Annotated in this window: 54 protein-coding genes and 1 rRNA gene; 31 read left to right on the top strand and 24 right to left on the bottom strand. The window is 42.1% G+C overall.

The window, feature by feature from the left end; all coding sequences use genetic code 11:
* Positions 1-229: 229 nt before the first annotated feature.
* From C3420_RS09810 to C3420_RS09800, 3 genes are all read left to right on the top strand, one after another.
* Positions 230-424: a hypothetical protein gene (locus C3420_RS09810; protein WP_228152957.1), complete on the top strand. Its 195-nt coding sequence runs from the start codon at positions 230-232 to the stop codon at positions 422-424.
* A gap of 124 nt (positions 425-548) precedes the next feature.
* Entirely contained in the window at positions 549-1,772 is a 1,224-nt protein-coding gene (gene gltS, locus C3420_RS09805; protein WP_103800352.1) for a sodium/glutamate symporter, read from the top strand.
* A 475-nt stretch (positions 1,773-2,247) separates the two neighbouring features.
* Positions 2,248-3,231, top strand: coding sequence for a sensor domain-containing diguanylate cyclase (locus C3420_RS09800; protein WP_228152956.1), 984 nt, complete (start codon positions 2,248-2,250; stop codon positions 3,229-3,231).
* Positions 3,232-3,259: 28 nt separating this feature from the next.
* Here C3420_RS09800 and C3420_RS09795 read toward each other — a convergent pair whose 3' ends face one another.
* Positions 3,260-4,129 (bottom strand): alpha/beta fold hydrolase, encoded by an 870-nt coding sequence (locus tag C3420_RS09795; RefSeq protein ID WP_103800353.1) that lies wholly within the window; start codon positions 4,127-4,129, stop codon positions 3,260-3,262.
* 116 nt (positions 4,130-4,245) lie between these two features.
* Here C3420_RS09795 and C3420_RS09790 point away from each other — a divergent pair, with 116 nt between their 5' ends.
* Positions 4,246-4,704: a hypothetical protein gene (locus tag C3420_RS09790; RefSeq protein WP_103800354.1), complete on the top strand. Its 459-nt coding sequence runs from the start codon at positions 4,246-4,248 to the stop codon at positions 4,702-4,704.
* A 109-nt stretch (positions 4,705-4,813) separates the two neighbouring features.
* On the opposite strand, the gene C3420_RS09785 is transcribed toward C3420_RS09790, so the two are convergent.
* Together C3420_RS09785 and brnQ are read right to left on the bottom strand one after the other, a co-directional pair.
* Positions 4,814-5,029 carry a hypothetical protein gene (locus C3420_RS09785; protein WP_004893017.1) on the bottom strand — a complete coding sequence of 72 codons (216 nt, stop codon included), beginning with the start codon at positions 5,027-5,029 and terminating at the stop codon, positions 4,814-4,816.
* Positions 5,030-5,614: 585 nt separating this feature from the next.
* Positions 5,615-6,901 (bottom strand): branched-chain amino acid transport system II carrier protein, encoded by a 1,287-nt coding sequence (brnQ, locus tag C3420_RS09780; RefSeq protein ID WP_005222381.1) that lies wholly within the window; start codon positions 6,899-6,901, stop codon positions 5,615-5,617.
* A 349-nt stretch (positions 6,902-7,250) separates the two neighbouring features.
* Between brnQ and map the strand changes: the two genes are divergently transcribed.
* Complete coding sequence (gene map / locus C3420_RS09775; protein ID WP_103800355.1) at positions 7,251-8,045, top strand: type I methionyl aminopeptidase; 795 nt, start codon at positions 7,251-7,253, stop codon at positions 8,043-8,045.
* A gap of 361 nt (positions 8,046-8,406) precedes the next feature.
* Here the strand turns inward: map and C3420_RS09770 are convergent, their stop codons facing one another.
* From C3420_RS09770 to C3420_RS09755, 4 genes are all read right to left on the bottom strand, one after another.
* Positions 8,407-9,306: a LysR substrate-binding domain-containing protein gene (locus C3420_RS09770; protein ID WP_103800356.1), complete on the bottom strand. Its 900-nt coding sequence runs from the start codon at positions 9,304-9,306 to the stop codon at positions 8,407-8,409.
* 92 nt (positions 9,307-9,398) lie between these two features.
* Positions 9,399-10,097, bottom strand: coding sequence for an SIR2 family NAD-dependent protein deacylase (locus tag C3420_RS09765; RefSeq protein ID WP_103800357.1), 699 nt, complete (start codon positions 10,095-10,097; stop codon positions 9,399-9,401).
* Between the two features lie 17 nt (positions 10,098-10,114).
* Positions 10,115-11,044 carry an alpha/beta fold hydrolase gene (locus tag C3420_RS09760; protein WP_103800358.1) on the bottom strand — a complete coding sequence of 310 codons (930 nt, stop codon included), beginning with the start codon at positions 11,042-11,044 and terminating at the stop codon, positions 10,115-10,117.
* 24 nt (positions 11,045-11,068) lie between these two features.
* Positions 11,069-11,620: a PadR family transcriptional regulator gene (locus tag C3420_RS09755; RefSeq protein WP_103800359.1), complete on the bottom strand. Its 552-nt coding sequence runs from the start codon at positions 11,618-11,620 to the stop codon at positions 11,069-11,071.
* Between the two features lie 168 nt (positions 11,621-11,788).
* Here C3420_RS09755 and C3420_RS09750 point away from each other — a divergent pair, with 168 nt between their 5' ends.
* From C3420_RS09750 to C3420_RS09740, 3 genes are all read left to right on the top strand, one after another.
* A complete protein-coding gene (locus C3420_RS09750) occupies positions 11,789-13,813 on the top strand; it encodes an NADPH-dependent 2,4-dienoyl-CoA reductase (RefSeq protein WP_103800360.1) in 2,025 nt (674 codons plus the stop codon).
* A gap of 272 nt (positions 13,814-14,085) precedes the next feature.
* On the top strand, positions 14,086-14,490 hold the full coding sequence (locus tag C3420_RS09745; RefSeq protein WP_103800361.1) for a nuclear transport factor 2 family protein: 405 nt from the start codon (positions 14,086-14,088) through the stop codon (positions 14,488-14,490).
* Positions 14,491-14,564: 74 nt separating this feature from the next.
* On the top strand, positions 14,565-15,713 hold the full coding sequence (locus C3420_RS09740; protein WP_103800374.1) for a YheT family hydrolase: 1,149 nt from the start codon (positions 14,565-14,567) through the stop codon (positions 15,711-15,713).
* A gap of 27 nt (positions 15,714-15,740) precedes the next feature.
* On the opposite strand, the gene C3420_RS09735 is transcribed toward C3420_RS09740, so the two are convergent.
* A complete protein-coding gene (locus tag C3420_RS09735; protein ID WP_171294461.1) occupies positions 15,741-16,175 on the bottom strand; it encodes an internalin in 435 nt (144 codons plus the stop codon).
* Positions 16,176-16,402: 227 nt separating this feature from the next.
* On the opposite strand from C3420_RS09735, the gene C3420_RS09730 reads away from it, so the two are divergent.
* The 7 genes from C3420_RS09730 (at position 16,403) to C3420_RS09700 (ending at position 23,074) form a co-directional block, all read left to right on the top strand.
* Positions 16,403-18,043, top strand: a complete 1,641-nt coding sequence (locus C3420_RS09730; protein ID WP_076753680.1) for a CTP synthase — start codon at positions 16,403-16,405, stop codon at positions 18,041-18,043.
* A 30-nt stretch (positions 18,044-18,073) separates the two neighbouring features.
* Entirely contained in the window at positions 18,074-18,931 is an 858-nt protein-coding gene (kdsA, locus tag C3420_RS09725; protein ID WP_076753679.1) for a 3-deoxy-8-phosphooctulonate synthase, read from the top strand.
* 64 nt (positions 18,932-18,995) lie between these two features.
* Positions 18,996-20,285, top strand: coding sequence for a phosphopyruvate hydratase (gene eno, locus C3420_RS09720; protein WP_004815801.1), 1,290 nt, complete (start codon positions 18,996-18,998; stop codon positions 20,283-20,285).
* Positions 20,286-20,298: 13 nt separating this feature from the next.
* On the top strand, positions 20,299-20,685 hold the full coding sequence (locus tag C3420_RS09715; RefSeq protein ID WP_005222368.1) for a septum formation initiator family protein: 387 nt from the start codon (positions 20,299-20,301) through the stop codon (positions 20,683-20,685).
* A complete protein-coding gene (ispD, locus tag C3420_RS09710; protein ID WP_004815806.1) occupies positions 20,654-21,367 on the top strand; it encodes a 2-C-methyl-D-erythritol 4-phosphate cytidylyltransferase in 714 nt (237 codons plus the stop codon). The genes C3420_RS09715 and ispD overlap by 32 nt, the downstream gene beginning before the upstream one ends.
* 101 nt (positions 21,368-21,468) lie before the next feature.
* The gene (gene rodA, locus C3420_RS09705; RefSeq protein WP_004815808.1) at positions 21,469-22,605 is read left to right on the top strand and encodes a rod shape-determining protein RodA; all 1,137 of its coding nucleotides are present in this window, start codon (positions 21,469-21,471) and stop codon (positions 22,603-22,605) included.
* A gap of 115 nt (positions 22,606-22,720) precedes the next feature.
* Positions 22,721-23,074: a hypothetical protein gene (locus C3420_RS09700; protein ID WP_228152954.1), complete on the top strand. Its 354-nt coding sequence runs from the start codon at positions 22,721-22,723 to the stop codon at positions 23,072-23,074.
* Between the two features lie 106 nt (positions 23,075-23,180).
* On the opposite strand, the gene yddG is transcribed toward C3420_RS09700, so the two are convergent.
* The 11 genes from yddG to C3420_RS09645 all read right to left on the bottom strand — a co-directional run bounded on the left by yddG (position 23,181) and on the right by C3420_RS09645 (position 32,275).
* Positions 23,181-24,065: an aromatic amino acid DMT transporter YddG gene (gene yddG, locus C3420_RS09695; RefSeq protein ID WP_103800363.1), complete on the bottom strand. Its 885-nt coding sequence runs from the start codon at positions 24,063-24,065 to the stop codon at positions 23,181-23,183.
* A gap of 144 nt (positions 24,066-24,209) precedes the next feature.
* Positions 24,210-24,512, bottom strand: coding sequence for a cyd operon YbgE family protein (locus tag C3420_RS09690; protein WP_048881235.1), 303 nt, complete (start codon positions 24,510-24,512; stop codon positions 24,210-24,212).
* Positions 24,513-24,515: 3 nt separating this feature from the next.
* Entirely contained in the window at positions 24,516-24,617 is a 102-nt protein-coding gene (gene cydX / locus C3420_RS09685; protein ID WP_004278713.1) for a cytochrome bd-I oxidase subunit CydX, read from the bottom strand.
* 25 nt (positions 24,618-24,642) lie between these two features.
* Positions 24,643-25,788, bottom strand: a complete 1,146-nt coding sequence (cydB, locus tag C3420_RS09680; RefSeq protein ID WP_048881234.1) for a cytochrome d ubiquinol oxidase subunit II — start codon at positions 25,786-25,788, stop codon at positions 24,643-24,645.
* Positions 25,785-27,410: a cytochrome ubiquinol oxidase subunit I gene (locus C3420_RS09675; protein ID WP_103800364.1), complete on the bottom strand. Its 1,626-nt coding sequence runs from the start codon at positions 27,408-27,410 to the stop codon at positions 25,785-25,787. Before C3420_RS09675 ends, cydB begins: the two co-directional genes overlap by 4 nt.
* Positions 27,410-27,601, bottom strand: coding sequence for a cytochrome oxidase putative small subunit CydP (gene cydP / locus C3420_RS09670; protein ID WP_004893080.1), 192 nt, complete (start codon positions 27,599-27,601; stop codon positions 27,410-27,412). Before cydP ends, C3420_RS09675 begins: the two co-directional genes overlap by 1 nt.
* A 455-nt stretch (positions 27,602-28,056) precedes the next feature.
* The gene (locus C3420_RS09665; protein WP_103800365.1) at positions 28,057-29,136 is read right to left on the bottom strand and encodes a porin; all 1,080 of its coding nucleotides are present in this window, start codon (positions 29,134-29,136) and stop codon (positions 28,057-28,059) included.
* 316 nt (positions 29,137-29,452) lie between these two features.
* Complete coding sequence (locus C3420_RS09660; RefSeq protein ID WP_004893084.1) at positions 29,453-29,866, bottom strand: HIT family protein; 414 nt, start codon at positions 29,864-29,866, stop codon at positions 29,453-29,455.
* A gap of 31 nt (positions 29,867-29,897) precedes the next feature.
* Entirely contained in the window at positions 29,898-30,140 is a 243-nt protein-coding gene (locus tag C3420_RS09655) for a YARHG domain-containing protein (protein WP_372510725.1), read from the bottom strand.
* Positions 30,141-30,249: 109 nt separating this feature from the next.
* Positions 30,250-31,122 (bottom strand): NAD(P)-dependent oxidoreductase, encoded by an 873-nt coding sequence (locus C3420_RS09650; RefSeq protein WP_103800366.1) that lies wholly within the window; start codon positions 31,120-31,122, stop codon positions 30,250-30,252.
* Between the two features lie 55 nt (positions 31,123-31,177).
* On the bottom strand, positions 31,178-32,275 hold the full coding sequence (locus C3420_RS09645) for an alpha/beta fold hydrolase (protein ID WP_103800367.1): 1,098 nt from the start codon (positions 32,273-32,275) through the stop codon (positions 31,178-31,180).
* A gap of 143 nt (positions 32,276-32,418) precedes the next feature.
* Here C3420_RS09645 and C3420_RS09640 point away from each other — a divergent pair, with 143 nt between their 5' ends.
* The 9 genes from C3420_RS09640 to trpB all read left to right on the top strand — a co-directional run bounded on the left by C3420_RS09640 (position 32,419) and on the right by trpB (position 40,156).
* The gene (locus C3420_RS09640; protein WP_004815829.1) at positions 32,419-33,600 is read left to right on the top strand and encodes an O-succinylhomoserine sulfhydrylase; all 1,182 of its coding nucleotides are present in this window, start codon (positions 32,419-32,421) and stop codon (positions 33,598-33,600) included.
* A gap of 29 nt (positions 33,601-33,629) precedes the next feature.
* Positions 33,630-33,959, top strand: coding sequence for a YbaB/EbfC family nucleoid-associated protein (locus C3420_RS09635; protein ID WP_004815831.1), 330 nt, complete (start codon positions 33,630-33,632; stop codon positions 33,957-33,959).
* 13 nt (positions 33,960-33,972) lie between these two features.
* Positions 33,973-34,569: a recombination mediator RecR gene (gene recR / locus C3420_RS09630; protein ID WP_004815833.1), complete on the top strand. Its 597-nt coding sequence runs from the start codon at positions 33,973-33,975 to the stop codon at positions 34,567-34,569.
* A gap of 191 nt (positions 34,570-34,760) precedes the next feature.
* Complete coding sequence (locus C3420_RS09625) at positions 34,761-35,903, top strand: ribonuclease D (protein ID WP_048881227.1); 1,143 nt, start codon at positions 34,761-34,763, stop codon at positions 35,901-35,903.
* 151 nt (positions 35,904-36,054) lie between these two features.
* Positions 36,055-36,360 (top strand): YcgL domain-containing protein, encoded by a 306-nt coding sequence (locus C3420_RS09620; RefSeq protein WP_026056700.1) that lies wholly within the window; start codon positions 36,055-36,057, stop codon positions 36,358-36,360.
* Between the two features lie 21 nt (positions 36,361-36,381).
* Positions 36,382-36,765: a hypothetical protein gene (locus tag C3420_RS09615; protein ID WP_004815838.1), complete on the top strand. Its 384-nt coding sequence runs from the start codon at positions 36,382-36,384 to the stop codon at positions 36,763-36,765.
* A 21-nt stretch (positions 36,766-36,786) separates the two neighbouring features.
* A complete protein-coding gene (locus C3420_RS09610; RefSeq protein ID WP_004815840.1) occupies positions 36,787-37,638 on the top strand; it encodes an AAA family ATPase in 852 nt (283 codons plus the stop codon).
* A 13-nt stretch (positions 37,639-37,651) separates the two neighbouring features.
* On the top strand, positions 37,652-38,839 hold the full coding sequence (locus tag C3420_RS09605; RefSeq protein WP_008304194.1) for a vWA domain-containing protein: 1,188 nt from the start codon (positions 37,652-37,654) through the stop codon (positions 38,837-38,839).
* Positions 38,840-38,947: 108 nt separating this feature from the next.
* Complete coding sequence (gene trpB / locus C3420_RS09600) at positions 38,948-40,156, top strand: tryptophan synthase subunit beta (RefSeq protein WP_103800368.1); 1,209 nt, start codon at positions 38,948-38,950, stop codon at positions 40,154-40,156.
* 107 nt (positions 40,157-40,263) lie between these two features.
* On the opposite strand, the gene C3420_RS09595 is transcribed toward trpB, so the two are convergent.
* From C3420_RS09595 to C3420_RS09585, 3 genes are all read right to left on the bottom strand, one after another.
* Entirely contained in the window at positions 40,264-40,695 is a 432-nt protein-coding gene (locus C3420_RS09595; protein ID WP_048881225.1) for a CBS domain-containing protein, read from the bottom strand.
* A gap of 87 nt (positions 40,696-40,782) precedes the next feature.
* Positions 40,783-41,166, bottom strand: a complete 384-nt coding sequence (locus C3420_RS09590; protein ID WP_071320007.1) for a DUF2750 domain-containing protein — start codon at positions 41,164-41,166, stop codon at positions 40,783-40,785.
* Between the two features lie 151 nt (positions 41,167-41,317).
* Complete coding sequence (locus tag C3420_RS09585) at positions 41,318-41,551, bottom strand: hypothetical protein (protein WP_004815850.1); 234 nt, start codon at positions 41,549-41,551, stop codon at positions 41,318-41,320.
* A 219-nt stretch (positions 41,552-41,770) separates the two neighbouring features.
* Between C3420_RS09585 and C3420_RS09580 the strand changes: the two genes are divergently transcribed.
* On the top strand, positions 41,771-42,130 hold the full coding sequence (locus C3420_RS09580) for a hypothetical protein (protein ID WP_071320006.1): 360 nt from the start codon (positions 41,771-41,773) through the stop codon (positions 42,128-42,130).
* 111 nt (positions 42,131-42,241) lie between these two features.
* Positions 42,242-42,565, top strand: coding sequence for a hypothetical protein (locus tag C3420_RS09575; protein WP_004815854.1), 324 nt, complete (start codon positions 42,242-42,244; stop codon positions 42,563-42,565).
* Between the two features lie 3 nt (positions 42,566-42,568).
* Here the strand turns inward: C3420_RS09575 and C3420_RS09570 are convergent, their stop codons facing one another.
* Both C3420_RS09570 and C3420_RS09565 read right to left on the bottom strand, forming a co-directional pair.
* Entirely contained in the window at positions 42,569-44,086 is a 1,518-nt protein-coding gene (locus C3420_RS09570) for a M16 family metallopeptidase (RefSeq protein ID WP_103800369.1), read from the bottom strand.
* On the bottom strand, positions 44,083-45,435 hold the full coding sequence (locus C3420_RS09565) for a M16 family metallopeptidase (RefSeq protein ID WP_103800370.1): 1,353 nt from the start codon (positions 45,433-45,435) through the stop codon (positions 44,083-44,085). The genes C3420_RS09570 and C3420_RS09565 overlap by 4 nt, the downstream gene beginning before the upstream one ends.
* A 231-nt stretch (positions 45,436-45,666) precedes the next feature.
* Here C3420_RS09565 and ftsY point away from each other — a divergent pair, with 231 nt between their 5' ends.
* From ftsY to C3420_RS09540, 5 genes are all read left to right on the top strand, one after another.
* Positions 45,667-46,773 carry a signal recognition particle-docking protein FtsY gene (ftsY, locus tag C3420_RS09560; RefSeq protein ID WP_004815860.1) on the top strand — a complete coding sequence of 369 codons (1,107 nt, stop codon included), beginning with the start codon at positions 45,667-45,669 and terminating at the stop codon, positions 46,771-46,773.
* Positions 46,774-46,950: 177 nt separating this feature from the next.
* The gene (locus C3420_RS09555; protein WP_103800371.1) at positions 46,951-47,640 is read left to right on the top strand and encodes a nitroreductase family protein; all 690 of its coding nucleotides are present in this window, start codon (positions 46,951-46,953) and stop codon (positions 47,638-47,640) included.
* A gap of 190 nt (positions 47,641-47,830) precedes the next feature.
* Entirely contained in the window at positions 47,831-48,424 is a 594-nt protein-coding gene (locus tag C3420_RS09550; protein WP_103800372.1) for a nitroreductase family protein, read from the top strand.
* A 206-nt stretch (positions 48,425-48,630) separates the two neighbouring features.
* The gene (locus C3420_RS09545; RefSeq protein WP_103800373.1) at positions 48,631-49,293 is read left to right on the top strand and encodes a DUF2057 domain-containing protein; all 663 of its coding nucleotides are present in this window, start codon (positions 48,631-48,633) and stop codon (positions 49,291-49,293) included.
* 458 nt (positions 49,294-49,751) lie between these two features.
* Positions 49,752-49,971: ribosomal RNA gene (locus tag C3420_RS09540) — 16S ribosomal RNA — on the top strand; the annotation flags it as partial.

The raw sequence follows: 49,971 nt of genomic DNA, 5'->3' as shown, positions 1-49,971 counted from the left end.
GTATGGGGGGAAATAAAATAAATTATACTAGAATTAATAATGTTGATATTCTTTTTAGGGGCGGAGGTAAAAATACATTAATAGGCTTCTTAAAGAATGGGGTTTATATAAAAATGGAAGTGCCAAATGATTCTCTTTTAAACGTTTATCATGTTAAGAATTAAATTATAATATTAATATCTTCAATTATTGATGTAGATACATGCCCAAATAATCCCGCTTTCTCTGTATCGGTGGCTTCCTAAACGCAACCCAAGTGAAAGACCAAGGCGACAGTTTTATCTGTGTCGAAAATGGTAAACAGGTGACTTACCATAAAAAAGAAATCTTCCATCAAGATGCTTGGGATCACGATTATTATGTCTGTGAAAGTATCACAGACCAGCAAGCGCGCAACTGGGTCTATGATATTGCACCGCATTAATTGAATCCATTCAGGTTATAAATTAAACAATTACTAGAAACAGTAACTTGCATAACATTTCTAAAATTGATTTTTCATACTGTTTTCCTAAAACTGTATAAAAATAAAGCCAATAGGGAATGTTATGAATTATGAGATCGATGCCTTTGGCACCTTGGTGATTGCAGTATTTTTTCTTTTTATTGGGCGGTATCTGGTTAGTAAAATTGGCTTCTTTAGAAATTATAATTTACCTGAACCCGTGATCGGCGGTTTAGTCGCAGCGATTACAGCTTTTATTCTCTATAAATTTTTTAATATCAGTGCCACATTTAATTCAGAGATTCAAACCATCCTGATGCTGATGTTCTTCACCTCCGTTGGTTTAAGTGCAGACTTTTTAAAGCTCAAAGAAGGCGGAAAATCACTCTTGATCTTTCTGGTCTGTGTCATTCTATTTGTAGTCGTACAAAATGCGGTTGGTATGAGTTTAGCGACAGCACCAGGACTTGATCCATTAATCGGACTAATTGTCGGCTCGATTACTTTAACGGGTGGACATGGTACTGCCGGTGCTTGGGGTGAAGTTCTGGAAACTCAACATGGCATTCAGGGGGCGATTGTCCTCGGTATGGCAAGTGCTACTTTTGGTTTGATTATTGGCGGACTTGTGGGTGGTCCGGTTGCCAAATACCTGATTAAACGTAATCAACTGGCTGAAACAGTGGCGCAGGAAACCAATGAACAGCAACTCGATGCTAACATTAACACGGCACCCTTTGAATATCCAAAGAAGACCCGACTCATTACAGCCAGTAATGCGGTATCAACTTTGGGGATGTTCGCCCTATGTATTTTTGTTGCCAATCAGATGACAGAAATCAGTCAGGGGAGGTGGTTTGAACTGCCAACCTTTGTTTGGGCTTTAGGGACAGGGGTGATTGTACGTAACATCCTGGAGCATGTGCTAAAAGTCGATATCTTTGATCGCGCCATTGATGTATTTGGGAATGCCTCATTATCCTTATATTTATCTATGGCTTTACTGTCACTACAACTCTGGTTGTTGGCCGATCTGGCAGGCCCGCTTATTACGATTTTATTGGTGCAGACAGCAGTATTGATCCTATTTACTGCAATTGTGACCTTTAGAATCATGGGGAAAAATTACGATGCAGCGGTATTGGTGGCAGGGCAGTGTGGTTTTGGTATGGGGGCAACACCGACCGCAATTGCAAATATTCAGGCAGTAACCAATAGCTATGGTCCATCACATAAAGCCTTTTTAATCGTGCCGCTGTGTGGTGCATTTTTTATTGATATTGTGAATGCTGTGGTGATTCAGAGTATCATTGCATTTTTCGGTTAAATTTTAATACGACTTCAAAATCATACAGACATGAAAAAGCCCCATGGTTAGGGGCTAGTCGTATGCACATCTAAGGCACATACTGTAAGAGGCTCATCTCATACTGTAAGCATTAAAACATAAATCTCCAGTAAAAGATAATGAAACATCAACTGTTTAAAATGATTCAATGTAGGAACATCATTTTAATTTAAGTTTGTTCAAACTATAAAATTCAATTTAAATACTTTAGCTTAATATTGAAAATGCTTTTTACATTCTCTGCCAGCAAAGGTTCGGATACTGAGCCGTATCAATTTCAATCAAAAGGTTGAGAGAGATCATATTTCTAAAATTTAAATAAAAAGAATTGCTTTTAAATTAAACAATAACATCAAAAGTTTGCTATAAAAAGCCTGACCGAGTTCTTAGAATAGCGGCTATTTTTCAATCTTAAAGCGCATTGATGCCAACGTAAGAACAGCTTTTATCCGTCATTCATACCCAAACAGAAATTATAAAACTAGACCATGATCTGAATGCAGTCATGACACTGATTGCAGATAAAATTCAACAGATTACTGGTGCTCAAGGTGCTGTGGTGGAATTGGATGAAGGCGAAGATATGGTCTATCGCGCAGTGTCGGGCGGGGCAGCACATTTATTGGGTTTACGCCTTGCAAGAGAGAATAGCTTGTCCGGCTTATGTATCGCAGAAAACCGTATTTTATATTGTGAAAATGATCCACGGGTAGATCGTCAAGCCTGTCATCGAGTCGGCCTACGCTCTATGGCAGTCGTGCCTTTAATTCATGCCAATGAAGTGGTCGGTGTACTTAAAATCTATTCTGATCAAGTTGCAGCATTTAAACTTCGTGATTTAAAATTATTAAACTTGATGTCCGAAACATTTGCCGCAGCGATGTATCATGCCACCAAATTTGATGCACAAGTATTATATAAAATGGCAACTCAAGACAGCCTAACCGGACTTGCCAATCGGGCATTATTTTTAGATTGTCTACGGCAACGCATGAGCTTGGCGGAACAGCAACAGCAATCACTAAACGTTTGTATGCTGGATATGGATAGACTGAAATCGATTAATGATCAGTATGGGCATCGAGTAGGAGATGCAGCATTAAAAGAAATTGCAACACGACTAAAAGCAATACTAGACGATGAGGTTGTCATAGCTCGGCTGGGTGGGGATGAGTTTGCACTTATTTTAGACATGAATACTGACCGAAATCAGGCACTATTAACGATGCAAGATATTTCTCAAGCCTGTGATGCAGTTTTTAATTTTGAAGAAATGAGCTTACAGATTGGTTTAAGTATCGGACTGGCAGTTTATCCTGAAGATGGTGTAGAAATTGAGACATTATTAGAGTGTGCCGATTTACGCATGTATGCGCAAAAACACCAACGTAAGCAACAGGGCATAAATAAAAACCATCAGGTCGGGTTACAGGCCTGATGGTATAAATCAACAAGTTGAAAAAGTATTAGATTGAAGCCATTTCCTGTTCAATCACAGGCCATAAATTCTGATGGCTACGTTTAAACATCAACATATGACCAATGGCCTTATGTGCATAACTTTTAGGTTTGAGCTCAATCATCTGGGTTTTTGCGTTCGAGTATAAACGCAATAAATCTTTTACATTGGCTTCAGTGGCAATTTCATCATCCGATGACCAGATTGCAGTCACAGGGCAGGTGATCTGGTCATGATAATCATGTGATGGCGAAATTTTTTTACCAATCGCATTGATCACATAACCCGGCTTGCTACAGAACTGTGCCCATTGTTTAGCCACATCTTTAGGCAGGTTTTCCCCCATACCAATCTTGCTGGTCGGGCCATAACCCAGTGTAAAACGTGACAGTGGAAAAATTACATCAAACATCACAGGAGCGAGTAGTTTGGTTCGACCTTTTAAGCCTTTCACATGACCGGTTGAGCCAGATACAGCTATAACTTTGGCTACTTTGTCATAGTTCGGTACGATCCCGAGTAACTGCCCACCAGCACTATGACCAACCAGAATGACTTGTTCAGCTTTGGTTTTATCTCTCAAAGCATCAATCGCAGCGGGAATATCTAACTGTCCCCATTGCACAATGCTGGCTTTAGATTTTTTTAAAGGACCATTCAAGGACTGACCAATACCACGAAAGTCAAAACACAATACATCATAACCTTGTGCCTGCAGCCACACATTAAAACTGTGATAGAACTGTGCTGTAATTCCGGTCGCAGGGCAGATTAATATAGGTAAAGCTTTTCGGCTAGCTGCATTGGTGGCGTAAAAACGTGCTGTCAATGGATAGCCATCCTTGCACTTAATGGTCAATGTTTCAAATTCGGACATGCGCTACACTATATTTTTGGGATCATTATCAAGAATTAATCTACACCAGTTCCGGGTAGGAGCGGTTTTAAAACATGACTAAAAAGTCAAAATAATGAACATAATGGAATTAGGATATGCAGCTAATCGAGCTTAGTCTGGCAGTTAAACTGGCAATTTTATTTAGTGGAATTTTCTTATGGGGAGGGATGTTGACAGGAGTGTGGAAATATCTGCAGATCCGCAATTCAGCCCAGTCACGGGCACATTATTATGTCGATATTGCCCATCGTAGCAGCTTGCTGTATGCACCAGCAGCACTAATTCTTGCGGTATTGGCTTATTATTCTCAATTTTCAGAGACTATAAATCTGATCTGTATAGTATTGAATCTGGCTTTTTTCAGCTTCTCAATTGGGGCTTATATTCTGCATGGCATGCTAAAAGACACCACCAACCAATTCAAAAAACCGCATCAATTGGGCAAGGTTCAGTTACCGGGCATATTGATGACTTTGGCGATGATCGGGTTAATTGTGGCAGAGCTGGGTGGAACAGGAATTTTACTTTGGGGCGCAGCACACGGGCTGTTTTAGATTATTTTTATTCTGATTGGAAGGAGAAATACTTGAATTGGACTTTTCTTTTTCTTCTACCACATGGATGAGTGGCGAAGTCATCCATGTGGTTCAACATCAAGGTTGATTAGCGATATTTCTGGTCAATGACCACCCATAGGTAAAATGCAGCCGAGACGATCAGCGCATACGCTAAATACTCTGGCTTTAAATTGCCTTGAATTACGCAGTGAACGATTAAAGTCAACATCAGCGCAAAGGTGGTGCTTAGAAACACCACAAGGTTAGAATTGGCTTTAAGAGCGTCAATGAAGACTTGCTTTTTGAAATGTACTGATAACATCTCCATCCCTCCTATTTTTAGTGTTATTGATGTCCAAAACTGAGTGGATTGATCAGAATTGAACATACAGTTGTACTTCGAATACCAGAACTTTTCAATAGCTCCGGATGACTGTTCTGGTGAAATACAGCAACTTTAGTCGTAGAGCTATAAAAATTGTCAAAGTACAGCAATTTACCTGAACCATTTAAATGCTTAAATTAGGGTTTAAGGTAGTGCTGGGTGATAAAATTTAAATGGTACAAGCAGGAAAATGCAAATTTTACGCCACAATATGTAGTTTACTTGGCAGAGAATGTAAGCACGTGTATGCGGGATGCTGAAGAATTATAAAATTTGTTAGAATATTGATATAAGTAAATGAAATTGAATAATTTTGGAAATGATTAAGTTAGTTTAGCTAAACGAATGGTTAAATTGTGTATCAGCTAAATTTTATCTACTTTTAACTGAGCGCTTGCTTAGCGATAATCATGCAGTGAATTGAACCAATAAATGTCCGTTTGGGTAAAACCTGACAATTATTGATCGCGCTTAAATCGTATTCTGGGTAAAAAGACGATTTATTGACACTGCGCAGAAAGATTAATTTCTGATACGGTCAATCACAGCTGAAATCACGAGAACAATCAGGGCTGGGATAAGCCATGCCATGTTTTGCTCAGAAAGCGGCAAATTCTGAAGTGCAGCAGGTAAATCAAAACCGGCAACTTTAAGACCATCAAATATACCGAAAATAAATGCAACCAGTGTGGTTGGTGCAACAACTTGAGCAGGCTTTTTAAAGAAATGTCCACAGAAGCTCAGCAGGATCACTGCAATTGCAGGCGGATAAATCGCGCTCAGTACAGGCACAGAAACGGCAATCAGTTTGGTCAAACCAAGGTTTGAAATCACCAGCGAGAAGCCAACCAGAACAAATACAAAGGCTTTGTACGGTAAACGGGTAATCGATGAGAAATATTCAGCACATGCACAGGTCAGCCCGATCGCAGTTACCATGCAGGCAACAAAGATCATGATTGCAAGGAAATAGGCACCCATATCACCAAAGGCATGTTGTACATAAGCATGCAGAATAATCGCACCATTGGCAGCATTTGGGGCAACTTCATGACTACCCAGACCCAATTTAAACAGGCTGAGGTAAACCAAGGTTAGGCCGATCCCGGAAATAATGGCAGCATTTACCGCATATTTGGTAATCAGCTTACGGTCAGTGACCCCACGAGAAGTAATTGCACGCACAATCACGATACCAAAGACCAAGGCACCCAAAGTATCCATGGTCAGATAACCATTGACGATGCCCTCAGTGACCGGGCTAGAAACATAATTACCAATCGCAGCAGGTGGGTTACTCGCAGGAATAAGAACTGCAGCCACACCTAAAATGACCAAGGCGATAATTTTCAATGGAGACAGGAAGTAACCCACAGTATCCAGAATTTTATTTGGATACAGTGAAACCAGTGTCACCACAGCAAAATAGATCACGCTATAGATCAACAGATTGCTTGGCTCATTGCCAAAATAAGAGGAGAAACCAATTTCATAGGAAACGGTTGCAGTACGTGGCGTTGCGAATAAAGGTCCAACAGTGAGATAACAAACTACGGTCAGTAAAAGACTTGCAGCTTTACCTAAAGGTGAACTTAAGATCTGGATTGAACCTTCAACACGAGACAATGCCACGATGGTGATAACAGGCAGGCCAACTGCAGTAACTAGGAAACCTAGAGCAGCTAACCATACATGCTCACCGGCTTGTTGAGCCACAATCGGTGGAAAGATAATGTTGCCGGCACCGATGAACAGTGCGAAGGTCATAAAACCTAAGGCAACAATATCCCGAGTACGGAGACTTGTCATAGAGGGAGAATAAACGAACAAAAGAAAGCGATTTTAAAGGAAATATGCTGATTTTTGGAGCACATTTTGGTTTGAGCTTCGATGAATTTCCTTGAGTAATTTTCTGTTTAACTGATAGGTAGAACTTTGGTGAAAATAAATTTATGAATTCAATCAAATAAATTTATAAATTGTAAAAATCATCATAAATTATCAATATTTCTAAAAAATCCTGAATAGTTTTATTTGTTTAATCTATAAGCAATACATATTTTAAATATACATTTTCTGATCGCTGTTATTGAAGGAATTCACCGCATCTTTCAGAAAAAGGGTCTATAATTCAAGGATTGACCAAGAGGATGAACACATGAGAGCTTCGACGATAAGTCTTAAAACTGAACAGGATATCGAAAAACTTCGTATATCGGGCCGTCTGGCTGCTGAGGTTTTAGCAATGATCGGAGAGCATGTGAAGCCGGGTGTCACGACAGAATATCTGGATGACATCTGTAATGATTTTATTGTGAATAAACTCCAAGTTATTCCGGCGAATGTGGGGTATTACGGTTATACCAAGACTACCTGCATTTCACCTAATGAAGTGGTGTGTCATGGCATTCCATCAGCAACTACCGTATTAAAAGACGGCGATATCATAAATATTGATGTTGCCATTATTAAAGATGGCTACTTCGGTGACACGAGCCGCATGTACTATGTTGGTACGCCTTCGGCTGAAGCAAAAAAACTGGTTGAAACCACTTATGAAGCAATGGTCGCCGGTATTCATGCGGTTAAACCGGGTGCAACCTTGGGTGATATCGGTTATGCCATCCAGTCTGTGGCACATCGTGAAGGTTATAGTATCGTACGTGAATACTGTGGTCATGGTATCGGTAAGGTTTATCATGAACAGCCAAACATTCTGCACTATGGTCAACCGGGTCAGGGTCTGGTGCTAAAAAAAGGCATGGTATTCACTATTGAGCCAATGGTGAATCTGGGTAAAGCGCGTGTTAAAGAACTTAAAGATGGCTGGACAGTGGTGACTGCAGATAAATCGTTATCTGCGCAGTGGGAGCATATGGTTTATGTGACTGACAATGGCTTTGAATTGTTATCTCCATGGCTAGAAGGCACGGGCTCTTATCCTGCAATTTAAATAAAAGATAAATCTCTGATTATGAAAACACTGATTTTTAAAAAATCAGTGTTTTTTTTTAATTGTAAATGAGCATACACATACGTTTTCAAAACAATACAAAATACTACGAATTGCAGTGGTGCAAATGAGATTCATTCTCTATATTTATATGAGTTAGATAGATAAGCTGTATCAATCTCTTTTATTTATTCTTGCTCGTATAATTAACTGATTAAAAGCCAAGAGAACGATCTAAGCGATATATTTTTTGATTTACAGAGTAAATATTGTTACCCCTTAATGCTGTAGTGACTCTGACTAGCTCATCCTCCGTAGATGAGCTTTTTTTTACCTATTTATTAATAAGTACAAATTCATATTAGTTGTGATGCAGGTGTTCAACCAGATAATCGATAAAGACCCGAACAGCAGGTAACAAGCCACGACGTGATGGATAAACCATATGGAAAATACCATGTGCTGCTTTCCATGCCGGAAGTACACGTACCAGTTCACCACGTTCGACATATTGCTGCACGACGTTATCAGGTAACAGGGTAATACCACACCCTGAAGCAGCAAGTTGTGCCAGCATACTCAGATCGGAGCCCAGTACTGTTGGCATAACGCGGATCTTTTTCTGTTGTTGCATATTATTGTGTAATATCAAAAACTGTTCAGTATGTTCATCCGCCATGCTCAGGATTTTATGCTCGGACAATTCTTCCGGATTTTTTAGATGACCAAATTCATTCAGATAGCCCTGACTGGCAAATAGATGCTGTTCGATCTGGTCAAACTGACGGATTACCAAATTTGGATCATCATCCAGACTGGAACGGACGCGTAGGGCAATATCAAAACCTTCATTGATGATATCCACACGACGATTCGTGACCATCATCTGAATTTTGATTTCAGGATATTGTTTCAGGAATGCAGGGAGAATGCGCGCGATTTCGTTTTGTGCAATGGATACTGGCAGGCTGATTTTAATAATGCCGCGTGGTTCAGTACTGAGATGATCGACCAGATCATGGGCGGCTTGGGCGGCACTGAGCATAACCTGGGCATGACGGTAAATATTCATACCGATATCGGTTACGGCAAAATGACGTGAGCTGCGTTGAATTAGCCGAACACCAAGACGTTCTTCCAGATTATAAACCCGGCGACTGAGTTTGGATTTAGGAATGTCAGTGGCGCGTTCTGCTGCACTAAAGCCACCATGTTCTACGACTTGAGCAAAACAATAAAAGTCATCTAGATCCGTCAGCATGAGTTCATTCCATATACGCAACAATAAGGTGATTAAAGAATTATTGTTGCAATGTGTCAATGCTGACTTTGTCTTTTTATTGACTATCTAGCTTAATTAAGCAGTTTATCTTTCAGATATTGCATGCCTTGGGTAGCAGTCATGGCAATTTTCTCAAACTGAGGAGGTAAGTGCTGCTGATTGGCTTTAGGGTCAATATAGTAAGCGCTGCAATTCGATGAAATCTCATGAATCAAGCCAGCAACCGGATAGACCTGCAAACTGGTGCCAATCACAATAAAAATATCAGTATCCCGCACGCAGTCCTGTGCTTCTGCATAGGCCGGTACAGCTTCACCAAACCACACGACATGCGGCCGCAGCGGATAGCCATCCTTACAAAGGTGTTTCTTGAGATCCAGTTCAGTACCATCAATTGGATAAAACTCGGTGGTGTATTGTGCCTTTGGTCCAGACGTTTTTGCCAGCCGGATATTGCCATGCAGGTGAATGACTTTTGAACTTCCAGCACGTTCATGCAGATCATCAATATTCTGGGTAATCACATGTATGTCATAAGCAACTTCCAGTTCAGCAATCAGTTGATGCGCAGCATTGGGTTGTGCAGCCAGAATCTTTTTGCGCCGCTCATTATAGAAGCGTTGTACCAGTTCAGGATTACGTCGCCATGCCTCCGGAGTAGCCACATCTTCTACGCGATGCTGCTCCCAAAGGCCATCACTGTCGCGGAAGGTATTAATTCCGCTTTCAGCACTCATACCTGCACCAGAAAAGACCACCAGTTTTTTCATTTTGTTTCTTTTTTCCTCTAAGCTGCGTGATTGCTGTGCTTAGCACTGGCTTTTAAGAATGCCGCGATTTCCTTGCTAAATTTTACCGGTTCAGTCAAAAGCGGGGTATGCCCGGATTTTTCAAAACGTACCTGTTTGGCATGTGGAATGCTTTGGGCAACCAAGGTTTGACCTTCAACTGGATAAAGTTTGGATTGTGAGCCGCTAAGGAAAGTCACCGGGCATTTGAGTGTCTGAATCGCCGCACGGTAATCTTCTCGATGGTAAAGATAATTATTGATATACCAGGCCATATAGTCGACCCGGTTTGATGGTAATAGCAGACTTTGCAGGCGTGGCTGATTCATAATCCATTCAAAGGCTTTCAGGCTGTATTTATTGTTATTTTGCAAGCCAATAAACTGCAGCCAAAGTTTGGCAATCTGATGGCGAGTGTTACTGTCCAGATCTTTAATGTATTTTACATTCTGATGTGTTGCCAGTAATTCTGAAATCTGGGTCAGAATAGAAATAAATACCGGATGATGTTCACCAAACAGGCCATAGCTCCAACTGTCATCTACCGGGATTTTTGGGGTCTGGTCAATATGCAGATAAGCAGTGATATGCTCGGCGAAATTAGCATAGTGCATACCATGCATGGCCGTAGTGGCACCCATGGAATATGCAATCACCATCACCTTATCAAGATGTAATTGCTGGATTACCAATTGCACATCCAGCCAGTGACTGGAAATTGCATTCATATCTGGAATCTTGCAATTACTGGAAGCCCCAAAACCGCGCCACTCCGGAATAATAAATCTGAACTGATGCCGATGCGGATAGAGGAAAGCCGCCCATTGCCAGCTCAACATCCCCAGGCCGGACAACACCACTACCGGCTGACCCTGTCCATATTCGCGTACAAAAAGCATTTCGCCATCGGGCATTTTGTAATATGACATCGACTGAGTCCTTATTTTTATATGCTAGCCAGCAGCTGCATTATTAAATTGTTTTAATTTTGGAATCATGATTTCTAACCAGCTAATCCAGCCTACTTCCAGATCGATACCCAGTTGCAGAATCATTTTATGAATATACAGTGTGCGGTTATTTTCGTCAGCTGTTGCAAAATCTTTGGCAAAAATCTGTCGGTAAATATTCAGTTTTTCCCGGTGCAACTCTAGATGCCTTTCCAGTTCTGGCAAGATAGTATTGCTGCCCATTTGGGCTTCAGCACGTAAGCGTACCATCAATTCTTCACGTAGTTGAGCCGGTGGACTTTGTTCCAGCATCCAGTTGGCCAGTTCTTCACGTCCTGGACGTTTTACCTGATAAGTCTTTTTACGTGAACTGCTGTCTTCATCTTCTATGGTAGAAATCCAGCCTTTTTGTAACATGGCATTCAGTTCACGATAGATCTGCTGATGGGTGGCATTCCAGAAAAAGCCCATCGAACGGTCAAAGCGGCGTCCTAACTCAATACCGGTACTTGGTTTTTCCAGTAAACTGGTCAATAGAACATGCGATAAAGACATAAACGTCTCAAGAAAAATGACTCGGGATTATTATGCAACATGTTGCATAAAAATCAATTCTGAACTATAAATTAATGCAACAAGTTGCATAAAAGCTGATGACTGAGGGGAATTTCACATCAGCCGATATAAAAAATAGCCAGCTGACAGGCACGCTAAGGAGTCGAAATGTCAAAGTATCCGCATTTACTTGCCCCATTAGATCTGGGCTTTACCACATTAAAAAACCGGGTTCTGATGGGTTCTATGCACGTCGGGTTGGAGGAAGCCCCGGGTGGTTATGATCGTATGGCGGCATTCTATGCTGAACGTGCCAAAGGGGGTGTGGCCCTGATTGTGACTGGTGGCATTTCGCCAAATGATCACGGTGTGACTTTCCAAGGTGGCTCTAAGCTCGATACGATAGAAGAAGCTGAGAAGCACAAGGTAATTACTCAAGCAGTGCATGAAGCTGGCGGCAAGATCGCCATGCAGATTTTGCATACCGGACGTTATTCCTATCAGGCTGAAAATGTCGCGCCGTCTGCGATTCAGGCGCCAATCAATCCGGTCAAACCACATGCCCTAACTTCGAGTGAAGTCCAGCAGACTATTGATGATTTTGCCAACTGTGCACGCTTAGCCCAATATGCCGGTTATGACGGTGTGGAAATCATGGGATCGGAAGGCTATCTGATCAATGAATTTATTGCCGCACGTACCAACCATCGTGATGACGAGTGGGGTGGCAGTTATGAAAATCGCATCCGCTTCCCGATTGAAATTGTGCGCCGGACCCGTGAAAGCGTAGGTGAGAACTTTATTATCATCTATCGTCTGTCGATGCTGGATCTGGTTGAAGGTGGTTCAACGCTGGAAGAAGTGATTCAGCTGGCACAGGAAATCGAAAAAGCAGGTGCAACGATTATCAATACCGGGATTGGCTGGCATGAAGCGCGTATTCCAACCATTGCGACCAAAGTGCCACGCGCAGCTTTTACCTGGGTAACTGAAAAGCTAAAAGATTCAGTCAAAGTTCCTTTAATTACCTCAAACCGTATCAATACTCCAGAAATGGCAGAATATGTCCTGGCTGCCGGTCATGCAGATATGGTTTCCATGGCGCGGCCGATGCTGGCAGATGCCGAATTTGTCGTGAAAGCCGAACAGGGCCGTAGTGATGAAATCAATACCTGTATTGGCTGTAATCAAGCCTGTCTGGATCATATTTTCTCGATGAAAATTGCGACCTGTCTGGTCAATCCGCGCGCCTGCTATGAAACTGAACTGATTTTTAAAGAAGTGTCTACACCAAAAAATATTGCAGTAATTGGTGCGGGTCCAGCTGGTTTAAGTTTCGCGATTTATGCTGCAGGTCGTGGTCATCATGTTACTGTCTTCGAGGCATCCAATCAGATTGGCGGTCAGTTTAATATTGCCAAAACTGTTCCGGGCAAAGAAGAATTCTACGAAACCATTCGTTACTTTAAACGCCAGATCGAATTGCAATCCCGTATTCAGCTCAAACTGAATCATACAGCGACTTTTGAGCAGCTGCTGTCTTCAGAATTTGATGACATCGTCGTAGCGACTGGGGTGAATCCACGTCAACTGGATATTCCAGGCATTGATCATCCAAAAGTGCTGTCTTATCTGGATGTGCTAAAAGAGCGTAAGCCTGTGGGTCAGCATGTTGCCATTATTGGTGCAGGCGGTATTGGTTTTGATACAGCGGAATATTTAAGCCATGAAGGTGAAAGTGGCAGCGTCAATCCGCAGAAATTCTATGATGAATGGGGAATCGATACCGATTATGACAATGTCGGTGGTTTAAAACAGCCAAGTGTAGAACAGCCAAGTCGTGAAATTTACTTGATGCAGCGTAAAGCAAAATCCGTGGGCGCAGATCTGGGCAAAACAACCGGATGGATTCATCGTACAGGTCTGAAACACCGCCACGTAAAAATGATCCCGGGTGTCAGCTATGAGAAAGTGGATGATCAGGGCTTGCATATTACAGTCAACGGTCAGCCAACGTTGCTTGAAGTAGATAATGTCATCATCTGTGCAGGTCAGGAATCTTATACTGCCATGTTTGATGAACTGAAACAGTCAGGCAAGAGCGTGCATCTGATCGGGGGAGCGAAAGAAGCGGGTGAGCTGGATGCCAAGCGCGCGATTCGTCAAGGTGCTGAGTTGGCAGCAGTGATTTAAAAATATTAAAAACTGCATTTCCGTTTTTTGTTTGCAAACCAAGATTTGTAGTGATGTAAACAAATGGATATGTAATTTTCCCTCTCCTTTAATAAAGGAGAGGGTTAGGGAGAGGATTTAACTATTAAATATATGGCTCCTCCTTGTGAAGTAGTATTTCTCACCTTTAATAAAGAGGGAAACTGCTTTCTAACAGAAGGGATATCATATTTAAAAGCATCAATCTTTATCGTTTATATGCGGAAATTTAAAAAACAACAAAGGACCCAAAAATGACTCTACAAACCACCAAAGCTTCACTCGCATTCTGGCACGAAATGTTGGAAAGCCGTGACATGAATATTCTGAATGAACTGCTGGCAGATGAAGTGGTATTTCGTTCACCAGTGGCATTTAATCCATACTCAGGTAAGCCTGTAGTCTTTTTTATTTTGACTAATGTGATTCAGGTATTCGAGAACTTTACGTATCACCGTACTTTCTATTCAGAAGACGGTAACCATGTTGTACTTGAGTTTTCTGCCAATGTGGGGGATAAGAAATTAAAGGGTATCGATATGATTCAGTTCAATGATGAAGGCAAAATGATCGACTTTGAAGTGATGATTCGACCGAAGTCAGGTCTTGAGGCGCTTGCTGCACAAATGGGACAGCGGATGATGGCCTTTCAAAATTAGTCTGATTCAGGAGCCATCATATAACCCGGCATGAAATTTGTAAGTCACTGAAGGACAACTGGATGGAAAGACAAATGAAAATGTTGATAAAAAAAGTAGTTCAGCTTTCAGGTGAATATTTGGACCGTGTGATTGGTGCGGACACGCCTACTTTATATTACAATCCAAATGGCGTATTTCAGAACCTGATTGATCATTTACCACAATTAAAGCAAAAATACCGTCCTACACCGTGGCTATGTAATGCGCATGCCCATATTTTATATTTTGACCTGATCAAAAAGAAAACCATCAAACTAAAATATGATGCAATTGAGCAGCTGAACATGTCTGATGGCGGAATCACTGGTATTGCCTGGTATGGACTCGACCTGCCAGTAGATACGCCAACGATTGTTTTACTACATACCATTACCGGTTCACCAGAATCAATGGGTGAGCTGGTCAGAGATCTGCATCTGCACACGGGTTGGCGAGTGGCATTATGTTTACGCCGTGGTCATGCCAATTTACCGATGCCTGTTCCGAAAATGAACCTGTTTGGCTCCACTCAAGATTTACGTGAACAGTTACTTTATATTCAGGATAAATTCCCGCAATCCGAACTATATGGTGTAGGTTCTTCCGCTGGAACAGGTTTGTTGGTGCGCTATCTGGGGGAAGAGGGTGAGCAAACCCCACTCAAAGCAGCTTTTGCACTGTGTCCGGGCTATAATACTGAAAGTGGTTTTGCTTATGTGCATCCATTTTATAGCAAGGTTATGGCTAAAAAATTACTGAAAAAATTTATTCATCCTTATCAGGACACCTGGAAAAATATACCTTCCTGGGAGCAGATTCTTTCCGTTCAAAATCTGGCAGATTTTGAGAAGCTATATTTTCAGCTGGCTGGCTATGAAGACTATGAAACCTATACCAAGGCCACGAACCCAATTTATGTCTTTGAAAATGTCAAAATCCCATTAATGATTCTGAATGCAGAAGACGACCCAGTCTGTCATATTAATAATCTGCATCCATATAAAGACCGTATCCGTGCCATGCCGAATATTATTGTAGTTACTACGAAAAGGGGCAGTCATTGCGGTTTTTATCAGGGCTTAACCAGAACTGAATCATGGGCTACTCTTCTTATGGCACAGTATCTGAAGCAGCTTTCTATGGCGGCGGCAGCAATAGAAGAAGCAGAACCTGAATACGTAGCATTAAAAAACCCAGCATAAGCTGGGTTTTTTAATTGAAAACAATAATCAGTTTTCAAGTGCTGGCGTAGCAGCTGCAATGGCGTCTGCCACAGCATCATCCTCTGACTGTTCTGCACCTGAATTGGTTTTAGGCTTGTACTCAGTCTCAGAATCCTGGGCGTTTGATGCTTGAGCAGATTGTGATGCTGCCGGTGCTGTTGCAGGAGTGCTCTGAGCAGGTCGAGTTTCACGACGAATTTCAGTTGTGGTATTCGGCGTTTCTTCACGAATCACTTCAACTGTTTCAGGAATTTCTTCAATTAAAGGCTGATCTTGTTCTGCTGGTTCCAGTGTTTCGAAATTCGGCTGTTCTACTGGGGTTGCTTCCGATGCTGCAGCAACTTCAGTCTGTTCCTCTTCCTTTGGAGCTTCTTTCTTTACACATGCAGTAAGTAAAAGTCCGGTTGCAAGCGCGCCACAGATTAAAAGTTTCTTATTCATCATTACTTCATAGGTAAATGTAGAGGGGATTACAATATTATAGCAGTAAATTAGCAGATAGAAATGATCTGAACTTACTCTAATTTTTTATCGGAAATGCTGTTAGAATAGTCAATTGTTTATTGTTCTTTGAATTGATGCGGATTGACTTTGCTTTCTAGGTGCAAGGTAAAGTAAAATTGCGCAACATTGCAGGCCTATTTAGGCTCGATTGTACGAGAAACCCAATGACCCATTTTATTTTCGTTACTGGTGGTGTTGTATCATCACTAGGTAAAGGTATTTCAGCTGCTTCTGTTGCTGCACTTTTAGAAGCCCGTGGTTTAAAAGTGACCATGGTAAAAATGGATCCATACATTAATGTCGATCCGGGGACCATGAGCCCATTCCAACATGGTGAAGTTTTTGTTACAGAAGATGGTGCTGAAACAGACTTAGACTTGGGTTACTACGAACGTTTCTTGCGTCGTGCGAAAATGACCAAATTGAATAACTTCACATCAGGTCGTGTTTACCAGGATGTTCTGAATAAAGAACGCCGTGGTGACTACCTGGGTGGTACTGTGCAAGTTATTCCACATATTACTGATAATATTAAAGAACGTGTACTTCGCGCCGGTGAAGGTTATGACGTTGCGATCGTTGAGATCGGTGGTACAGTAGGTGACATTGAATCTCTCCCATTCATGGAATCTGTACGTCAGTTAATGGTTGAACTTGGTCACAAGCGCACGATGCTTATGCACTTAACGTTACTCCCATACATTAAGTCTGCAGCAGAATTAAAAACCAAACCAACACAGCACTCTGTTAAAGAACTTCTGTCGATTGGTATTCAGCCAGACATTCTGATCTGTCGTACTGAACACGATGTTGATGCAGATACTACGCGTAAAATTGCACTGTTCACTAACGTTGAAGCACGTGCAGTTGTCGTATGTAAAGATGCGCGTACGATTTATCAGATCCCACGTACTTTCTATGAACAAAATGTTGACGATTTAATCTGTGAACGTTTTGGTTATAACGACCTTCCTGAAGCTGACTTAACAGATTGGGATAACGTTGTAGAAGCTTTACTGAATCCTGAATACACTGTACGTGTAGCAATGGTCGGTAAATACGTTGAACTTCCAGATGCATATAAATCTGTGAATGAGGCACTTTTACACGCAGGGATTCAAAACCGCGTTAAAGTTCAGATCGACTATGTGAATGCTGAAGAGCTTGAAAGTCAGGATGTAAACGAAGTATTAAAAGATGCTGACGCTATCCTGGTTCCAGGTGGTTTCGGTGAACGTGGTACTGAAGGCAAGATGCAGGCAATCAAATACGCCCGTGAAAATGGCGTACCGTTCCTGGGTATCTGCTTGGGTATGCAGCTTGCAGTAATTGAATATGCACGTAACGTGGCTGGTATTGCTGACGCAACTTCGACTGAATTCAACCGTTCAACCAAAGCTCCATTGATTGGTCTGATCACTGAATGGTTAGATGAGCGTGGTGAAGTGCAACAGCGTTCTGTAGATTCTGACCTTGGCGGTACCATGCGTCTAGGTGCACAGAAGTCTGAACTGGTACCAGGGACCAAGACTGCTGCTGTGTACGGTTCTGATGAAATCATCGAACGTCACCGTCACCGTTACGAAATGAACAACCGTTATATCCCAGTGCTGGAAGAGAAAGGCATGAAGATTTCTGGTTATTCACCGATCCAACATTTAGTAGAAACTGTTGAAATTCCTGAACATCCTTGGTTTATTGCGGTACAATTCCACCCGGAATTTACAAGTTCACCACGTGATGGTCATCCATTATTTGCTGGCTTCATCGACGCTGCAAAAAAACAGCATCAAAAAGCACAATAATTGGTGTCAGGACACAACTAGGAAGTTTAAATGTCGCAATTAAAACCACAAGAGATTGTACGTTTAGGCGATATACAAATGGCAAATCATTTGCCATTTGTACTATTCGGCGGGATGAACGTACTTGAGTCCAAAGACCTAGCTTTTGAAATTGCAGAAACTTATGTAGATATCTGTAAACGTTTGGGAATCCCATACGTATTCAAGGCAAGTTTTGATAAAGCCAACCGTTCAAGTTTGAACTCTTTCCGTGGCCCGGGTCTGGAAAAAGGTCTCGAGTGGTTAGCGGACATTAAAAAACACTTTAATGTGCCGATCATTACCGATGTACATGAGCCGTATCAAGCGGCTCCTGTGGCAGAGGTTGCCGACATTATTCAGTTGCCAGCTTTCTTAAGTCGTCAGACTGACCTGGTTGAAGCAATGGCAAAAACTGATGCTATTATCAACATCAAGAAAGCCCAGTTCCTTGCTCCACATGAAATGCGCCACATTCTGCACAAGTGTCTGGAAGCCGGGAATGACAAACTGATTCTTTGTGAACGTGGTTCAGCATTTGGCTATAACAATCTGGTTGTAGACATGCTGGGCTTCGACATCATGAAGGAAATGAATGTACCGGTGTTCTTTGACGTTACCCATGCGCTGCAAACTCCGGGCGGTCGTGCTGACTCTGCTGGTGGTCGTCGTGCCCAGATCACGACACTTGCACGCGCGGGTATGGCAACAGGTCTTGCAGGCCTGTTCCTGGAAGCACATCCGGATCCGGAAAAAGCCAAGTGCGATGGTCCTTGCGCATTGCGCCTGTCACAGCTTGAGCCTTTCCTGGCGCAGCTGAAAGAATTAGATACCTTGGTCAAAGGTTTCGCAAAGCTAGATACACATTAATTCAATACACATTGATGCGTCTTTTTTGACGCATCATTTTTATTAATCAACTGAGGAATAGTTCATGAGTCAAATCGTTGACATTCGTGCACGTGAAATTTTGGACTCTCGTGGTAATCCAACCATCGAAGCAGACGTTATCTTAGCATCTGGCGTAGTTGGCCGTGCATGTGCACCATCTGGTGCTTCAACTGGTTCTCGTGAAGCTTTAGAACTTCGTGATGGCGACAAGGCACGTTACCTGGGTAAAGGTGTTAAAACTGCGGTTAACAACGTAAACACTTTGATCCGTGAAGCTTTGGTTGGTAAATCAGTATTTGAACAAAAAGACATCGATAACACGATGATCGCTTTAGATGGTACTGAAAACAAAGAAAAACTAGGTGCAAACGCAACTCTGGCAGTTTCGCTTGCTGCTGCACGTGCTGCGGCTGAAGAAAAGAAAATCCCACTTTTCCAATACATCGCAAACCTTCGTAACAACAGCATTCTGACAATGCCTGTTCCAATGATGAATATCCTGAATGGTGGTTCACATGCGGACAACAACGTTGACATTCAAGAGTTCATGATTGAGCCTGTAGGTTTCACTTCATTCTCTGAAGCACTTCGCGCTGGCGCTGAAATCTTCCATTCACTTAAATCAGTACTTAAAAAACAGGGTTTAAATACTGCTGTTGGTGATGAAGGTGGTTTTGCTCCGAACTTACGTTCAAACGAAGAAGCGATCACTGTTATTCTTGAAGCAATTGAAAAAACTGGCTACAAAGCTGGTTCTGACATCATGCTTGCGCTTGACTGTGCGTCTTCAGAATTCTACAAAGATGGTCAGTACATTCTTGCAGGTGAAGGCAATAAAGCATTCACAAGCAACCAATTCTCTGACTACCTTGCAGGTCTGGTAAATCAGTACCCGATTATCTCGATTGAAGATGGTCTAGATGAATCTGACTGGGAAGGCTGGTCTTACCTGACTTCGATTCTGGGTGACAAGATCCAGCTGGTTGGTGATGACCTGTTCGTTACGAATCCTAAGATTCTGCAACGTGGTATCAATGAGAAAGTAGGTAACTCTATTCTAATCAAGTACAACCAGATCGGTACTTTGACTGAAACTTTAGATGCAATCTACCTTGCAAAAGCAAACGGTTACTCTACTGTAATTTCTCACCGTTCAGGTGAAACTGAAGATTCAACTATTGCGGATCTTGCAGTAGGTACAGCAGCAGGTCAAATCAAGACTGGTTCACTTTGCCGTTCTGACCGTGTAGCGAAATATAATCAATTACTTCGTATCGAAGAATTGACTAATGCTGCATATCGCGGTAAAGCTGAATTCAAAGGTTTGAACTAAGCGATTATCGTTGATGTTAAATGTATTCGACTCTTTGATGAGTAAAGTACTGTTGGGCCTTGCGATCCTTATGATCGCAGGGTTTCAATATTTATACTGGTTTGGTGAGGGTGGCTATCAAGACCATCAGGCACTGACACAGAAAATACAACAACAAGTAGAACTGAATGAAGAGCTGAAAGAGCGCAACCGTGTGCTGGCAGCTGAAGTTTATGATCTGAAAAATGGTGATCAAGCCATTGAAGAACATGCACGTCTGGATCTGGGTTTAATTAAGCCGCATGAGACTTTTGTGCAGATGAGTACCATCAGTACCCAATATAAACCGATTTATCTCGATCAAAATTCTAAAGTAGACCTGCGTACCAATGAGTCAGCTGAAAATTCAAGCACACCATAAATTATGGGCTATCATTCCAGCTGCAGGTTCGGGTAGCAGATTCTCTAAAACAGAACTAAAGCAATATCAAATGATTCAGGAGCGTACTGTTCTTGAACATACGGTTGCACGTCTGAATCAACTTCCGCTGACCGGTTATGTGCTGGCGATCGGTAGTCAGGATGATGTTGCTATAACCTTGCCATTTTCTAATCAGGATAAAGCCCATTTTTGTGCCGGCGGTACAGAGCGGGTCAATTCTGTCCTCAATGCCTTAGCTTACCTAACTGAAATCACTTCAGAAGAAGATTGGGTATTGGTACATGATGCGGCACGTCCATGTGTCAGTCAAAATGCATTGATTGATCTGGTCAATACGGCGACTGAAACTGATCAAGCTGCTATTTTGGCAATTCCAGTCCGCGATACCTTAAAGCGCGTCGTACAAGGTCAGGATATCGAAACTACAGTAGACCGTTCGACTCTCTGGCAGGCTCAAACACCACAAATGGCCAAACTAGGCCGGTTAAAATATGCTATCGAACAGGCATTACAAGATGGTGCCAATATTACCGATGAAGCCAGTGCACTTGAGCATGTAGGTGAAACCGTACGTGTAGTTCAGGGGCGATCTGATAATCTCAAAATTACCTATCCGGATGACCTGGAACTGGCTCGTCTGATTCTGGCAGCACAAGCCTAAATTTATTTGAAGAAATACATAATAAATAGAGCACTGGCGATCAATTCTCCGCTGCTTTCACTTATAATTTCGCCATTGTTAGTTTTGAACCTTTTGTCACAATGATACCTTCACAGCAGTATCGTTTTTTACGACAATCCGCACGTGATGGATTGAGTATAAAACACGATTCCTCAAGATGGACCAAGCTACATCTGGACCCGTGGTTGCTATGCTTCCTGTTACTGAATGCTGCCTTGGGGTTGATGGTAGTTTATAGTGCGACCTCTGAAAACTCAGGCATGGTGATCCGTCAGGCGATCAGTTTTGGTGTCGGTTTTGTGGTGATGTTTATCTGTGCGCAGGTTCCGCCAAAAGTGTATCAAGCCGCCAGCCCGTATTTTTATGCCTTCGGGATCTTTATGCTATTGCTGGTCTTTGTGATTGGGGAAAGGCGACTCGGAGCAACACGCTGGATTACTTTGCCGGGCGTGGGAAGTATGCAGCCGAGTGAAGTGATGAAATTTGCGATGCCACTGATGATGGCCTGGTACTTCGCGCGTAAGCCATTTCCACCGAAGTTTATGCATATTGTTGGTGCCTTGATTTTACTGGGTATTCCTTTTGTGCTTGTAGCATTGCAGCCTGACTTGAATATCGGTCTGGTGATTCCGGGGATCTTTGTTTTATTTTTGAGTGGTATGTCCTGGCGCTTGATTGGCGGTGCAATGGCAGCATTAGCTGTGGTCGCACCATTAATGTGGATGTTCCTGTTACAGGAATATCAGAAAAAACGTGTCCTGACGCTATTTGATCCTGAATCAGATGCACTCGGTGCAGGCTGGAATATTATCCAGTCTAAAATCGCCATTGGTTCTGGAGGAATGACTGGCAAAGGTTATTCGCAAGGGACACAGTCACATCTGGGTTATCTGCCAGAGCATCATACTGACTTTATTATGTCGACTTATGCCGAAGAATTTGGCTTTATCGGTGTATTTTTATTATTTAGTCTGTTTACCGCTATTATTATTCGTTGCTTGATGATCGGAATGAACAGCTTTCATAACTTTGGCCGTCTATATGCGGGTGCTACAGGTCTAACCTTTTTCTTTTTCGTATTCCTGAACTCAGGCATGGTGAGTGGTATCCTTCCAGTGACAGGCGACCCATTACCACTGATGAGTTATGGCGGAACCGCTGTGATTTCTTTGCTCGCCGGTATGGGTATTGTGATGTCAATCCATACCCATCGCTAAATAATAGGAGAAAAGAAAAAGCCAGATTTATTCTGGCTTTTTTATTGCTTGAGATTTTATGTTATAAATATTCAATAACTTAGATAAATAACTATATTTGCATATTGGGGACAAGATGAAGAAGTTAATGTTGGTGATTGGACTTGTAGGATTGTCAGCAACTATATGGGCAAAGCCATTGAGTTCAGCGGAATTTAAATCTCAAGTTAAGCAGCATTATGATGCATTAGAAGTGAAACAGGCTGCACTCAATGTGTCGGTGGATCGTCGCGAGCATCCAGCAATTATGATTGCTAAAACATGTGAATATTCTAAAGGTCTAAAACAGCTTAAGCACTTTTCCGAACAAAATCTGCATCTGGCTGAAGCCAAGGATGAACTGCAATTTGTTCATTTATTGGATACAAGCTTTAATCAGTCCTTCATTGATTTGGGTACTACTTATGAAATGGGGTGCCTAAAACGGTAGGAGGTGAATTCTACCTATACGGTTCACAAAGGCTCTAAAGACGCTTTAAAAATGGCATTTTTATTTGATTAAAAGTTAGGCTTTGCATTGGTTGGTTTTTTCGGTTCTATGATTTTGCTTTAGTCGCCATCCAGCAAAGCAGTGAACCAAAACACACCATCAATGCACCTTTCCAGAAGCTGAAGGTTAATTGTGTGCTCAAAATCAATGCTGAAACCACAGAAGAAAAAACCGGGATAAAGTATGAAGCTGTTGCCAATACAGTCACATTTCCATGCATAATTCCGATATTCCATGCCCCATAGCCAATGCCCATTGCAAAAGCAGCTAATACCAGATAAATGCTGGAATTCAATTCGAAATTCGGTATGGGCTCAGCAGAGAAAATCCATTGGGTCCATAGTACAATCGACACCAAAATAAAGAATAAGGTAATACCATTTTTACCATTGGCAGCACGAGCAGTCAGGGTACAATAGGCAGCCCATAGAAAGACACCGGTTAAAGCCAGTCCATAACTCAGTGGATTGGTCTGTATATTGGACAGCATTGTTTTAAAGCTAAATCCAGCTTCACCACCAAGCACCAGACAGATCCCTGCCACAGATAAACATATCCCGGGAAAGATAAGAAAATTGGTTTTCTGCCTGTTAAAAATAATTGAAAACAGAATCGTGGCTGTCGGCCACAGATAATTCACTATTCCGATTTCTATAGCTTGTCTATTATTGCTTGAATAGCCAATAGACAGGGCAAGACAAATTTCATAAGCCACAAAAAGCAGGCTTCCCCAAATCAGATATTTAAGGGGGAATTCTTTCAGATGTGTCCAGCCAAATGAAAGCAATAGAATAATCGAGGCGCATGAATAGATTAACGCAGCTCCTCCGATCGGTCCAAAGTAATGACTGACTTCTTTGATGAGAGCAACAATGAGACTCCATAAGAAAACTGCCGTAAGACCAATCAATGTCGCTTTGTTTGAGTTCATTACTCTTGTTCAGGATAAATTTAGAAGATAGTTTAGGCCAAAATTGATAAAAATATCATTGTTCTTTTTAAAAATATGAGAGTAAAGATCTTGTATTTATCAAATTTAAGCTCTCCAAAGAGAGCTTAAATTTTGTTTGAATGCTCAGGCAATGAACCAGGTGTAATAACCCCAGAGCATCAGCGGCCATGAAAGGAAAGGGCTAAATAGCCATTTCCAGAACCAGTGGCGTGGCATAAAGCCTACACCATGAACAAAGCCTCCAGAAATGCCAATCATGATAAACATCATGGCTCGGTGACTATATGCACCATTATCATCCAGCATCGCAGCTGGATGTACCAGTAACACCGCTGCGAGTGGAAATGCCAGCAGGCAGGAAATCACCATCGCAAATTTGTTGGGTTTCTTGTCTATAACGGGTTTCTCTAGCGCAGCTTCAGTCATGATTTATTCCTCATCCAGGTCTTGGTGCTGTTCCATATAAATTGCAGCAATCACACTGGCAAAACACGCCATAAGTACACCTAGAATCCATGCAAAATACCACATAATTTTGTCTCCTTAGGACACAGTCTTAGTACAAGCTGTGTGAATTCTCTTGAATGTATTTATTGGTGATTACGCCCCACATCTTGTAGTAACACCAAGTGGTGTAAAGCAGGATGATTGGAACAAAGATACATGCAGCGACAGTCATTACCGTCAAGGTATTTTTACTGGATACTGCATCCCACATGGTCAAGCTGGCAACAGGGTTAATGCTAGATGGCATTAAGAATGGGAACAGGGCAAAACCGGCAGTCAGGATTGCACCGATCACCGCCATAGATGAACCTAGGAAGCTCAGGCCTGCTTTAGCTTTAGAGGCAGCCAGCACGACAATAATACCGCCAAGGATACCCATAATTGGCGCAATCATGGTAATTGGATAAGTTGTATAGTTATTCATCCATCCAGGGTTGCTATTGATCAGTACTTCTTTAGCCAGTGGATTTGCAACACCATTGGTGTCATATGGAGTCACCAGTGTATAACCTTGGATACCGCCGAAATATAACCATGCGCCAGCAGCAAGGAAAGTCACCAGATAAACCAGTCCCATAATTTTGGTTGCTTGAGCAGAACGTTCACGTAATGCACCATCAGTACGCAGCATTAACCAAGCGCCACCGTGTGCACACAACATGGACAAGCTTACAATACCGCAAACTAAAGCAAACGGATTTAGCAGAGCGAAGAAACTGCCGGAATAAGTTGAACGAACAGTTTCATCTAAAGTGAACGGTACGCCTAGGAACATGTTGCCGAAAGCGACACCGAAGACTAATGCAGGAACCGCACCGCCAACAGCCAGACCCCAGTCCCAGGAATTACGCCATTTGGTATTTTCCAGCTTGGAGCGGTAGTCGAAGCCGACAGGTCGCAGGAACAGTGCAAATAGTACTAACAGTAGCGCCCAGTACATGCCAGAGAAAGCAGTAGCATAGACCATTGGCCATGCTGCAAACAGGGCACCGCCTGCAGTGATGAACCAGACTTGGTTGCCATCCCAGTGTGGGGCAATCGTATTAATTGCCGCACGACGTTCCTGATCATTTTTACCTACAAATGGCATGATCGCCATTGAGCCCATATCGAAGCCATCAGTCAGTGCAAAGCCAATCAGCAAAACGCCAACCAATACCCACCAGATAATTTTGAGCAGTTCATATTCAATCATGATTTCACCTCGCCAGTTGCACCTTCTGGAAGAGCTGCAGCTGCGTCTTCTTGCTCGGCTGTTACTTGAGAATTAAGTTTTTCGAAATGGTATTTGCCAGTATGTAATGAGCTTGGCCCCAGGCGAGCGAACTTGATCATCAGGTACATTTCAATGATCAGCAATACTGTGTAGAACGCTGCCAGTGCCAGGATTGAGCCCATCACATCGCCTGTGCTTAAAGTAGATGCAGACAGGTGTGTAGGTAATACTTCACCAATAGTCCAAGGTTGACGACCTACTTCAGCCACATACCAGCCAGTTTGTGCAGCAATCCAAGGCAGTGGTAAAGCAAACAGGGCAAATTTTAATAACCAAGGTTTGTTTTCAGCATTGCGTTTCGCTACAGCAAAAGTCGCTAATACGAACAGCAGCAACATCAGGAAGCCGGAACCTACCATGGCACGGAATGCCCAGAACAGACTTGGTACATGTGGAATAGTGTCTTTGGCAGCAGCTTTGATGTGTTCGTCAGAAGCATCGACGACATTTGGAGTGTATTTTTTCAGAAGCAGACCATAACCAAGATCTTTTTGGGTATTTTCAAATGCTGCTTTTACTTCAGGAGATTGATCGCCTGCACGTAATTTTTCAAGCTGTTCATATGCCAGCATACCGTTGCGGATACGACCTTCATGTTCAACCAGCAGATCCTTGATCCCTATCACTGGAGTATCTATTGAACGGGTTGCAATGATCCCCATGACATAAGGAATTTTGACTGCATAATCTGTACGCATGGTTTCCTGATTTGGGAAACCAAATAAAGTGAATGCGGCTGGGGCCGGTTCTGTTTCCCATTCTGCTTCAATCGCAGCCAGTTTAGTCTTTTGTACATCACCAATTTCGTAGCCAGATTCATCGCCTAGTAGAATCACTGAAAGTGTAGAGGCCAGACCAAAAACTGCAGCAATAGCGAAAGAACGGCGGGCAAAAGGCAAGTCACGTTTTTTTAGCAGATAGAAGCTTGAGATTGCCAGAACGAAAATCGCACCTGTTACATAGCCTGCAGAAACAGTATGAACAAATTTTACTTGAGCGACCGGGTTAAAGATCAGTGCACCAAAATCAACCAGTTCCATACGCATGGTTTCATAGTTGAATTTAGAACCTACCGGGTTTTGCATCCAGCCATTGGCAACCAGAATCCATAATGCAGACATGTTGGAGCCAAGCGCCACTAACCAAGTTACACACAGATGCTGAACCTTAGACAGACGATCCCATCCAAAGAAGAACAGGCCAATGAAAGTAGATTCCAGGAAGAAAGCCATTAAGCCTTCAATCGCTAGCGGTGCACCAAAGATGTCACCTACATAGTGCGAATAGTAGGCCCAGTTGGTACCAAACTGGAATTCCATGGTCAGACCGGTAGTTACCCCGAGTGCAAAGTTAATCCCGAAGAGTTTCCCCCAGAATTTGGTCATGTCCCGATAAATTTCCTTACCGGAAATCACATAAGTGGTTTCCATAATGGCCAGGATAAAAGCCAGGCCTAAGGTCAACGGAACGAAAATAAAATGATACATCGCAGTCATAGCAAACTGGAACCGCGAAAGATCGACCACGCTTTCAGCAATCATCAACGTGTCTCCTTGATTTGGGAAGGACTGCCGGCAATACGCTCGGCAACTTGAGAGTCAAAATTTTTGGGAATTGTAGGCGCATCAAACCAGATATGTTTAATTGTCAGTAATAGAATGACCTTGATGATTAAAATCAAAGTGATCTCTCTTACAACTTTTTGATTTAGATTTTCTGGAACTAAGCTCATGTAAATAAGCCTGTCTTTATAACGTGTTAATTTATTATTAATCTAATGTGATAAAAAATAAATAGACTAAACAGTTTAAATAAATACATATTTATAAGTATTTGAATATTAATAATTTAAAATTATATTTTTTTAAAAAATAATCAAAATATTTGTGATTATTTTGTGTAAACATAATTATTTTTAAATCCGACTTTTTTGCTTATATTTAAAAATTAATATCCTATTAAAATAGTTGGATTAAGAAAAAATAATATTTTAAATTCTGATTATTTTACTTGGTTTATTATATTTTTATTGAAAATGAGAATAGATTAAAATTTTAGGGATTAAAACGAGAAGGGTCTTTCGTGGAATCTAAAGGTGAGGTGAATTCTTATTGCTGAGAAAAAGCAGGCAAAAAAAAGAACATGCATGTAGCATGTTCTTTTTAAACTTTTGGAGGAGTGTAGAGCTTAGAAGTCGTAACGCATACCTACAGACAAGCCCATTGCAGTTTCACCTGCTGCATTTACACCTTGGGATGAACCTGCTTTATTACTACGTGCTTGTGACCAAGGTGTCAGGTTAGCAGCGTCATCATTCAGCATGGCTGCCAGGTTGCCATAAACACGGAACTGTTTATCTAGACGATGTTCTAAGCCCAATGCAAGTAGGGTTGAGTTAGCATCAGTTGCATCAATATCACGGTGGAAAACGTGACCGCGTAATGTATTTTTATCTGTTAGTTTATATTCCGCGCCTACACCGAAAACATTAGCATCCGCATTGGTGCCACTGCCATCATCCAGTGCAGTAAACTGGTAAAGTGCGCCCACATTCAGTTCAGGCGTTAACTTGTAAGCTGCTGCTAAACGGATACCATCTCGTTCACCGCGGCTCACATCTTCTGCATAATGTTCATAAGCAGCCGCGACATCCCAGTTACCCGCGTTATAATTTAAACCAAGGTCATACGCTTGAGATTTTTCATTACTATCCTCAGTCGTATCATTGCTGATCATCGTGCCATCATGTAAAGATAAAGCTGCTGTTGCAGTGAAACCACCACCAAATTTTGGTGTTTTATACTCAATCGTATTCGGGTTACGTTCATCGAAGCGGTGATTGTAAGCACGAGTGATATTACGCAAGTCGCCGACCTGGTCGCCAAAGAAGTTTGCCGGACCACGTGCCGCTTTAAATGGGCTGTCAAAACGGCCCACTTTAACTTGACCAAAGTTACCTTTGACTCCGACATAAGTATCTCTGGTAGAGAAGTTTATGGAATCCTCACTATCATCCGATCCGCTAGAAAAGTTGATTTGCTGTTCGATCTGAGCGAATGCAGTCAGATCTTCATTAATCTTGTGATCGACTTTAAAGCCTAAGCGTGATGAGTTTGAGGATAAAGCCACCTCATTATAGTCCTTGCCGTCATCCAGATAATCCAGAGAAACGTGTGCACGACCATATACTTTAACGTCAGCAGCAGCTGCCATTACTGGTGTTAAAATTGTTGCCCCAACTGCCAATGCGCAAAGAGTTTTTTTCATGTGTAGCTCCAATAAGACTTGTTTTGGTCCTAACAAGGATGTTGTGGTAGCTTTGTTAAATTTTGCTACCGTCCTGTATTGGTGCTAAGTATCGATTACAAATAAGACAATAAGATTAAGGAAATATTTCAAATATATTAAATGTTTCGTTATGTAAAAATATGAATAGTATATGTTTTGTTTTAAGAAAGTTATTATTAATCAATATATTAAATTGTTTTGTTTATCGGCTTTCATAAAGAATTCATATTTGTTCATTTTTGGATGGTAAAAAAATGGAGCCGAAGCTCCATTTCTATTTGGGTTTAATCCAGCATTATAAAGCTGCTTTAATTTTTTCAGCCAGAGCCTTGATTTTCTCCTGATCACCCATGACCAAGGCATGTTTGCCCAGATTATGCAAAGAGGTAGGAACCAGATGGAAATGTACATGGGGTACGGTCTGACCCGCTGCGGCACCTGATAATTGCATCAGCACGATACCCTCTACACCTAGGCCTTTTTCAATGGCTTTGGCAATCTTTTGTACGATCTGAATGGTATATGCAGCCACTTCAGGATCCAGATCAAGTAGTGTCACCGCAGGCGATTTAGGAATGACCAGAGTATGACCGTCTGCCTGAGGCATGATGTCCATAAATGCAAGAACCTGATCGTCTTCATACACCTTGATTGCAGGCAGTTCACCGCGCAGAATTCGTGCAAAAATATTTTGATCATCGTAAGTCATGAGGGCATTCCTTGAGCGTCATTGAATTAAATTATTTACAATTCAATTCTTTCTGACGATCTTTGATCGCGTCAAGACGTTGTTGCTCTTTTTCTGAAAATTTTGGCTTGGTTGTGTAGCAATTGTCATTGCCATACTTTGCTTTGGCATCTGGATCTTTAAAACAGAAGCCCTTGGAAGCATAAATCACATCATGATCATTTTTCAGTTTTTTGCATTCTTGTTCAGAAGCTAAAACTGAAGTTGAAGCCCCTAGCAATGCTGCAAAACTCATCACTGTCGCAACAGTCAATTTTTTCATGCGGGTTTCCTCTGGTGTTGAATCATGTGTCTATACCTAAACACAATATTGGGTTTTGTTCTCACGATTCAATGGCGATATATTACTCAATAGTAATTTTACTCCATGATTCATACATTTTTATTGCAGCAGAAAAGTCACTATTTTCTTCTGCCTGAAGGTTAGCTGCCTGAATCAGGTTCTGGGTTAGCGATAGCAATGGTGCAGACAGCTTGGCATCACGAACCAGATCTACTGCAATCCCTGTATCTTTGGCAAGTAACGGTAATGCAAAGGTAAGCGGGAAACTGCGGTTCAAAATACGCTGCGGCATCACGGTCTCAGTTACGTTACTTTTACCGCTTGATGCATTAATACATTCCAGTGCTTCATTCAAACTTACACCATGCGCTTTCAGCGTCATAAAGCCTTCTGCAACTGCACACAGGTTTACAGCCATTAACATATTATTGACTGCTTTCACTGCAAAGCCCGCGCCAGATTCACCAACATGCTTGATCAGCTTGCCGAAAGCCTGAATCGCGGGAAGGGCTTGTTCAAAACCTGTTACGCTACCACCAATCATAACAGTTAATGTGCCATTTTCAGCACCGATCGTCTGACCGCTAACGGGCGCATCCAGAAAAATCACGCCTTGATCTGCTAAAGCTTCTTCCAGACGACGAGCTGCATCAGGTACACCACTGGTGCAGTCGACCCAGATACTGCCTGCTTTTAATTCCAGACCTTGGACTAAAGCTTCAACATCAGCACTGGTAGGTAAGCAGGAGAAGATTACATCTGCCTGGATGGCCTGTTCCAGACTTACTGCCTGTGTCCCATATTCAGTTGCATGCTGCTCTGCCTTGGCAGCAGTACGGTTCCAGACATAGACCGTGTCAAAATGCTTTGGTAAATGCGCAGCCATGCGATAGCCCATAGCACCCAAGCCAAGAAATGCAACTGATTGAATCATGATAACCCTCAAAATCTTTTAATTAAAAATTATAAGCTTGAAGGCATCTCTCGAATTATTGCGCTAGTCGAGTAGAACGCTGCTCAAGCCAGGTGGTTAGTTTAGGCCAAAAAGTGTTGGCTGTCTTTTGATTTGACATTAAACCAAGGTGCCCACCTGGAATCAGGGTAAAAGTAATATCTTTGCTGCTGGTCAGCTGGGTGAGTGGTTCTGCAGCTTCTCGGGTAACAATCTGATCCGTCAAACCAGCACCGACCATGAGTGAGCAGGAAATATTTTTTAAATCAATCTTATTGCCATGCAGATTAATCGAACCATCTTTAAGAGGATTCTGTAACCACAGGTGCAGCACCATATCCTGATTGATTCCACCCGGGTAATCGATCATTTTATTCAGGAAATGACCCATGGTGGCGTGTTCATAGACATAGTCGGGTTTTTCCAGATTCATCAAAAACTGTTTCTGACTTTTAAACCAGCCCACAGGATCCAGCAGTTTAAAGCCTAAGGCATTCAAAATACCTGGCGTATGAATATATTGTTTGGGGATTAATCCCTTATGTACGGTATTTCGCAGGGCTGGATTTTGTGAAATCAGTTTATTGGTGGTTTCAAACAGTTTACCGATGCGGCCAGAGGCATAGCTGTCAATTGGACTGCCCATGACCATCAGGTTTTTCACATGCTCTGGAGAGTGTAGCGCAGTATATAGGGTGACAAAGACACCTGCCATACTCCAGCCATGCAGGGAGATATAGGGACTGTCTGCATGTTCGCAAATATGCTCTATGGCATCTGGAATGGATTGATCGATAAAGGACAGAAAATTCAGCTCTTTGTGTTTGAAGCTGAAACGGTTCCATTCCACCAGGTATACTTCAAAACCGCTATGCTGGAAATGCTTTACTAATGAACGGTAGGGATACAGATCATAAATACCCATGTTAATCGCCAGTGGCGCAACAAATACCAAAGGTTCCTTAAACTTTCTTTCAGGTGCTGGATAATGCCGGACTTTATATAATTCAGTTTCCTTGATGTACTCAAACGGGTTTTTTTGAGACAGTACCAGTGAGGAGCTGTTGAAAAACCGCGCACGCAGGTGCTTGAGTTTTTTCTGTTGACGTTGCAGATTTTGTTTTAACTGAATCATAAAGATAAATTGTCCGTGTCCGGTAGGGAGTGATCGAAGTCTAGGCAATAATTGCTTATTATGCCTTGACCTGAAATAGCATAGGCGCTCAAAATGTTGGCAATTTTTTACAACAGGCAGTCCGCCAGGGCTGAATTAGAGCGATGAGCCAACAAGACGATTATCAATTAGATACTTTAGCCATCCGTACCGGTCATACACGTAGCTTTGAGGGTGAGCACGGAGAACCGATCTTCCTGACATCTTCTTTCGTCTATGAAAATGCGGCTGAAGCGGCAGCAAAATTCTCAGGTCAGGAACCTGGCAATATTTACTCACGCTTTACCAATCCTACGGTCGCAATGTTTGAAAAACGTCTGGCTGCGCTTGAAGGTGCTGAGCGCGCCGTAGCGACCAGTTCGGGTATGGCTGCGATTATGGCAGTGGCAATGGCCTTCCTGAAAGCAGGTGACCATGTGATCTGTTCACGTGCAGTATTTGGTTCTACGGTTTCTCTGTTTGAAAAGTATGTAGGAAAGTTCGGTGTGGCAGTTGATTTTGTGGACCTGACTGATGTCGATGCCTGGAAAAATGCAATCAAGCCCGAAACGAAACTCTTCTTTGTAGAATCTCCATCTAACCCACTGGCTGAAGTGGCTGATATTCAGGCGCTTTCAGATCTTGCACATGCTCATGATGCATTACTGGCAATTGATAACAGCTTCTGTACACCTGTATTACAACAACCAATCAAATTTGGTGCTGACCTCGTTGTATATTCAGCTACGAAGTACCTGGATGGGCAAGGTCGTGCATTGGGTGGTGCAGTTGTCGGTAATCACAAATTGCTTGAAGAAATTTTCGGTTATGTGCGTACCACAGGCCCATCTATGAGTCCGTTCAATGCCTGGGTGTTCCTAAAGGGTCTGGAAACCTTACGTCTGCGTATGCGTGAACACTCCGCAAGTGCACAGAAACTCGCTGAATACTTAAATGCACATCCAAAAGTAGAAAAAGTGTACTACGCAGGTCTGCCTGAGCATGTAGGTCATGAACTGGCGGCAAAGCAGCAAACCGGCTTCGGTGGTATCGTATCATTTGAAGTGAAAGGTGGTCGTGAAGGTGCCTGGAAAGTCATCGACAATACTCAGTTTATTTCCATCACGGGTAATTTGGGTGATGCGAAATCAACGATTACTCACCCGGCAACGACAACGCATGGCAAACTTTCACCTGAAGCAAAAGAAGCCGCAGGTATTCGTGAAGGTTTAATTCGTGTTTCTGTTGGTTTGGAAGATATTGATGATATTATCCGTGACATTACACGTGGTTTAGATCTAATCTAATTTTTATAAATTTATGTTCGGAGATTTTTATGAACATTAACATGTTGATGCAGCAAGCTCAGCGCATGCAAAAGGAAGTAGAAACCAACCTGAAAAAAGCCAAAGAAGAGCTTGCGCTGGTAGAGGTTCATGCTGAAGCGGGTGGTGGTCTGGTAAAAGTAACGATGACTGCACGTAATGTGGTAAAACGCATTCAGATCGATCCTGAACTTCTGCAGGATGATCCGGATATGATTGAAGATCTGATCGCGGCTGCAATGAATGATGCGGCACGCCAAGCTGAAGCAATTTCAGAAGAACGTATGAAGTCTGCAAACCAGGGCATGGGCTTACCTCCAGGTCTGGCTGGCCTATTCTAAGGAAATTTGCGCAATGTTTAGTGATCGTTTTGATCAACTGGTTCAAGCATTACGCATCTTGCCAAGCGTTGGGCCGAAATCGGCCCAGCGTATGGCATTGCATCTGATCATGAAAAACCGTGAAGGTGCGATTGGTCTGGCACATGCATTGACTGAAGCAACCAACCATATTCATGAATGTTCAATCTGTCATTCACTCACTGAAGATGAAGTCTGTAATATCTGCACCTCAACTGAACGTGATGATGAGCTGCTTTGTGTGGTGGAATCACCAGCGGATGTGATGGCTATTGAGCAGAGTGGCAGTTTTCGTGGTAAATACCATGTACTGGGTGGACATTTGTCACCACTAGATGGAATTGGGCCTGAAGAAATTGGGATTCCATATCTACTGGAGCGTTTAAACAGAGGTCAGATTCGTGAAGTGATTCTAGCTACGAATGCAACTGTAGAAGGACAGGCGACTGCGCACTACCTGATGGAAGCCAGCAAGCATTTACCGATTCAGATTACCCGGATTGCCCAGGGTGTACCACAAGGTGGTGAACTGGAATATGTAGACAGCCATACCTTAAGCCAAGCTGTACATAACCGCATGCGGATGAAATAAACCTGTTTCTCTGCATGCGTTTTACTAAAGAGAAGAACAAGTTAGAAAAAATATGAGAATATTCATTTAATTTATCGATATTGTTATTGCGAAATTTTATAGCTAAATGTTTATTTTTTTATCATAAATATTATAAATATCAGTTAAGATAACTATATTCGGACATCCACATTACGCTGATTCAGTCATTTATGTTTCAATTTATTCAAGATCAAGCTGGACTCGATCAAGTACTCGCACAAATGGATCAAAGCTCGGTTTATGCTTTGGATACAGAGTTCATCAAGGTCGATACTTTATGGCCGAAACTTGGTGTGTTCCAGATTAATGTCTGTGGCAATGTCTATCTGCTCGACGGTACGACCCTGGATCTGACCGAGTTCTTCAAGCGTCTCTTTGCAGCACAACAGAACATTTTCCATGCCTGTGGAGAAGACATTGATCTGATCTATCACTATACCCAGCAAAAATCTCTGAGTAATGTGTTTGATACCCAAGTAGGGATGGCGTTTCTGGGGCATGGTTTACAGGTCAGCTATCAGAATGCCTTGAAGCAGATGCTGGATGTGGAAATTGAAAAAGATCAAACCCGTTCAAACTGGTTGGCACGTCCTTTAAGTCATGAACAATTGTTGTATGCAGCCAATGATGTGCATTATCTGGTGCACTTAGGTGATCAGATCAAGCAGGAGTTGAAACAAAAGCACCTGTTAGACTTGGCACTGGAAGATTGCCGCTTCATGACCCGGGAAATTGGCGAGGAAACACCAACGGCCTTGTTATATCAGGATGTTGGCAACTATCGTCATTCACGCCGTCAGCTGATGCAGCTACAGCAGCTTGCAGTATGGCGTGAGCAGATTGCCAAGGCACTGAATATTCCGCGCAGTTTCATCATGAAAAACTCGGCCATGATTAATCTGGTGGAGAAGAACCCTAAGAATATGTTCCAGCTCAGCACTGTGAAAGATCTGCGTGCCAATATTATTCGTGATCATGGCAAGATGATTCTGGACCTGCTGAAATTCTTGCCAGATCAATCCGAGTGGCCATTACGTCTGGCACGTCCAATCCGTCACTCTTCAAGTGAAGTCGGTACAAAAGTTGATGCCATCATTCAAAATGTTGTAGATGAAACCTCCATCCCGAAAGAAGTCCTGATGCGCAAAAAATGGATGAATGCGTTGTACCAGCATGTTGTTTTCCACAATGATGAACAGGATTTGCCGGAATTTTTACTTGGCTGGCGTTATGATCATCTGACCAAGCCACTGGTTGAGCTGCTACGTCAGGATGAATCCTATCTTTCTAGACAGATGAAAGTTGTCGACTAAAGCCTGGATAGAAACTTGACTACAAAACTGATTAAAGAAAGAGCAATTATACAAAATCACGACTGATGCGTTAATTATGGCTAATGCCTCAGGTGACGTTTTAAGGTATCCTTGCTACTGATTTTTCTAAATTGTTGTCTAAATCAAAATCATGCAAGTGTCTATCTACAAATCGAGCAAAAAGGATGAAATGTACCTTTATGTGGCTCGTCCAGCTGAAGAAAATGAAGCTGAAACTTTCGATCCACTTCACGTACTGGGCGAAGCTGTCCGCGTAGCATTTGGTCGTGCGACTTTTGTCATGCATCTTGAACTGAGCGAAACCCGCAAGCTGGCACGTGCTAATGTGCTGCACGTGATCGACTCGATTGAAACCCGTGGTTTCTTCCTGCAAATGCCGCCTGAAGGTTTGATTAACCCGAATGCTGTAGAACCAGAAGGTCTTCGTGGTGCTTAATATTTATTCAGGAGTTGTGAAATGAATGGTTATGTAACTGTATTAGATTCAATTCCTGAAGAATCGATTGCCATCGCGGTATACCTGATTGGCAGTATAATTGCACTGTTATGCTGGTATGGCGTGACTAAGCGCCTGCCAAAACCGGCAGGTGGCTTTCTCTGGATTTTAGTGTTTGCCATCCTGCTAACGCCGACAGTATCTGAAGGCCCGAATGCCTCATTGGCCCCGGCGATTTTCGGACTGATATTTGGTGTATTGACCAAGGAACAAGAACTGGTCTGGATCAATGCCTCACTCATTCTGTTTGTGATTGGTATTGCTTCACTGATCGGCTATTGCTGGTCAAGCTATGTAACAAATAAAGCAAAGATTGCTGTAAACAAAAAAACTTCACCACTGTAAATAAAAAAATAAGGTTAAATCATGTCTGTGGATCATCAACAGTTTTCTGGTACAAGTCAGTATATTGCAACTGATAGTTTAAAATTGGCTGTCAAAGCCGCACGCAGTTTACAAAAACCGCTGCTGGTCAAAGGCGAGCCGGGCACAGGTAAAACCCTGCTGGCAGAGCAAGTGGCTGAAAGCCTGGGAATGAAACTCATCACCTGGCACATTAAGTCCACCACCAAAGCCCAGCAAGGCCTTTACGAATATGATGCAGTATCGCGTCTGCGTGACAGCCAATTGGGTGATGACCGTGTCTATGATATCAAAAACTACATCAAGCCAGGAAAACTGTGGGAAGCATTTAGCAGTGAAGAGCGCTGTGTATTGCTGATTGATGAAATCGACAAGGCAGATATTGAATTCCCAAATGACCTGTTACATGAGCTCGATAAGATGTCGTTCTTTGTGTATGAAACAGGCGAAACTATTACTGCAAAACAGCGTCCAATTGTCATCATTACCTCAAATAATGAAAAGGAATTGCCGGATGCTTTCCTGCGTCGCTGTTTCTTCCATTACATCGAATTTCCTGATGAAGCGACCATGCGTGACATCATTGATGTGCATTTCGAGAATATTTCAGCAACCTTGGTAAATGAGGCATTGCAAGTATTCTTTAAATTACGTCAGGTTCCGGGCCTGAAAAAACCACCTTCAACTTCTGAATTAATTGACTGGTTAAGTCTGTTAATGGCAGATGATATGCCAGAAGATGTATTGCGTAATGCCGATAAATCTAAAGCCATTCCACCGCTGTATGGTGCGCTGATCAAAAACGAGCAGGATGTCCAGTTGCTTGAACGCCTAGCATTCATGTCACGCCGTTAAGGGAGAAACACGCATGTTCGTGCGACTGTTTTATACCTTGCGCAAATACGGTGTACCGGTATCTACCCGTGAGCTGATTGACCTGAATCAGGCAGTTGCTGAAGGTATTGTTTTTGCCGATCAGGACGAGTTCTATCAGTTGGCCAAAACCGTCATGGTCAAAGACGAGCGCTATTTCGATAAGTTCGATCGTGCCATGAAAGACTATTTTGATGGGATCGCCACTTTCGATCTGGATGAATTGCTGAATCAGGTGCATAAGCTGCCCAAAGACTGGTTTGATCTCGAATTACTCGAGAAGCATCTGACCCCGGAGCAGCGTGAAGAGCTGAAAAAAGCTGGTTCACTGGAAGAACTGATGAAAATGCTGGAAGAGCGCTTGCGTGAACAGCATAAAAAACATCAGGGCGGCAATAAAATGATTGGCACTGGCGGCACTTCACCTTTTGGTGCCTATGGCGATCATCCTGAAGGTGTGCGTATTGGCGGGCCGGGGCGTAAGCGTTCAGCAGTCAAAGTCTGGGAACAGCGTCAATACCGTAATCTGGATGATGACCAAATTTTGGGTAGCCGTCAGATGCAGTTGGCACTGCGTCGCCTGCGTAAGTTTGCCCGTCAGGGTGCTGCTGAAGAACTGGATATTGACAGTACCATTCGTGAAACAGCCAAGCAGGGCATTCTGGATGTGCAATTGGTGCCGGAACGCCGTAATCGCATCAAAGTGCTTATGCTATTTGATGTTGGCGGTTCCATGGATGCACACATTGCCCAGTGTGAGAAACTGTTTAGTGCTGCCAAAACCGAGTTCAAGACTTTGGAATATTTTTATTTCCATAACTGTCTGTATGACTATGTCTGGAAAGATAATTTTCGTCGTTCCAGTACCCGTATGAATACCTGGGATCTGCTGAATACTTATGGTCGCGATTATCGGGTAATCGTGGTTGGTGATGCCAGTATGGCGCCATATGAGCTGCATTCAGTGGGAGGCTCGGTGGAATATATGAATGATGAAGCAGGACAGGTCTGGTTACAGCGTCTGCGTCAGCATTTTGAAAAAACGGCCTGGTTAAATCCGGAAGAAGAGCGTTACTGGCACTATACGCAAACCATCGGATTGATTCAGCAGATCTTTGAAAAGCATATGTATCCAATGACCCTAAAAGGCATTGAAGATATGACCAAATATCTGGCGCGCTGATTCCATTTATCTATTGATGACTTTATTTATAGTTATTAGTCCTTTAAAACAAAACATTTTAATATAAAGTAGTTTTTATAAATTTAGTCCAGATTGTTAAGGATCGCTATGGATCATCAAATTAATGGTATTGCATTGCCAAATGAAGAGGGTTTTTTTGGGAACTACGGCGGTCAGTTTATTCCACCCGATCTGAAACAGGCCATGGATGATATTAATGTGGCCTATCAGGAAATTCGTCAGACTGAAGAATTTCAGAATGAACTGAAAGACCTGTTTGTCCACTATGTCGGTCGCCCAAGTCCTTTATTTCATGCCAAACGTCTTTCTGAACAGCTCGGCGGTGCCCAGATTTATCTGAAACGTGAAGACTTGAACCATACTGGCGCGCACAAGATCAATCACTGCTTGGGTGAAGCACTACTTGCCAAATATATGGGTAAAACCAAAGTGATTGCTGAAACAGGTGCCGGGCAACATGGTGTTGCTTTGGCAACGGCGTGTGCATTGGTTGGTATTCCATGTGAAATTCATATGGGGCAGGTGGATATCGAGAAAGAACACCCGAACGTGGTGAAAATGAAAATTCTCGGTGCCAAACTGATTTCAGTCACTCGTGGTACGGCTACCTTGAAAGATGCGGTAGATAGTGCCTTTGAAGAATATTTAAAAGACCCGAAAAACTACATCTATGCAATCGGCTCGGTAGTAGGGCCGCATCCATTTCCAATGATAGTGCGTGATTTCCAGTCGATCATTGGGGACGAAATCAAGGTGCAAAGTAATGATCGTTTTGGTGCAAACCCGGATTATATCGTAGCTTGTGTAGGGGGTGGTTCCAATGCGATGGGCGCATTTACCGCTTTTTTAAATGAACCAGAAGTAAAACTGGTGGGTGTGGAGCCGGCAGGTCATGGTCTGGATACTGACAAACACTCTGCAACGCTCACTTTAGGTAAGCCTAGCCAGATTCATGGTATGGCATGTTATGTATTAGAAGATGAGCAGGGTGAACCTTTACCAGTGCATTCAATTGCATCTGGTCTGGATTATCCGGGTGTCGGTCCGCAGCATAGTCTGCTTAAAGATTTGGGTCGTGTGGAATATACGACGGCAACAGATCAGGAATGTCTGGATGCCTTTATGACTTTATCACGTGTAGAAGGTATTGTGCCTGCGCTGGAAAGTTCACATGCAGTGGCTTGGGCGATTCGTGAAGCAGGTAAATTGCCAGAAGATGTGAAAATTGTTGTGAATCTATCAGGTCGTGGTGATAAAGACTCTGACTATGTGGCTGAAAAGTTAGGTCTCAACTAATCTAGCTATAGCTGTAAATAAAAAACCGCTCAATATGAGCGGTTTTTTATTTCTATCATTTCTTTGTCAATCTAATGTCATTACAAAATGGCTTTTTGAATTAATATTTAACCTGAAATATATTGTTGCAGTTGATCAATCAAAATTTGCTGATCATTCATGGCTGCTTTAACCAAGTCACCAATTGAAGCCAATCCCACCAGTTTTCCTGCTTCTACCACTGGTAAATGACGCAAATGTTTATTGGTCATTAAGCTGAGACAGTCCGGTACAGAAGTGTGGCAATCTACCATGATTACATTAGAAGTCATGATCTGGCTGACAGTCGTATCAAAGGAAGTACGTTCCATCAGCACAATCTTTCGAGTGTAATCACGTTCGGAAAGAATTCCGACCACTTTATCTTCTTCGACCACTACAATCGCACCGATGTCTTTATCTGCCATTAAAGTAATGGCTTCAAGAACTGTCGCTTCTGGATGAATGGTATAGATTTCTTGAGAGGGCTTGTCTTTGAGTACTTGCGCTACATTCGTCATTATTAAGTCCTTAGCTGTTATTATTTATCCTGAAGTTTAAGCTGTTTATCTTCAGGTAATTGCTGTGCTGACTCTATAAATAACATGTTATGCAGCGAAGTGCAGCCCTTGTCCTGAAAAAAAGAAATGACGCACCTGTCCAATTGTCAGCTTAATTTGTTTGCCACTGCCTCGTACCAGAACAGGAGTGACATTCAGACGATGTAAGGTGGGTAACAGTGCCTGCTCAAAATCCTCAGGCGTGATTTTGCGCGGAGTATAATTTGGCCAGTTCTTTTTGGCATAATTTGCCGCATGAGATGAATTAAGCCAGAACGGGAACAGGGTTTCATCCTGATCGCGCATCATGCCCCAGCCTTCATGAAACAGTCCCCAAAGTACCCCGCAGTACATCATCGATTTCAGGATGGTGATTTTGACCGCAAGGTCCTTAGGCAGTGGTTGGATATCTTTAATATTTGGCATTTTCATTATGATCAAGCTATCGTAGAACAACGCTGTCATTGTAAGAAAACTATATGAAATTACTGTTTCAGCTTTGCAAGAAATCGTTATGTTAATGCTTCATCATGTATAAGTAATATTGTAACTATAAAAAAAACGCCACCGGGGTGACGTTTTTTTAGGCTTGCATGGTGGCCATGTTTTGCCAGTATTGGGCTTTCATTGAGTCCCGCTCGACACGGAAACCTTGATAATAAAGTTCAGCTAAAAAAAGCGCCGCTTTACCATGGCCTGCACGTGCAGCATCTTCAAGTTGTTTGACAGCATCTGAAAAATTCATTTGTGACTGGATTGTATTCACAGCTTCAGCATACAGATGTTCAAGTTCATGTGGAGAGAATTGTTGAATCATATAAAAACTCCTTAATTTTAATTATGATTACGGATAGACTTTTTAGTCTAACTACAAATATAACTGAGTAATGTTAAACTAATATTACAGAATGGGTGAAAAGTCAATTATTTCATCGAATTTTATTTTTGTTATGTAGTTTACATGATTAAACTATCATCAAATATATTTTTTATTACTATAAGAAGTAACTATTAAGCTAACAACAAGGAGAATAACATGTCGCACACATTAGATGGAATTGATTTTGATATTCCCCCGACGGCTGGCCAAGTAATGGCATTGGCGCAACTGCACCGGAAAAAATTAGATGCAGCTATTTTCCATAAAGAAATCCATCTAGGAGAGTATAGTCTAGCACAGCGTAAAGCAGTCTATGATTTTACCCGTCAGCTAGACGAGAATCAGCGTGAACAATTCTACAAACTTTATAATTCAGAACTGGTACGTCTTGCCGATCCCGACCGCCTGCACCCAGCCAGTGCAGAGTCTGGGCTGAGCAAGTTTGCTATCTTCCTGATTCTGGCAATTACTGCGGGTATGCTGGGAAGTACCGTTTTTATCGCTCTATTTAAATAGAACAGGCAATACTCAACTAAAGTAAGCCGTCTGCAAATCAGGCGATTTTCCGGTTGATTACTTGAACTTATTGCAATGCAGCCATACACTACTTTGAATTAGAGGTAGTGTATGGCTATTGACGTAGAAAAAATCAGGATATTTCTGTCCAAATTAACGCTGGAGCAAATTTATAACAGCGTTTTTATTTTTATTTTTTTATTTATTATGGTACTGGCAAGTATTGCACTTTATCGTCCTGTCACTACGGTTCAATCTGAACAAATTCAGCAACTTTCCATACAGCAACAATTACCACAAACGCAAGATATGGCTATAGCCTTGCTTGAGCGGCCAGCGGTTTATCGTGGACAATATCTTAAATTGATGCAGGCATACCAGCAGGAATCAGTCCGTGCACATCAGCTACCTGCAGTAAAAGCGGATCAGCCTTAAAATTTAAGGTGTGAGTATTAATTCTTCAGCCGTAGCCGTACTTGTTAAATTCGCTTTTAAGGCTGTTTTTAGTTTATCTTTATCCAGTGTCTGACTGACCACCACTACGGTTAAACGGTCTGGATGCAGATGTTTGTCTACTGCATTTTCAACATCTTTTGCAGTGATTTTGGCTAATCGTTCTGGATAGGTGGCGAGATAATCGCGTGGCTCTGCATAGAATCCCATCGTTCCGAGCTGGGCGTTAATGGTAGCATTGCTACTGTAGTTATTTGGAAATGCCCTTAACATGCCAGATTTAGTTTCTTCCAGTCGTTTAGTATCTATCGGCTGATTTACAAAGTTAATCAATGCCTGATGCGCGACCTGAATGCTGTCTAATAGTTGGTCTTGACGGGTCGCATAGCGGAAACTGAATACACCCGGTGCCTGAGTAAAGCTAAAAGTGCTGTAAGCAGCATAAGTAAAGCCACGCTTGATTCTTAACTCCTGCATCAATACCGCATTAAAGCCACTACCACCAAATATACGATTCGCAACTTCTAAAGCCAGCCTATCTTTGTTAAAGCGACTGGGTCCGATATGCCCGAACATTACATGAGCCTGACTTGAGTTATAGGGAATATGGATTACCTCAATATCATTTTTTAGCTGTGGATCAGGCAATAACTTTGCTCGTGTGCCTTGCTTGAAATTTCCTGCAATGCGTTCTGACAGGTCTAAGGCCTCTTTGGGGCTAAGTTTTCCGGTAATCGCAATATTCATATTTTGCGCAACCAGAAACTGATCACGGAACTTCTTTAAATGTTCAGGATTTACTTTTTGAGTGCCGCCAATGGTGCCTGTGATTGGCTGTGCGTAAGGATGCTGACCATATAGGGTTCTATAAAAGCGGATATCCATTAAGCGGCCTGGATTTTCCTGTAGCTGTTTTTGACCAACGTTGGTGTTGCTAACAGCCAGGCTGATGCTCTGATTTTTAAAGGAAGCATGTTTAAGTACTTCCATCATCATTGCCAGTGCGGGTTCCAGTTTTTTCGGATCAGACATTACACGTAGGCGGATGACAAACATATCCCGATACGCCTGGGCACTAAATTGTGCGCCACTTTGATCAAAAACAGACGCAATTTCCCGCGCAGTATATGTATCGGTTCCTTCCCGGATCAGTTTGGCTGCCATACTGGACAAACCAAACAAACCCTTCTGAATTTCCTCATCCCGTGCTGCACCAGCATTAAAGGTTAGTTGAATATCGACCATCGGCAGATCTTTGGTTTCGACAAACAGCGTACGTATTTTGTAGCGATTATTCAGCTCATGTACATAAGGTGCATGAAACTGTCTTTCATTCTTCAGATTCTTTAAGCTTTGTAGCAAGGGAATAGATTGCAACTGAGTGAGATTATCTTCCGGTATAACTTCTGTATTTTGAACACTTTCAGCCCAGACCATAGAAGCACAGTTCAACGCAGCAATTAATAAACTATTCGAACATGCAGACTTGAACTTGATCATCATTGTGCTTTTGTTTCCGGTGCGAGGTATAAGGTACTGAGATTTTTACGAATAAAATAGGTATTTGCGACACGCTGAATATCACTCATACTGACATTTTCATAATATTTAGGAAGTTCATCTATCAGTCGGTAACTTAAGCCGTTCACTTCCAGATTGCCGATCATTTTAGCCTGACCAGCAATACTATCCTGATTATAAATAAGATTGGAGACAAAGCGGGTAGTGATGCGTTCAAGTTCATGCTTGGGAATATCTTCAGTTTTTAATGCATCAACTTCTGCCTGAATGGCTTTTTGCGCATCTTCAAAACTGACGCCATTTGCAGGTAATGCAGAAATACTAAACAGGCTGTCACCACGGTTATACGGATCATACGACACACTGACAGAAGTCAGTAGTTTGCGATCTCGTACCAAGCGATCTTGCAGCCGTGAGGAAATACCACTGTCCAGCAAACTCCGGATAATTGTCAGGGCATAAGCATCCTGCGGATTGATTGCGGAAGCCAGTGATTTGACATTCCAGGTCATGTACAGGTTGGGCACTTGCACATCGGTATTGATTTCCATGTGACGATAGCCCAAGTGTTCAAACTCATGTACATCATTGCGTTGGGGTGTGACACGTGAAGGTGTGTCAGCAAAGTATTTCTGTACTTGTAACAGCGCTTGTTCAGACTCTACATCACCAACAATTACCAGAATCGCATTGTTCGGTGTATACCAAGTCTTGTACCACTGCTTTACATCGTTCAGCTGGATATTGTTCAGGGTTTTCATATGACCAATCACCGGTTGGCGATAATGGCTGGTGGGATAACTGATCCATTTAAAACGTTCAAAGGCACGTGAACGAGGATTGTCCTCGGTGCGCTGGCGGCGCTCTTCCATAACCACTTTGATTTCTGGCTCAAAATCCTGTTGGCGTAGCAGCAGATTACTCATACGGTCAGCTTCGAGTTCGAGCGCCATCGGGAAGTAGGCCTTGGGATAAAGCTGATAATAATTGGTGTAATTGGTAAAGGTTGCAGCATTAATACTGCCCCCATAAATCCGGCTAATCCGTGTAAATTCATCATTTGGAACTTTGCTGGTGCCCTTGAACATCATATGTTCCAGCACATGTGATATACCCAGAGTGTTGCCGGATTCATCCGCACTGCCGACTTTATACCAGATCTGGGTCATGACCATCGGTGCACGGTGGTCTTCCCGGATAATGACTTTTAGACCATTTTTCAGGGTAGTTTCAAAGGTACTACGCGTCAGTTCAGATTTGGCTTTTTCTATAGTTTGTGCCTGAAGCTGACTACTGCTTAAACATATCAGTATTGTACCAAGCGAATACATGTATCGCTTAAACTGGATTGGACGAGCGTGTATAAAAATAAGTGATTTGAACACTGGATATTCCAAAATAAGCAGATGTATTTATAAGCCATTTTAAGAATTGTGCAATCGAAAGCAAACCGGTGCTGTTGCTTTTTGGTGTAGTAGAAATGGAATTTTAATCTAAAGCTAAAACCTTATAACTTATGGTAGAATCCCATTTTTTAACGCAATGCTTTTCAAGGATTCGGCATGCAACAGCAATCTAATGAGCAAAACAAATTTTTGATTGATGCTGATATCGGAGATGACGATGTCACATTACCGAGTTTACCTGCGGTCAATGTGCCAATTATAGAAACGCCACGCGAACAAGCCGTTGTTTCAGCGCCTGCTGCAACAGAAATACCGAGTGAAGAATCTGCTCCTAAAGGCGGTTTCTTTAGCCGTATGAAGGAAGGTTTAACCAAGACCCGCAAAAACTTTGCAGATGGTATGGTCAATATCCTCATCGGTGGCAAAGAAATTGATGACGAATTGCTAGAAGAAGTAGAAGAGCAATTATTGGTTGCAGATATTGGTGTAGATGCAACCAAGACCATTATTGCCAATCTGACAGAACGTACAGCACGTGGTGACTTGATTTACTCTCATTCATTATATAAAGCGCTTCAGGAAGAACTGGTGGCTTTATTGGCACCGCGTGTAAAACCGTTACACATTGACCCGAACAAAAGTCCTTTCGTGATTCTGGTTGTCGGTGTAAACGGTGTAGGTAAAACCACAACCATTGGTAAGCTGGCAAAACGTTTACAAGGCGAAGGCAAGAAAGTCATGCTGGCAGCGGGTGATACCTTCCGTGCTGCGGCAACTGAACAGCTGCAAATCTGGGGTGAGCGCAATAATATCGCCGTAGTTGCTCAAGGTCATGGTGCCGATTCTGCCTCTGTTATTTTTGATGCTTTTGAAAGTGCACGTGCTAAAGGTGTAGATGTCCTGATCGCTGATACAGCAGGCCGTTTGCATAACAAGAGCCATCTGATGCAAGAGTTGACCAAAGTGAAACGTGTAATGCAGAAGATTGATGCAACTGCACCACATGAAGTGATGCTGGTTGTAGATGCTGGTACGGGTCAGAATGCCATTAATCAGGTAGAAATGTTTGATGAAGCAGTCGGTCTGACGGGTATTACGATCACCAAACTGGATGGTACTGCGAAAGGGGGGGTGCTGTTTAACATTGCCAGCCGTACTCATGTTCCAATCCGCTTTATTGGTGTAGGTGAAAAGATTGACGATCTTCGTCCATTCTCTGCCAAATCATTTGTTGCTGCATTATTTGAAACTGAAAATAAATAATCGTGTAACTAAGTCACACAAACTCCGCTTAGCGCGGAGTTTTTTGTTTTTAGATCGATTGTTTGCTGTAAAAAGCAACAGGCTTGAAAGCTTATGTCATAAGCCTTATTAGTCAAAACCTTTACAATAAACAAGTCCACCTATTGGTAGGCATGTGTTGATTGGGGGAAAGTGTAAATGGCGTTATTAAATAAGATTGGGCATGTACTCACGGCAGACCTGACGAAAGATTTTAAATTTTCAAAAAAAAGCAAAACTGTACAGGGAGATGAGCTGACTTTTATTGATCAGCTGAAAAAGCGCCGTAGTATTTATGCTTTGGGGAGACGAGTTCATTATAGCCAAGCGTATATTGCTGAACTGATCCAAGCTGCGGTACGTAGTTGTCCTTCAGCATTCAATTCACAAAGTGCACGAATCGTGATTTTGTTTGGTGATTCACATTATAAATTCTGGGAAATCGTGAAAGAGGTCAAACGTCAGGAAATGCCTGTTCAGGTATTCGAAGGAATTGAAATCAAGCTTGATCAATGTGCTGCTGCCTTTGGAACAGTTCTATTTTATGAAGATCAGACAATTATTCAGCAGTTACAAAAGAAAATGCCAATGAGCGCTGAACATTTCCCGGTCTGGTTTGAGCAAACTTCGGGTATGGCGCAGTTTGCTGTCTGGACAGCACTTGCAGATTCAGGATTAGGAGCATCCTTACAGCACTACAATCCAATGGTGGATCAGGCAGTTGCAGCACATTTTAAAATAGATGAAAACTGGCTGCTACGTGCCCAGCTTTGTTTTGGTTCTATTGAGCAGCTTGCAGAGGCCTGTCCAGATCCTAACTTTCAGGATCGCTTCCGCGTATTTACCTAAAATCATAAAGACCAAGAACCCGCTGGAAATGTTTACCAGTGGGTTCAATACAAATATTAAACGTTAAAAATCCTTTTATTGTTCTATAAATAAAACACTACGTTTTTTATATACGCCTGTTTTTGGGTGATAAAAAGATTAATCTTTCTTTATCAACTTTGAACAAGACAAGATATACAAGAGGTTCTTCATGGCATTTTTAGATCAGATCAAACAACGTCGCAGCATTTATGCAATTGGTAATAATGTAAGCCTAGATCAGACAGAAGTTGAAAATACAATTAAGGAAGCGGTACGTCATAGCCCATCTTCTTTTAACTCGCAAACTTCTCGTGTGGTGATCCTGTTTGGTGAATCGCATCAAAATTTCTGGAATATTGTTCGTGATACTTTAAAGAAAATTGTTCCGGCTGATGCCTTTGAAGGAACAAATAATAAAATTAATAGTTTTGCAGCGGGTTACGGTACAGCTTTATTTTATGAAGATCAGGAAGTAGTGAAAGAGCTGCAAGCACAATTCCCATTATATGCAGATAATTTCCCGGTATGGTCAGAGCATTCTTCAGCAATTGCCCAATTTGCCACTTGGACAGCGCTGGCGGAGAAAAATATTGGTGCCTCTTTGCAGCACTATAATCCGATCATTGATGATGAAGTTTCGATAGCTTTTGATGTGCCTTCAAACTGGAAGCTACGTGCCCAACTTGTGTTTGGTTCGATCGAAGCACCAGCAGGTGAAAAAACCTTTATGGATGATGCAGAGCGTTTTAAAACTTTTAATTAATTGAGTTAAATAATAAAAAAGGAGTGCTTCGGTGCTCCTTTTTTATTTTGTATTCATTCAAGATAAAGTGCTTAGCTGAATAAATCAGATGGATATATAGATATATGCTTAAAGTCTTGGCTATTTGTCTAAGTGATTTATCATAAAATTGTCACGTATACTCGGCATAGTGCAAGCAGACTTAAATAATCAGGAAAAAGAAGCGAATGAATTTACGTATTATGATCGCAGTTGCGACTTTAATGGGAAGTACTTCTGTTTTTTCAGCAGTGACCTTGACGGCACCAGAAGAAATCAAGATTGTCGGGGTGAATGAGCGAGAAGTGAATAGTGGATTAATCCGTAAAAAACAGAGTTATAAGCTAGATCCGGGTTCAAATAGAATTAGTGTACGTTATATTGCATTCTTTCAGCATAATGATAACAGCCATGACATTTTAAAATCGGATGTAGTAACAGTTAAAACACCTGAATTAAAAGATGGCGAAAGTTATCGTTTGGCTTTGATTAATGCACCTAAAGATTTTGATACTGCACAAAAATATAAAGACCAACCGATCATTGGTTTATATGACGCCAGAAATCAATTGTTGGTACAACAGTCAGGCGCAAATAGTGAAACCAAACCATTATTGGGTAAAAGTGTATTAGGTAAAGCACTAGACTTGACAACTAAAACAGTTGCTCCTGCAAATCAGCCTGCGCCTGTTTATGCACAGGCAGCGGTATCACCAATGGTAGCAAATCTAAATTCAGCTGAAACAGCAATAAAAACTCCTACTGACCAAAAGCTGATTCAGCTTTGGCAACAAGCATCTAAAGAAGAGCGTCGGAAGTTTATGTTATGGCTAGCAGAGCAAGGGAATTAAAAAAACATGAAAAAGATCGGTTTATACCGATCTTTTTTAGTTTGAGGGCTAAAGGTTACACTTTGAAAATATATTTCAGGCCAGAATGATGGATTTACGCACCTAAAGCTGCTAAAAATACGCATTCAGAGTAAAAAATGAACGACCAAATTATATTTTCATATATTTTTATGAAAAGCACTTGCGCTCATTGTGAAACTGTATAGAATACGCAGCACACCAATGCAATGCATGAAACGAAAGGTCAAGTGATTGGGTTGGAACTTAAGACTGACGAGGTTTTAAGTAAGATCATTAAGAGATTATGAAGAACAACTTGTGTGGATTTTTACTGGTTGATTGATCGAAATTATTTTCATTGATTGATGGTAGAAATTACTCGAAGTTTATTTGAGAAATGAATGTCAGAAAATTGATGAGCCAAGATTTGGTGTTTTGAATAAAGCACTATTGATTTTAAACTGAAGAGTTTGATCATGGCTCAGATTGAACGCTGGCGGCAGGCTTAACACATGCAAGTCGAGCGGAGCGAGGGTGCTTGCACCTTAGCTTAGCGGCGGACGGGTGAGTAATGCTTAGGAATCTGCCTATTAGTGGGGGACAACATTCCGAAAGGAATGCTAATACCGCATACGCCCTACGGGGGAAAGCAGGGGATCTTCGGACCTTGCGCTAATA

Source organism: Acinetobacter sp. ACNIH3, from assembly GCF_002918965.1.
In the GTDB taxonomy this organism is placed as follows: Bacteria; Pseudomonadota; Gammaproteobacteria; order Pseudomonadales; family Moraxellaceae; genus Acinetobacter; species Acinetobacter schindleri.
Note: the sequence above shows the minus strand (reverse complement) of the source record. Positions and strands in the feature narration are given on the sequence as shown.

Coding starts and splice junctions, on each gene's coding strand:
- gltS (WP_103800352.1), top strand. CDS start 549: ATGAATTATGAGATCGATGCCTTTGGCACCTTGGTGATTGCAGTATTT.
- C3420_RS09795 (WP_103800353.1), bottom strand. CDS start 4,129: ATGTCCGAATTTGAAACATTGACCATTAAGTGCAAGGATGGCTATCCA.
- C3420_RS09790 (WP_103800354.1), top strand. CDS start 4,246: ATGCAGCTAATCGAGCTTAGTCTGGCAGTTAAACTGGCAATTTTATTT.
- C3420_RS09785 (WP_004893017.1), bottom strand. CDS start 5,029: ATGTTATCAGTACATTTCAAAAAGCAAGTCTTCATTGACGCTCTTAAA.
- brnQ (WP_005222381.1), bottom strand. CDS start 6,901: ATGACAAGTCTCCGTACTCGGGATATTGTTGCCTTAGGTTTTATGACC.
- map (WP_103800355.1), top strand. CDS start 7,251: ATGAGAGCTTCGACGATAAGTCTTAAAACTGAACAGGATATCGAAAAA.
- C3420_RS09770 (WP_103800356.1), bottom strand. CDS start 9,306: ATGCTGACGGATCTAGATGACTTTTATTGTTTTGCTCAAGTCGTAGAA.
- C3420_RS09765 (WP_103800357.1), bottom strand. CDS start 10,097: ATGAAAAAACTGGTGGTCTTTTCTGGTGCAGGTATGAGTGCTGAAAGC.
- C3420_RS09760 (WP_103800358.1), bottom strand. CDS start 11,044: ATGTCATATTACAAAATGCCCGATGGCGAAATGCTTTTTGTACGCGAA.
- C3420_RS09755 (WP_103800359.1), bottom strand. CDS start 11,620: ATGTCTTTATCGCATGTTCTATTGACCAGTTTACTGGAAAAACCAAGT.
- C3420_RS09750 (WP_103800360.1), top strand. CDS start 11,789: ATGTCAAAGTATCCGCATTTACTTGCCCCATTAGATCTGGGCTTTACC.
- C3420_RS09745 (WP_103800361.1), top strand. CDS start 14,086: ATGACTCTACAAACCACCAAAGCTTCACTCGCATTCTGGCACGAAATG.
- C3420_RS09740 (WP_103800374.1), top strand. CDS start 14,565: ATGAAAATGTTGATAAAAAAAGTAGTTCAGCTTTCAGGTGAATATTTG.
- C3420_RS09735 (WP_171294461.1), bottom strand. CDS start 16,175: ATGAATAAGAAACTTTTAATCTGTGGCGCGCTTGCAACCGGACTTTTA.
- C3420_RS09730 (WP_076753680.1), top strand. CDS start 16,403: ATGACCCATTTTATTTTCGTTACTGGTGGTGTTGTATCATCACTAGGT.
- kdsA (WP_076753679.1), top strand. CDS start 18,074: ATGTCGCAATTAAAACCACAAGAGATTGTACGTTTAGGCGATATACAA.
- eno (WP_004815801.1), top strand. CDS start 18,996: ATGAGTCAAATCGTTGACATTCGTGCACGTGAAATTTTGGACTCTCGT.
- C3420_RS09715 (WP_005222368.1), top strand. CDS start 20,299: ATGTTAAATGTATTCGACTCTTTGATGAGTAAAGTACTGTTGGGCCTT.
- ispD (WP_004815806.1), top strand. CDS start 20,654: ATGAGTCAGCTGAAAATTCAAGCACACCATAAATTATGGGCTATCATT.
- rodA (WP_004815808.1), top strand. CDS start 21,469: ATGATACCTTCACAGCAGTATCGTTTTTTACGACAATCCGCACGTGAT.
- C3420_RS09700 (WP_228152954.1), top strand. CDS start 22,721: ATGAAGAAGTTAATGTTGGTGATTGGACTTGTAGGATTGTCAGCAACT.
- yddG (WP_103800363.1), bottom strand. CDS start 24,065: ATGAACTCAAACAAAGCGACATTGATTGGTCTTACGGCAGTTTTCTTA.
- C3420_RS09690 (WP_048881235.1), bottom strand. CDS start 24,512: ATGACTGAAGCTGCGCTAGAGAAACCCGTTATAGACAAGAAACCCAAC.
- cydX (WP_004278713.1), bottom strand. CDS start 24,617: ATGTGGTATTTTGCATGGATTCTAGGTGTACTTATGGCGTGTTTTGCC.
- cydB (WP_048881234.1), bottom strand. CDS start 25,788: ATGATTGAATATGAACTGCTCAAAATTATCTGGTGGGTATTGGTTGGC.
- C3420_RS09675 (WP_103800364.1), bottom strand. CDS start 27,410: ATGATTGCTGAAAGCGTGGTCGATCTTTCGCGGTTCCAGTTTGCTATG.
- cydP (WP_004893080.1), bottom strand. CDS start 27,601: ATGAGCTTAGTTCCAGAAAATCTAAATCAAAAAGTTGTAAGAGAGATC.
- C3420_RS09665 (WP_103800365.1), bottom strand. CDS start 29,136: ATGAAAAAAACTCTTTGCGCATTGGCAGTTGGGGCAACAATTTTAACA.
- C3420_RS09660 (WP_004893084.1), bottom strand. CDS start 29,866: ATGACTTACGATGATCAAAATATTTTTGCACGAATTCTGCGCGGTGAA.
- C3420_RS09655 (WP_372510725.1), bottom strand. CDS start 30,140: ATGAGTTTTGCAGCATTGCTAGGGGCTTCAACTTCAGTTTTAGCTTCT.
- C3420_RS09650 (WP_103800366.1), bottom strand. CDS start 31,122: ATGATTCAATCAGTTGCATTTCTTGGCTTGGGTGCTATGGGCTATCGC.
- C3420_RS09645 (WP_103800367.1), bottom strand. CDS start 32,275: ATGATTCAGTTAAAACAAAATCTGCAACGTCAACAGAAAAAACTCAAG.
- C3420_RS09640 (WP_004815829.1), top strand. CDS start 32,419: ATGAGCCAACAAGACGATTATCAATTAGATACTTTAGCCATCCGTACC.
- C3420_RS09635 (WP_004815831.1), top strand. CDS start 33,630: ATGAACATTAACATGTTGATGCAGCAAGCTCAGCGCATGCAAAAGGAA.
- recR (WP_004815833.1), top strand. CDS start 33,973: ATGTTTAGTGATCGTTTTGATCAACTGGTTCAAGCATTACGCATCTTG.
- C3420_RS09625 (WP_048881227.1), top strand. CDS start 34,761: ATGTTTCAATTTATTCAAGATCAAGCTGGACTCGATCAAGTACTCGCA.
- C3420_RS09620 (WP_026056700.1), top strand. CDS start 36,055: ATGCAAGTGTCTATCTACAAATCGAGCAAAAAGGATGAAATGTACCTT.
- C3420_RS09615 (WP_004815838.1), top strand. CDS start 36,382: ATGAATGGTTATGTAACTGTATTAGATTCAATTCCTGAAGAATCGATT.
- C3420_RS09610 (WP_004815840.1), top strand. CDS start 36,787: ATGTCTGTGGATCATCAACAGTTTTCTGGTACAAGTCAGTATATTGCA.
- C3420_RS09605 (WP_008304194.1), top strand. CDS start 37,652: ATGTTCGTGCGACTGTTTTATACCTTGCGCAAATACGGTGTACCGGTA.
- trpB (WP_103800368.1), top strand. CDS start 38,948: ATGGATCATCAAATTAATGGTATTGCATTGCCAAATGAAGAGGGTTTT.
- C3420_RS09595 (WP_048881225.1), bottom strand. CDS start 40,695: ATGACGAATGTAGCGCAAGTACTCAAAGACAAGCCCTCTCAAGAAATC.
- C3420_RS09590 (WP_071320007.1), bottom strand. CDS start 41,166: ATGAAAATGCCAAATATTAAAGATATCCAACCACTGCCTAAGGACCTT.
- C3420_RS09585 (WP_004815850.1), bottom strand. CDS start 41,551: ATGATTCAACAATTCTCTCCACATGAACTTGAACATCTGTATGCTGAA.
- C3420_RS09580 (WP_071320006.1), top strand. CDS start 41,771: ATGTCGCACACATTAGATGGAATTGATTTTGATATTCCCCCGACGGCT.
- C3420_RS09575 (WP_004815854.1), top strand. CDS start 42,242: ATGGCTATTGACGTAGAAAAAATCAGGATATTTCTGTCCAAATTAACG.
- C3420_RS09570 (WP_103800369.1), bottom strand. CDS start 44,086: ATGATGATCAAGTTCAAGTCTGCATGTTCGAATAGTTTATTAATTGCT.
- C3420_RS09565 (WP_103800370.1), bottom strand. CDS start 45,435: ATGTATTCGCTTGGTACAATACTGATATGTTTAAGCAGTAGTCAGCTT.
- ftsY (WP_004815860.1), top strand. CDS start 45,667: ATGCAACAGCAATCTAATGAGCAAAACAAATTTTTGATTGATGCTGAT.
- C3420_RS09555 (WP_103800371.1), top strand. CDS start 46,951: ATGGCGTTATTAAATAAGATTGGGCATGTACTCACGGCAGACCTGACG.
- C3420_RS09550 (WP_103800372.1), top strand. CDS start 47,831: ATGGCATTTTTAGATCAGATCAAACAACGTCGCAGCATTTATGCAATT.
- C3420_RS09545 (WP_103800373.1), top strand. CDS start 48,631: ATGAATTTACGTATTATGATCGCAGTTGCGACTTTAATGGGAAGTACT.